At 47.7% G+C, this 41254-nt stretch carries 38 protein-coding genes, 1 other RNA gene and 2 riboswitches; of the genes, 25 read left to right on the forward strand and 14 right to left on the reverse strand.

What is annotated here, in order from left to right; genetic code table 11:
- Positions 1 to 364 precede the first annotated feature (364 nt).
- Complete coding sequence (locus AC58VC_RS37220; protein ID WP_497376504.1) at positions 365 to 1036, reverse strand: putative endonuclease domain-containing protein; 672 nt, start codon at positions 1034 to 1036, stop codon at positions 365 to 367.
- Between the two features lie 224 nt (positions 1037 to 1260).
- Between AC58VC_RS37220 and cysK the strand changes: the two genes are divergently transcribed.
- Entirely contained in the window at positions 1261 to 2193 is a 933-nt protein-coding gene (gene cysK, locus AC58VC_RS37225) for a cysteine synthase A (RefSeq protein WP_497376505.1), read from the forward strand.
- A gap of 64 nt (positions 2194 to 2257) precedes the next feature.
- Here cysK and AC58VC_RS37230 read toward each other — a convergent pair whose 3' ends face one another.
- The 5 genes from AC58VC_RS37230 to AC58VC_RS37250 form a co-directional block, all read right to left on the reverse strand.
- Entirely contained in the window at positions 2258 to 4111 is a 1854-nt protein-coding gene (locus AC58VC_RS37230) for a putative bifunctional diguanylate cyclase/phosphodiesterase (RefSeq protein WP_497376506.1), read from the reverse strand.
- A 190-nt stretch (positions 4112 to 4301) separates the two neighbouring features.
- The gene (locus tag AC58VC_RS37235) at positions 4302 to 5831 is read right to left on the reverse strand and encodes an MDR family MFS transporter (RefSeq protein ID WP_497376507.1); all 1530 of its coding nucleotides are present in this window, start codon (positions 5829 to 5831) and stop codon (positions 4302 to 4304) included.
- Between the two features lie 100 nt (positions 5832 to 5931).
- Positions 5932 to 6438: a hypothetical protein gene (locus AC58VC_RS37240; protein ID WP_497376508.1), complete on the reverse strand. Its 507-nt coding sequence runs from the start codon at positions 6436 to 6438 to the stop codon at positions 5932 to 5934.
- The gene (locus AC58VC_RS37245) at positions 6435 to 6860 is read right to left on the reverse strand and encodes a hypothetical protein (protein WP_497376509.1); all 426 of its coding nucleotides are present in this window, start codon (positions 6858 to 6860) and stop codon (positions 6435 to 6437) included. The genes AC58VC_RS37240 and AC58VC_RS37245 overlap by 4 nt, the downstream gene beginning before the upstream one ends.
- A gap of 133 nt (positions 6861 to 6993) precedes the next feature.
- Complete coding sequence (locus tag AC58VC_RS37250) at positions 6994 to 7773, reverse strand: lipase family protein (RefSeq protein ID WP_497376510.1); 780 nt, start codon at positions 7771 to 7773, stop codon at positions 6994 to 6996.
- Between the two features lie 137 nt (positions 7774 to 7910).
- Between AC58VC_RS37250 and AC58VC_RS37255 the strand changes: the two genes are divergently transcribed.
- The 3 genes from AC58VC_RS37255 (at position 7911) to AC58VC_RS37265 (ending at position 11820) form a co-directional block, all read left to right on the forward strand.
- The gene (locus AC58VC_RS37255; protein ID WP_497376511.1) at positions 7911 to 9626 is read left to right on the forward strand and encodes an ABC transporter ATP-binding protein; all 1716 of its coding nucleotides are present in this window, start codon (positions 7911 to 7913) and stop codon (positions 9624 to 9626) included.
- A 164-nt stretch (positions 9627 to 9790) separates the two neighbouring features.
- On the forward strand, positions 9791 to 10867 hold the full coding sequence (locus AC58VC_RS37260) for an ABC transporter permease subunit (protein WP_497376512.1): 1077 nt from the start codon (positions 9791 to 9793) through the stop codon (positions 10865 to 10867).
- Positions 10864 to 11820, forward strand: coding sequence for a hypothetical protein (locus AC58VC_RS37265; RefSeq protein WP_497376513.1), 957 nt, complete (start codon positions 10864 to 10866; stop codon positions 11818 to 11820). The genes AC58VC_RS37260 and AC58VC_RS37265 overlap by 4 nt, the downstream gene beginning before the upstream one ends.
- A gap of 59 nt (positions 11821 to 11879) precedes the next feature.
- On the opposite strand, the gene AC58VC_RS37270 is transcribed toward AC58VC_RS37265, so the two are convergent.
- On the reverse strand, positions 11880 to 12476 hold the full coding sequence (locus tag AC58VC_RS37270; protein WP_497376514.1) for a hypothetical protein: 597 nt from the start codon (positions 12474 to 12476) through the stop codon (positions 11880 to 11882).
- Between the two features lie 177 nt (positions 12477 to 12653).
- Between AC58VC_RS37270 and AC58VC_RS37275 the strand changes: the two genes are divergently transcribed.
- Complete coding sequence (locus AC58VC_RS37275) at positions 12654 to 13547, forward strand: methyltransferase domain-containing protein (RefSeq protein ID WP_497376515.1); 894 nt, start codon at positions 12654 to 12656, stop codon at positions 13545 to 13547.
- 36 nt (positions 13548 to 13583) lie between these two features.
- Here the strand turns inward: AC58VC_RS37275 and sugE are convergent, their stop codons facing one another.
- From sugE to AC58VC_RS37300, 5 genes are all read right to left on the reverse strand, one after another.
- On the reverse strand, positions 13584 to 13904 hold the full coding sequence (gene sugE / locus AC58VC_RS37280) for a quaternary ammonium compound efflux SMR transporter SugE (protein ID WP_497376516.1): 321 nt from the start codon (positions 13902 to 13904) through the stop codon (positions 13584 to 13586).
- A 79-nt stretch (positions 13905 to 13983) separates the two neighbouring features.
- Positions 13984 to 14086, reverse strand: a riboswitch (guanidine-I (ykkC/yxkD leader).
- Positions 14087 to 14153: 67 nt separating this feature from the next.
- On the reverse strand, positions 14154 to 14816 hold the full coding sequence (locus AC58VC_RS37285) for an MSMEG_1061 family FMN-dependent PPOX-type flavoprotein (RefSeq protein ID WP_497376517.1): 663 nt from the start codon (positions 14814 to 14816) through the stop codon (positions 14154 to 14156).
- A gap of 79 nt (positions 14817 to 14895) precedes the next feature.
- Positions 14896 to 15369 carry a C40 family peptidase gene (locus AC58VC_RS37290; RefSeq protein ID WP_497376518.1) on the reverse strand — a complete coding sequence of 158 codons (474 nt, stop codon included), beginning with the start codon at positions 15367 to 15369 and terminating at the stop codon, positions 14896 to 14898.
- 3 nt (positions 15370 to 15372) lie between these two features.
- A riboswitch (cyclic di-AMP (ydaO/yuaA leader) is annotated at positions 15373 to 15511 on the reverse strand.
- Positions 15512 to 15679: 168 nt separating this feature from the next.
- A complete protein-coding gene (locus tag AC58VC_RS37295; RefSeq protein WP_497376519.1) occupies positions 15680 to 16498 on the reverse strand; it encodes a hypothetical protein in 819 nt (272 codons plus the stop codon).
- Between the two features lie 57 nt (positions 16499 to 16555).
- Positions 16556 to 18511 (reverse strand): M1 family metallopeptidase, encoded by a 1956-nt coding sequence (locus AC58VC_RS37300; protein ID WP_497376535.1) that lies wholly within the window; start codon positions 18509 to 18511, stop codon positions 16556 to 16558.
- Positions 18512 to 18763: 252 nt separating this feature from the next.
- Here AC58VC_RS37300 and AC58VC_RS37305 point away from each other — a divergent pair, with 252 nt between their 5' ends.
- Positions 18764 to 19255, forward strand: coding sequence for a YwhD family protein (locus AC58VC_RS37305; RefSeq protein WP_497376520.1), 492 nt, complete (start codon positions 18764 to 18766; stop codon positions 19253 to 19255).
- A 182-nt stretch (positions 19256 to 19437) separates the two neighbouring features.
- Here the strand turns inward: AC58VC_RS37305 and AC58VC_RS37310 are convergent, their stop codons facing one another.
- The gene (locus tag AC58VC_RS37310; RefSeq protein ID WP_497376521.1) at positions 19438 to 21540 is read right to left on the reverse strand and encodes a transglycosylase domain-containing protein; all 2103 of its coding nucleotides are present in this window, start codon (positions 21538 to 21540) and stop codon (positions 19438 to 19440) included.
- Positions 21541 to 21824: 284 nt separating this feature from the next.
- Here AC58VC_RS37310 and speE point away from each other — a divergent pair, with 284 nt between their 5' ends.
- The 4 genes from speE (at position 21825) to argS (ending at position 26301) form a co-directional block, all read left to right on the forward strand.
- Positions 21825 to 22652 (forward strand): polyamine aminopropyltransferase, encoded by an 828-nt coding sequence (gene speE / locus AC58VC_RS37315; protein WP_145665542.1) that lies wholly within the window; start codon positions 21825 to 21827, stop codon positions 22650 to 22652.
- Between the two features lie 835 nt (positions 22653 to 23487).
- Positions 23488 to 23991 (forward strand): DinB family protein, encoded by a 504-nt coding sequence (locus AC58VC_RS37320; RefSeq protein WP_497376522.1) that lies wholly within the window; start codon positions 23488 to 23490, stop codon positions 23989 to 23991.
- A gap of 220 nt (positions 23992 to 24211) precedes the next feature.
- Positions 24212 to 24622: a YwiB family protein gene (locus AC58VC_RS37325; protein ID WP_161407135.1), complete on the forward strand. Its 411-nt coding sequence runs from the start codon at positions 24212 to 24214 to the stop codon at positions 24620 to 24622.
- 5 nt (positions 24623 to 24627) lie between these two features.
- On the forward strand, positions 24628 to 26301 hold the full coding sequence (gene argS / locus AC58VC_RS37330; RefSeq protein ID WP_497376523.1) for an arginine--tRNA ligase: 1674 nt from the start codon (positions 24628 to 24630) through the stop codon (positions 26299 to 26301).
- A 60-nt stretch (positions 26302 to 26361) separates the two neighbouring features.
- Here the strand turns inward: argS and AC58VC_RS37335 are convergent, their stop codons facing one another.
- Positions 26362 to 27540 carry a S8 family peptidase gene (locus AC58VC_RS37335; RefSeq protein ID WP_497376524.1) on the reverse strand — a complete coding sequence of 393 codons (1179 nt, stop codon included), beginning with the start codon at positions 27538 to 27540 and terminating at the stop codon, positions 26362 to 26364.
- A 386-nt stretch (positions 27541 to 27926) separates the two neighbouring features.
- Between AC58VC_RS37335 and rpoE the strand changes: the two genes are divergently transcribed.
- The 15 genes from rpoE (at position 27927) to AC58VC_RS37410 (ending at position 40959) form a co-directional block, all read left to right on the forward strand.
- Positions 27927 to 28508: a DNA-directed RNA polymerase subunit delta gene (gene rpoE, locus AC58VC_RS37340; protein ID WP_497376525.1), complete on the forward strand. Its 582-nt coding sequence runs from the start codon at positions 27927 to 27929 to the stop codon at positions 28506 to 28508.
- Positions 28509 to 28835: 327 nt separating this feature from the next.
- Entirely contained in the window at positions 28836 to 30440 is a 1605-nt protein-coding gene (pyrG, locus tag AC58VC_RS37345; RefSeq protein ID WP_497376526.1) for a CTP synthase, read from the forward strand.
- A 156-nt stretch (positions 30441 to 30596) separates the two neighbouring features.
- Positions 30597 to 30989 (forward strand): response regulator, encoded by a 393-nt coding sequence (locus tag AC58VC_RS37350; protein ID WP_079418635.1) that lies wholly within the window; start codon positions 30597 to 30599, stop codon positions 30987 to 30989.
- Between the two features lie 132 nt (positions 30990 to 31121).
- Positions 31122 to 31976: a class II fructose-1,6-bisphosphate aldolase gene (fba, locus tag AC58VC_RS37355; protein ID WP_497376527.1), complete on the forward strand. Its 855-nt coding sequence runs from the start codon at positions 31122 to 31124 to the stop codon at positions 31974 to 31976.
- Between the two features lie 279 nt (positions 31977 to 32255).
- Positions 32256 to 33515 (forward strand): UDP-N-acetylglucosamine 1-carboxyvinyltransferase, encoded by a 1260-nt coding sequence (murA, locus tag AC58VC_RS37360; RefSeq protein ID WP_161407176.1) that lies wholly within the window; start codon positions 32256 to 32258, stop codon positions 33513 to 33515.
- 69 nt (positions 33516 to 33584) lie between these two features.
- On the forward strand, positions 33585 to 34883 hold the full coding sequence (gene rho / locus AC58VC_RS37365; RefSeq protein WP_497376528.1) for a transcription termination factor Rho: 1299 nt from the start codon (positions 33585 to 33587) through the stop codon (positions 34881 to 34883).
- A 43-nt stretch (positions 34884 to 34926) separates the two neighbouring features.
- Complete coding sequence (locus AC58VC_RS37370; RefSeq protein ID WP_497376529.1) at positions 34927 to 36201, forward strand: radical SAM family protein; 1275 nt, start codon at positions 34927 to 34929, stop codon at positions 36199 to 36201.
- A gap of 128 nt (positions 36202 to 36329) precedes the next feature.
- Positions 36330 to 36527 carry a 50S ribosomal protein L31 gene (gene rpmE / locus AC58VC_RS37375; protein ID WP_029197218.1) on the forward strand — a complete coding sequence of 66 codons (198 nt, stop codon included), beginning with the start codon at positions 36330 to 36332 and terminating at the stop codon, positions 36525 to 36527.
- 112 nt (positions 36528 to 36639) lie between these two features.
- Complete coding sequence (locus AC58VC_RS37380) at positions 36640 to 37032, forward strand: hypothetical protein (protein ID WP_497376530.1); 393 nt, start codon at positions 36640 to 36642, stop codon at positions 37030 to 37032.
- A 70-nt stretch (positions 37033 to 37102) separates the two neighbouring features.
- Positions 37103 to 37366, forward strand: an RNA gene (gene ffs / locus AC58VC_RS37385) — signal recognition particle sRNA large type.
- Positions 37367 to 37540: 174 nt separating this feature from the next.
- The gene (gene dnaX / locus AC58VC_RS37390) at positions 37541 to 39277 is read left to right on the forward strand and encodes a DNA polymerase III subunit gamma/tau (protein WP_497376531.1); all 1737 of its coding nucleotides are present in this window, start codon (positions 37541 to 37543) and stop codon (positions 39275 to 39277) included.
- A 25-nt stretch (positions 39278 to 39302) separates the two neighbouring features.
- On the forward strand, positions 39303 to 39614 hold the full coding sequence (locus tag AC58VC_RS37395; protein ID WP_161407144.1) for a YbaB/EbfC family nucleoid-associated protein: 312 nt from the start codon (positions 39303 to 39305) through the stop codon (positions 39612 to 39614).
- A gap of 45 nt (positions 39615 to 39659) precedes the next feature.
- A complete protein-coding gene (recR, locus tag AC58VC_RS37400; protein WP_127457620.1) occupies positions 39660 to 40256 on the forward strand; it encodes a recombination mediator RecR in 597 nt (198 codons plus the stop codon).
- A gap of 142 nt (positions 40257 to 40398) precedes the next feature.
- A complete protein-coding gene (locus AC58VC_RS37405; protein WP_497376532.1) occupies positions 40399 to 40686 on the forward strand; it encodes a DUF2508 family protein in 288 nt (95 codons plus the stop codon).
- Between the two features lie 3 nt (positions 40687 to 40689).
- The gene (locus AC58VC_RS37410; protein ID WP_497376534.1) at positions 40690 to 40959 is read left to right on the forward strand and encodes a pro-sigmaK processing inhibitor BofA family protein; all 270 of its coding nucleotides are present in this window, start codon (positions 40690 to 40692) and stop codon (positions 40957 to 40959) included.
- The last annotated feature ends 295 nt before the right edge of the window (positions 40960 to 41254 follow it).

A 41254-nucleotide genomic window follows, 5' to 3' on the forward strand; every position in this document is an offset into this window, starting at 1 on the left:
AACCCCAACCCCAACCCCAACCCCAACCCCAACCCCAACCCCAACCCCAACCCCAACCCCAACCCCAACCCCAACCCCAACCCCAACCCCAACCCCAACCCCAACCCCAACTTCCTCGGGACCGCTCTTTCATTGGACGAAATCCAACGAAAATCGCTAATTCGGCCCCGAAAGGGCATTACTATTGGATGATTTCCAATGGCAGCCATTAAAATTGCCGCTTTTGCGCCGAATTCGAGCGACCTCATTGGATTTCATCCAACGAAAGCAGCGATTTAGCCGCTTCTACTTCATTTACATTGGATTTTGTCCAATGAAGGCCCGACGACGGCAGCGGTAGCCCGCAATCCGCAGAAGATCTGCGTCATAGATACTCCCAAGCCCCCTCCTTCAGCTCGTATGAACGAATGCTATTCCCCGTAGCAACGGGAGATAAGCATCCCTTCTCAACCAAGGCACGCAGCCACTTGCGTGCAGTACGAAAATCAACGTCCAATTGCTGAATGACGTCCTGCGGGCGTATCGCCCGACCGAGCATCCAGGCCAGCCGCAACACTTCCTTCTCCATCATCTGATTAGCTGATGTGGAGATAATCGCACCGTGTCGAAGCATGCTAGGTCCGACAACCATCTGTAGAAGCATCCGACATACGTCAGGACGGCCTTGGATGTCGTCGAAAGAGAAATGCATCATTTTCCAGCCCATAGCGGTCAGAAAAGTTTCCCGATTCAGCGCATAGCTGAACTTCTCGCGATCCATATCCTTGACATGGCTCTGAAAGCCATCACATTCAATACCGAACTTCCCAAAAGGTGTGATGTAAGCGAAATCGAGAAACTGGGATTTACGATTCCAATCGTAGATTTCATACTCGGGATGCAAGTTGTCGAAATTTCCGAACAGCGGTACCCACACCTGCTGGAGAAAAAGTTTTTCCGCATACGCGTGACCCCTTATTAACCGCCCCTTCCGTTCGCCACTCCGTAGAGCTGTGTGGTTCGAAATAAATGAAGCATGTAACCATTCAAAATCCAATTCCCCCAACCTCCTCCTGTACAAATAAAATAAAAAACGCCCTTGTGCCGCAAGGCAAAAGGACGTTCTTCGTCTGTACAAGTATACCAAACCCTCATATATAAGAAAATATCATGCTCCCTTATCAACATTACTGATTTCATTTTTCGGTATTTCCAGGCTATACTTTTCTTATCCAAGTAAGTTCATAGGTTTAATATTTAGAGAAGGCGAGGTCATACGAGATGGCGACCATATACAATAATTTGACAGAGCTAATCGGCAATACGCCGCTGCTAGAGCTCTGGAATTACAATAAACGGCAGGGCCTTGAGGCCAAGGTAATGGCGAAGCTTGAGTATTTTAATCCGGCCGGTAGTGTCAAAGATCGTATCGGTTTCGCCATGCTTAAGGAAGCCGAGAAAGCCGGTAAAATAAACTCAGATACCGTTATTATAGAGCCAACCAGCGGAAATACAGGGATAGGTCTTGCATTTGCTGCTGCGGCCTTAGGATACCGCTTAATTATTACAATTCCAGAATCGTTCAGTATTGAGCGAAGGAAATTATTGAAGGCGCTAGGTGCCGAAGTTGTACTCACGCCTGCTGTAGAAGGAATGATGGGGGCGATGAAGAAAGCGGAAGAGCTGGCAGCGAACTTGCCAAATGCTTACATCCCGCAGCAATTCAGCAATCCAGCTAACCCGGAAGTGCACAGAAAGACGACAGCTGAGGAAATTTGGCGGGATACAGACGGAAATGTCGATATTTTCGTTGCCGGCGTAGGTTCGGGCGGGACGATCACGGGTGTGGGGGATGTTTTGAAGAAAAGGAACCCATCCGTGCAAGTCATCGCCGTAGAACCGGCCAATTCACCAGTACTCCTGGGCGGCCCGCGAGGGGCACACCAGATTCAAGGCATTGGCGCAGGCTTCATTCCGGATAATTATGACAGCTCCGTTGTCGATGAAGTCATTAGCGTATCCGACGAAGATGCCTTTGCAACAGCTCGCGCGTTGGCGAAGACAGAGGGATTGCTGGTCGGCATCTCTTCGGGGGCGGCGGCTTTTGCCGCTACGGAGATTGCTAAGCGGCCGGAAAATAAATGGAAGACCATCGTGGTTATCCTGCCGGATACCGGTGAGCGGTATTTATCTACGCCACTTTTTGATGAGTAAATGAGGATTGTCTTCCTATAAGAAAAAACCGCTCCCAATAGTCAATAGGGGGCGGTTTTTGGGGTTAGGCCTGAACGAGTGTATGGAAAGCCTGATGCTCAGGCAAAGGTTTGCTGAAATAGTATCCCTGTACGAAATCACAGCCAACTGCCTGCAAGATGAGCAACTGTTCCTGCTTCTCTACGCCTTCGGCGACAACCTCTTTATCAATTCGCTGAACGAGTGAGATGATCGACTCCATAATCACCCGATCTACGGTTGAATCATCAATATGATCAATGAAGGACTTATCAATTTTGATAATATCCGCCGGTAATTGCTTGATATAACTAAGGGAAGAGAAGCCCTTACCGAAGTCATCGAGCGCGATGCGCACCCCTTTATCCCTAAGGAAGTTAAGATGGTTGGTAGATGTTTCAATGGACTGAATAAGTAGGGTCTCCGTGAGCTCGAGCACGAGGTGACGGGGGTCCAGTCCAGTCTCCGCTAATATGGCTAGAACCTGATCCGCAAAATCATACTGCATTAACTGAAGTGCAGAGATATTAACGGAGATTGTAAAAGACATCTGCGAGGCAACCTGCCACTTCTTAGCCGTCTGGCAAGCTGTTTGCAGCACCCAGTAACCGATCGGCACAATAAGCCCGGTCTCCTCGGCCAGTTGAATCCACTCACTTGGGGGAATGTACACCCCATCGGGCTGCTGCCATCGCAGCAAAGCCTCATACCCTTTGACCTCTCCGCTAGGCACATGAATTTGCTTCTGGAAATGCAGAGTGAACTGATTCTGGGCCAATGCTCCCTGCAGCGCATCTTCCAGCTTCCGCTTGTAAAGCTGATCTAATCGCATCGTTTCATCAAAAATGCGGAACTGATGTTTCCCGCTGGCCTTTGCTTTACGCATAGCGACATTGGCGCATTTGAGCAGCTGCTCGGCAGTTTGCCCATGATCCGGATACAAGGCGACGCCCATACTCACTTTAAGCGGAAAGGAAACGCCGGCGACTTGGAATGGGGATTGGCAAGCCTTCCAAATGGCATGAACCGTGCTTCCGAAGTCCGTATCATGGTTACCAACATCCAATATGAGGTTAAACTCATCCCCCCCTGATCGGGAAACATGCATGCCAGGGGTAAACGTATGTACCATTTTACGGGCAAAAAATCGCAAATATTGATCACCTGTGGCATACCCCACAGAATCATTAATCATTTGAAAGTTATCAATATTAACCCAAATGACACAAACTCGGCCATTAGCAGCACCTGCTTGCTGGATCGCATGTTCTAGATGTTCATAGGCGGAGAACCGATTCGGAAGCAGGGTTAAACGATCGGTGGAAGCCATATGCTTGATTTGCTCGGCTTTATCCAGCGTATCTTTCTGTAACGTGAAGAAGCGTTCCATGAGCTTTCTGTTATTGCTGGAAACGAGAAGCAAGCTGATGATAATGAGCAGTGACCACGTAAGAATGCCTGCAAGTATTTGAGATGACAGTTCGAAACCCTTGGTTTCTACAAATAAGAAGAAGTAAGCGTCCGCTGCCAAAACAAGCGAAATGGCAATATACATCACCTTTTTGCGCATAAAAACTGCGGCTACAACGACGATATAAATACTGCTAAATGTATTAGTTACAGCAGGTACAAACATCATCAAAAGGATTGTGTTCAGAAACTGTCCCCCAATGGGGATATAGCCGATCCAGCCGGAATCCTTGTGATAGGAATAAAAAATGATATAAGTAGAAAGCGTCAAGACATTGGCGGCAACCATATACAAATAGTGGGGAGTAGTTAACCCGAGCCTGATGTATGCAAACGAGATGACTAGGATGATAATCGTGAAATTTAGCAGCAATAATCGCAAGGCAATCGTATTTCTCTGACAGCGATTCTCGCTAATTAAAAGATCCATTTGTATAAAAGCCCCTATCAAAATTTGTCTTCTGTAGGTTCGTGTCGAATCATTCATGATCCTGTTGAAAATTGTAAATTAAAACTAGATTTTTGTAAACCTTTGCCAGAAAACTAGATGGATCACTTTTGTGAAAAGAGAAAAGATCCCCTTTCTGCTCGTTGCCCGAGTGGAAGGGGACCTTTTATTTTTAATGGGATGCCGTGTAAGGCTCTGGATGGGACTGGATTTCAAACTTCTCTCTGCTCATCGCGAAAGCAGCAGCTAAAGCAAGTACGGCAGGGATGAGGCCCCAAGCAAACGTAGTTGCGATAGACGATGAGAGGCCATCGGAAATTTGACCGAGCACCCCTGAGGGAATTTGGGTACGGGTTGCTGGATCGAGCAGCGCATGCGGATCCCTGACATCGAAACCTTGCGGTAAAGCAGAAGCGCCGCTGCCTGTGAAAGCATCTGCCAAGTGCTTCGTCAGCGAATGGCTTTGAATAATACCGAAGACGGTAATGCCAATCGTCATACCGAGTGAGCGAAGGAAATTCAGCGTTGAGCTGGCTGCCCCCCGCTGAGTGGCGGGTACCGAATGGATAGCAGCATTACTAAGAACCGAGAAAGAAGCGCCGATCCCAAGGCCGACCAAGATCATGTACAGGGTGATGGTTAAGCGCGTTGACTCCGGTGTTATCGTCATGAGCAAAGCCATTCCCGCCACAAGCAGCACGAGGGTTGAGATGAGAATAGCGCGATACGTAAATTTGCTGATTAGGAATCCTCCAGCCGTAGCGGTAACGACGGTTCCCAGCATCATCGGCAGCAGCACGAGCCCAGAATTGGTTGCGCTCCCGCCTAGAACGCCTTGAATGAAAATTGGAATATATACAGATGCCGTGATGAAGGCGGCACCACTTAACATGGCTATCGCATTGCTTGCTGCGTATAGACGGTCACGGAACATACGGAAAGAAATAATCGGTTCTTCTGCTCGAGTCTCTGCATAGATGAACAAGACCGTAAGCAACGCAAAGCCGGCGAATAGTCCAAAGATGGGAGCGGAATTCCAAGCGTATTGCTTCCCGCCAAGCTCCATAGCGAACATGAGGCAGACAATTGCTCCTACAAGGGTGAAAGCACCGGTCCAATCGATACGCTGCTTAACGTGCTGAAGGGATTCCTTATAGAAAATGGCGACCATCAGGAAGGCTATGAGTCCCAGTGGAAGATTGATATAGAAAATCCACTCCCATTTGACGTAATCGGTCATATAGGCGCCAAGCAGCGGTCCGAAAATGCTGGACATGCCGAAGACCGCACCGAATAGTCCCATTAGTTTGCCCCGGCTTTCAGGTTTAACGGCATCGAACATAATCGTGAAGGCAATGGGGACCAAAGCCCCTCCGCCAATCCCCTGAACAGCGCGATAGATGCTTAACTGTACGATGGAAGTAGCCGTTCCGCAGAGGGCAGAGCCTAGCATAAAGACCACGATGCCGAAGATGAAAAACCGTTTGCGTCCATACATATCCGAGAGCTTGCCGAAGATGGGCATTCCCGCCATTTCAGCGACCATATAGGCGGATGTGACCCAAACGAATTTATCCAGTCCTCCGAGGTCTGCGATAATAGAGCCCATAGCCGTTGCGACGATGGTATTGTCCATGGAAGCCATGAGAATAGCGAGCAGTAATCCGGCTATAACGATGCCAGTTTGGTTCATTGATTTCATCAAGTGATCATTTCCTTTCAATTGTTGAATGATATATCTGGATTATAAACAACTAACCCTGACAAGAGTCTGTCAGGGTTGATTAACACTTTTATAAATTTCAATCCATCTGCTTTTGTTTATCGAGCAGTTTTTGAAACAGCAGATAATGAATCGACTGCAGAAATAAGTATATAGGGATGGAGAATATGAGCTTGTATCCATGCTTATAATGAAAGACTCCAACCAATAAGCTCAGCCATTCAATGCCGATACTTAGGAAAGACCAGACTACTATGTAAGGGATGATGTAGAAACCTTTTAGACCAAGCCATTTGTATAGGTAAATAAAGAGGTAGCCAAAGGGAGCGTACATGGCATAGGAAAAGATATCGAATATATGATACTTGGAATCATCTCCGACGTCATAGAAATCAAAGGGAGGAATTCCAATCGTATGATCAAAAATAAGACCAAATACAATCCCGATCAGCAAAGTGAACAAGGTCTGTACAGGAGTGAACTTTTTGGGTAATACCAGAATCATAAGCAGCCCGAAAACAATCATGGCGATGACGAACCACTCATTTGCGTTGAACTGGCTGTCGTAAATGACCTCATCATTCATGCGGACCTCTCCTTCCGCGTCAGATGCAGCAGCCCGCGACCTAGACAATACGTCAAAAGCATCATGATCAGCAGCGTAATACTGTCATAGTAGATGTTCCATGTCAGATTAATTACGGCCTCTGTCCTACTGAGAATCAGGCAGCATATAAGGAGAAAGATGAAGCTATAGAGGGAAATAAACACTTTTACGAGAAGTCTAGAAGCTGTTAGAAACACATTGGCAAAAGTAATCAGAGTGAAGCAGTATATGAGATCCCGATATAGGATCACAGCAAGGAATTCAGGGACTTGCGTGCTAAAGCGGTACAAGCTTAGATTATTACTGAATACTGCCATCCGATTGATGTCAATGATGGACAAAACCATGTAAAGCAGCACATTCGTCATGAGCGGCAGTTTTTTTGGCAGAGTGACTAACACATGTAGGCAACACCAAACTAAAACTAGGAAAAAAACCAGAACCAAGGCTGAGCTCCCCTTTTGTATGAAAATAAGCATCAACCTCTATCCTTGCCGTTATTGAGTTGTTTAAACCTCGCAGGTATGTCACGGGTCACGGGCAAAAGCCTGGTGTTCGACTTTGTAATAGTTCGGCATAACGGGGATCCAGCTTCGCCAATTCGGCAAAATAGCCGCTAATCGCATGGTTCGCTGACATGGAGCCAGCTTGGTAGGTGAGTTCGACACCTTTTTTGACATGCAGATAGTGGTAGACTTGGTCGGTTCGGGGAGACCTATAGATGAAAGGCGGAAGCTCAGGGACGATATCATTCGTATTGTAGATGCGATAGTGTAGCCCAGTTCTGCGGTTGAAGAGACTGGCAAAGGCCGGATTTCCAACGCGCGGTGAACCATAGGTATAGACAGAGGGCTCCTTGAACCCCGTGTTAGTCGTAAGATCGGCAGCGCACAAGTTCGCGAGACATCCTCCAAGACTATGTCCAGTGAGGTAAAGTGTTTTACGAGGAGAAAGCTTGGACATGGCCGATAAAATCTGTTTGCGTGCGCTGCTGTAGATATCGAGAAAGCCTTTGTGGACAAGGCCTCCGTCTTTGGCATAAGGGAATACAGTCTGTCTGGCTATAGCATCGGAAATCCAATCAGACGTTGAACTCGTGCCTCTAAAAACGATCACGATCTGCCTATCAGACTGAGCAATAAAACCGAATAGCTCTTTATCGCTAAAGACCGAGGTTGCCGTAAAGGAGGAAACCATCCGATAATTGCGTGGCAAAGTGATGCCTTCCGGACCTTTCTCAAGCTGCTCGTAGCTCTGACTGCACATAGCGGCAAGGAAGATCGCGGTTCGTGTGTCCAATGAGTTGCTAAGCATTGTCGTTTCCTCCACACACAGAATGCTGTTCAACTATATATATGAAATTTGTGGACAGCTGTCTTCCGGCAACCGCCTATTTTTTCCCTCATTCAATTTTCTTTGATGTATAATAAGCGATGGAGGTGTGAATTAACGTGTTGAAACGTTTCTTTTCGTACTATAGGCCTTATAAGCACTTATTTATTTTGGATTTTACTTGTGCGGTTGTGGCTGGGCTCCTGGAGCTTGGTTTTCCGCTAGCGGTTAATCAAGTGGTCGATAAATTACTGCCTGCCGGGAATTGGGCTTGGATTCTATGGGCTTGCGCAGGGCTGCTTGCTGTCTACGGACTGAACACAGTGCTGAATTTCATCGTTACATATTGGGGTCATAAGCTGGGGATTAATATCGAGACGGATATGCGAAAAAAAATGTTTGACCATCTGCAGAAGCTTTCCTTCCGGTTCTATGACAATAACAAAACAGGTCAATTGATGTCGCGTATGGCGAATGATTTGCTCGAGATTGGCGAAGTGGCGCATCATGGCCCTGAGGATTTATTTATTGCGGTAATGACGCTAATCGGCGCTCTTCTGCTTATGCTGAGCATTAATGTGAAGTTGGCGCTGCTAACCTTCGTGATTGTTCCTCTACTGCTCTGGATCGCTGTGTATTTTAATCAAAAAATGACGAAGACGTTCCGCCGGATGATGGGCGATCTCGCCGACATTAATGCTAGAGTCGAAGATAACATTGGCGGCATTCGTGTCGTTCAGGCTTTTGCCAACGAGTCTTACGAGAAGAAGCTGTTTGAAGATAACAATGGGCGGTTCCGCATAACCAAGCTGCTTTCTTATAAAATCATGGCATGGAACGTCTCCTTAAGCTATATTCTTATGCGTTTGGTGACCGTGTTCGTGTTGATTTGCGGAACTTGGTTCGTGATTGATAAGCAAATTTCCTATGGGGAATTTATTGCGTTCGTTCTATTGACGAATGTGTTTCTGGGTCCGATCCAGAAAATCAATAATGTCATTGAAAGCTATCCCAAAGGTATTGCCGGCTTCAAGCGGTATTGCGAAGTCATGGATACAGAGGTTGAAGTGTCTGATCAGCCTGACGCCGTGAAGGTTGGCCATCTGGAAGGTCAAATAACATTCGATTCTGTCTCCTTCGGATATGGGCATGAAGCCCGGGTCTTGAATAACATTTCCTTGTCTATTCGCGCAGGGGAAACCGTTGCTTTCGTAGGTCCTTCCGGTGCAGGCAAGACAACGATATGCAGTTTGCTGCCGAGATTTTACGATGTAAATGAAGGCAGCATTTCCATTGACGGCATGGATATACGAGGTATCCAGTTAGAATCGCTGCGCCGACAAATTGGCATCGTGCAGCAGGATGTGTTCTTGTTCTCCGGCACCCTGCGGGAGAACATTGCTTACGGCAAGCTAGGCGCGACGGATGCCGAGATCTGGGAAGCTGCACGGCGTGCGCAGCTGGAGGGATACATCGTGTCCCAGCTGAAGGGGCTGGACACGGTCGTTGGCGAGCGCGGCGTCAAGCTCTCGGGCGGACAGAAGCAGCGCCTTGCGATCGCGCGGATGTTCCTGAAGAATCCGCCGATTCTCATCCTCGATGAGGCGACTTCGGCGCTCGACACCGAGACCGAGGCGGCGATTCAGCAGTCGCTTGCGGAGCTGTCGCAGGGCCGGACTACGCTTGTGATCGCCCACCGACTGGCGACGATCAAGAATGCCGACCGCATCGTCGTCGTGACGGAGCAGGGCATTTCCGAGCAAGGCGGTCACGAGGAGCTTATCGCTGTAGGAGGCGTTTACAGCCGCTTGCATCAAGCGCAGTTTAGCTCGTGAGCGAGTGGAGTTTGAAAAAGACCTGGCAGCGATCTTAATGATCGCGTGTCAGGTCTTTTTGTTTGGCATGCTGGAATTAAAATGGATAGTGCTCCCAAATGAATCATGGTAAACTATGAAATAGTTATCTACCAACGGTGAATAATAGAACGAGGTGACCGGTTTTGAAGTCAACGATTCGGTGGCTGTTACTCGGGGTGTTTACACTTGTGTGTATCTTCTTCTTGAGCAACATCCGAAATGCATTCTTGTCTACCCAGCCAGATCAAATTCGGCTCACGCTCGGACCGAATACAAGTATTCAGAAAATAAGTGAACAACTGCCGGGAAGCCGTATACTCAATGAGAAAACAGGTTTGCTATCTGTTCCCTACGGCAAGACGTGGGACTACATAGGCAAGACGTTGACGATCAAAGGTATTTACCCAGCGTCAGCTGTTCCATTGGAGCGTCCTATCATTTCATGGCGGTATTACGGCTATTCGGTGAAAGAGCAAATCCAGGGTTTTTTCCATGGCGATTTCGGTAAATTCCGCAGTCCGTACAACCGTAATGAAGTCTCTGTGATCGGAGAACTTCCTACTATGCTGCTTCGTACGTGTACGTATTTCATCCCTGGCCTGCTGATGGCTATTGTGTTTAGCATGCTCATGGCGATGTTAGCGTCATTGTGGCGCAGATTGGGCGTTGTACTAGATGGTGCGCAGGCTCTTCTTGTGGGGTTACCTGATTTTTTCTTAATTGTACTTATTCAATTAGGCGCGATTTATGCGACGAGGTTGTTGGGTCATTACGTGCTGCTAATTGTACAAGTTGGTGATAAAACGCCATTTCTTATCCCATTTCTCACCATCGCGCTGATTCCGTCGGTTACGATTTACGGTACCATGCGCGTCGCTATTACGCGTGAGCTAGGTCAGGACTACGTCGTTACCGCACAAGCCAAAGGGTTGACCCGTGGTGAGGTACTGATCTCGCATGTTCTGCGCAATGTCATGCTTGATTTGCTCTCGATCCTGCCGAAGGCGACGACATTGGCACTGGCAAGTATGGCTGTTGCGGAAGCGATCTGCGGCATTTTCGGCCTGGGAGGCTTCATTACTTCGCCTGCTATGCAAAGCGTTACATCAATGTCAGTCATTTGCATGTCGCTCGTGCTGCTCGCGATGGCTTTTCACGTACTGTATGCCTTGCTGCGTAAAAGGTTTGTCGTTCGCACAGGGGAGGTTGTCTCACGATGATAAAACGTCCATCAAGCGCATTTTACATCTCAATTGCGCTTATCGCTCTTATTCTCCTTGTTGCGATATTTGGCACATGGCTGAAGCCGCATGGCATTCTGCCAGCGGACAAAATCAACATGATACAGTATCAACAAGACGGGAAAACGCGTTACAACATCCCGCCGTTCTCGCCGAATAGTACATTCCTGCTGGGGACGGATCATCGGGGCTTTGATATGCTGAGCCTACTGCTTAACGGATTGAAGTACACGCTGGGCACGACTTTAGCTCTAACACTGCTCCGTTTTGTGATAGCGCTGCCTTGGGGATTGTGGAGCGGGACCACCGGCAAAGGGTGGGGGGTTCTAAAGGCGATGCAGTGGGTAGTCGCATCCGTACCTGCTTTTGTATTTCTGTTTCCGCCACTCGCCGGGATGTATTTCGGTCTGAGGCTCGATCAGTGGGTGAAAGCGGATGCGCACTACAAGATGCTCTTCTCCGCTACTTTTGTCATACTCGTCACGTTCATCGGCGTATTTCCGCTTGCTCATCAGATAGCCGAACGTACACGCTATTATAATGATAAATTATTTATTGAAGCATCGCGTTTAATGGGAGGTTCCGTTGTTCATCGCACAGTTAGGCATTTAATCCCCTGTATGAGGAATGAAATGACGTTCATGTTCCTTAGCGAATTCATGCAAGTGCTTTTCCTGCTGGGTCAATTAGCTGTGTTTAACATTGTACTTGGCGGTACAGAAACCATTGGTGACAGCGATGCCGGTTACTCCATTACCATCACAACATCGGGGGAATGGTTATCCCTTATCGCATATGGCTCCAGATATATTAGGCTGCATCCTTGGATTATTTTGAGTGTGGGTACCAGCTTCGCCCTGTTATTCCTCTCGCTGCAGTTCTTCTTAAGTCAATTGAAGCGCCGCTATGGGAGCGAACGACAATTGATGTAAAAAAGGTCGGGTTCCATCCACGGATGGAGGCCCGGCCTTTTTCAGTAGATAAGAAAGTATTACTGCAAATTGCTGAGTCGAAAATCGAGTCTGGCGGCAACGCCTGCAGGCATTTGCGCGGTGCGCGGTCCGCCAAGGTTAAAGGCGATGATGACGACATCATTGCGTCCACGTCTTACAAATCGACGAATGTCGAAAGTACGACCAGGATTGTAGAAAGAAGGTGTATTCTGCGGTCCGTCAAAGAGGAGCGGCACACCGTTAATGATGACAACGGCGTAATTGTCGACAGATAGGAAGAGAGAAGCGCCGAGAATGGCTCTATTTTGAGCAAGCGTGAAGCGTGTCGAAATGATAGCATTCTCACTGTTTAAGTTGCCAGAGTACCAAACATAGTTGGCATTCGTAACGGGCACCCACGCAGGATCGCGGGGAATGATTTGTGCATTGAACCACGAGTTGTCGGTTCCGATCGAAACGGTGCGTTGGCTCAGAAAGCGGCCCGACCCGGGCTTATGGTACTTTCTAAGTTGCGTGCGGTACATCAGCATGGCTTTGCTTCTTGGCAGCCCTGCGCTCTTGGGGAGCCGAACAATTCTGCTCGGTTTTCCAGCAATACGTTGTTTGGGAATCATTTCTCCATCTCCTATCAACATATGAATATACTTGCTTAGTATTCTATGTGTACTAGAGGGATTTGCGAGGGTGAAAGGCTAGTAGCAACTTCTTTAAGTAGCCTGAATTTCTCATTTGCAATAAAAGGTACAATTAATATGTTCAAATGACATATAATATATGTTATAATGAGAAAAACGCAAAGGAGGTTCCTCCCAATGGATGACAAGAACGATAAAACCAAAAGACTTTCCGTCTACTTACCTGAAAAGGTGAAGACTGATCTGGAGCGCATGGCGGAGGAAACAGGCTTGTCTATGACGCAGCTTATTGTGATGGCGACGCATGGTCTACTGGCGAATTATGCCTCGCAGGGCGGAGCTATTTTTGCCGACTTATTGGCAGCTAAACAACGGATCGTTCACGAGGTGAAGGATCGGCAGCGGCTTTTGCATGAAGAGAAAGAAGGCGTGCAGGATTACTACGGTGCGCGAGCGGCTGAATATGAACGGATTTACGCCCGCGAGGATGCGGACTATCAGCAAGAGCTTGCGATGCTGGCGGATATCGTGAAGAAGCAGGTAACAGGGAGCCGTGTTCTGGAAGTGGCTTGCGGTACCGGATATTGGACTCAGTTCATGGCGGAAAAGGCCAAACACATCGTTGGTGTGGACGTACGACCAGAGGTGCTGCAAATTGCGGAATCTAAGTCCTGGCCGCTTCATAATACCACCTTCATAGAAGGGGATGCATACAGGCTTTCTGAGGTAACAGGGGACTTTGACAGCGGACTCGCCAACTTCTGGTTTTCGCATATTCCGAAAAATCGCGTGGACTCCTTTTTGCAAGGATTCCACGAGCGGCTTGGACGAGGAGCCCGCGTGTTTATTGCGGATAATGTGTACGTGCCAGGAAGAGGCGGAGAGCTGATTACGAATGAACATAGCGAAGATACGTACAAAAGAAGGGAGCTGGCCGATGGCTCCAAGCATGAAATTATTAAAAACTACTATTCGTATGAAGAGTTGAATGAGATCTTTAAGCCGCTGTCGGAGAATTTGCGAATATTTGTAGGCAGCTCCTTCTGGTATGTTAGCTACATAGTGGCTTAAGAATCATCGGCCAAAGTGAAGTAAGAAACGTTAGGCTTAATGTCCAGATGTGAACTTAAGGCCGAGAACGCCGACCAGAATGAGGATCATGAATAGAATACGCAGTAAACTAATAGGCTCATTCAGGAATAGGGTACCGATAATAATCGCCCCTACAGCGCCAATACCCGTCCAAGCGGCATACGCTGTGCCGATAGGAAGAGTTTTCGTAGCTGCTGCCAGAAAATAAAAGCTGATAATCATGCCGACAATGGTGATGCTTGATGGAATCAGTCGTGTGAAACCATTGGAGAACTTCAATGAGATCGCCCATACGACTTCAAAAACACCTGCAATGACCAGATATAACCATGCCACCGTGAATCACTCCTTCAATAAGTATTCGAAGATGCGCGGCAAAAAGAAAAAGCCTGGAAGCACTATCGCATCGCGATAAGACTCCCGGGCTTTTTCCCCTCCGTGATCACAGCGTATCCGCTGTGTGTTTTCTCTCGGACCAGACCAGCGCTGCAGCGCCCCGGAACCCTAGAAACATGATGTCGTAATTATAGGACGGCTTACATGCTATGTCAAGTTACACAATTTCTCATAAGGTGATGCTTTGCTCTATTCCTTCAGCTCGACGCCATTCAGAGCCACGTGAGCACGGAACATTGCCATGCTATCCGGGTGCTCCTGTTCTGGCAGCCAAGTGTCTTGCTCCCAAATCTTGGATAGCTTGAGGGCGCGACTGCAGTGAACGAAGCATTCCTGCACTTCAACGCCAACCCCTACAACGGGGAGCTTGCCGCCAAGCTGCATACCTTCGAGCAATTGCTCATCTTGCGTCAGCCAAGCGCGTCCGTTAATCCGCAGCACGGTTTCGACACCGGGGATTACGAACACCATGCCGACTTGGGGATTGTCGAGCAGATTTTGCAGAGAGTCAATGCGGCGATTCCCCAGCCGTTCAGGATAGATCAGACGACGATCATCCAGGACATGGACGAAGCCTGGATGGTCACCGCGCGGAGAGACGTCGCATAGACCCTCTTTATTTGACGTAGACAAGAAAAATAAAGGGGATTTTGCCAAAAAAGCGCGTATATGATCGTCGATGCTGGAGATAACTTTATTTTGGACGGCAAGGTGGGGCTCTCCGACACGGGGTCTTAGCTCCTCAAGGGACTGAATGATACCAGGGAATGGCGGGTTGTCGTTTCCACTTGTTAGCGACATGGTTGGTGTCCTTTCTCGAAGCCCAAGCGCTTCTGACAAATTTGTAACCACAAGAAAAGAATAAAAGCCCTGAAAAGCGGCTCATTCGAGCTAACGCTTGTCTGGGCTTTATTCATGAGGAACAAGAAAATTACTTGGATTCAGCAGTTAGTTGATTATAGATATCATCCCACAGAACACGTCTAGCGGATACATACCTTTTCGCATAATAGGATTCGCTTAGTTTGTTTTTCACGATACCTTCATTGGAAGCAGAGTGAATGAATTCACCGTTTCCAAGGTAGATGCCAACGTGAGAAACGCCTTTACCCCCTGTGTCGAAGAACACAAGATCACCTTTACGCAGATCACTTTTGTCGATCCAGTAGCCCTCTTTATTTTGAGCTGCTGAACTATGAGGAAGGTCAATGCCGAATTTATTGAACACGTACGATGTGAAACCAGAGCAATCAAAGCCTCTTGTTGTCGTTCCCGCATCGCGGTACGGTGTTCCAATCAATTCGTCAACCGTTGAGTCCAATGTGGATTCTGACGCAGACACACTCCCTAAAGCTACACTCAAAAACAAAACAAGACTAAAAAGAAGAGCAACAACCTTTTTCAACTGCTTGTCTCCTTCCGGTGCCTACGAGGTTAGCTGGAGGGTTCGGTTGAAGGTTCCCTATGATCCCTGTCTTGCAAGATCAATTCACCCGGTATGGTTCCCCCGTTTCCCCAAGAAATGAGGAATTCGGCATGAAATATTTGGTTTTTTGATGCTAGTCACTTTAATTCGTCATAAACATCGAAATTCCTCCTTTTTCGTGCAATTTGGTCTGAAAAAATGTGTAAAGGTTCGCTTTACAGACAAAAAAATCCCCTTTTGCAAGGGGATTGAACAAATCTAAACCATTAATGGTTTTATTTATTAGGTTTCATCGGCTCATTTTGGCGGAAAGAAGCTGATATTGCGAAGTGATGGACCACATTTGCATGAAAATATGGAAGAGCGGGAAAAGCTGATAAATGATCAGCGCTACCAGACCTGCCCAGATATAGGTCGTAGTAACTGTGATCCCTGCCAAAAGTCCTGAACTGAGTAAAAGTATCAGAGAAAGGCCGATAATTGGAAGTGAATACCGCATGAACGTTATGACCGTGGATACGATGCCGAGATGCGCCGCAATAGCGAACTGCACGTACATAAAAAGTAGATGCAGCAGGAAGCCATAAACCAGCATCCCCATGAGCCAAGGCAGTAAGTCGAGGGAAGCTTGTTCGTAAGATGTGCTGTGAGCCAGCACCTTCTGCGCTTTGGGCAGTACCCAGATGAGTGGCAGCAGAGACATGGCGATTCGGATTATATACACGGCGAAGAAGGGAAGCATGAGTTCCTTGATGCCGCGGACGAAGCGATAGCCAGCATTTTGATCCGAATGTGTGAGCGAGTAGTAGACGCCGCTATTCATCATCGGGGTGAGCAGCATGCGAGCTAGGAGCAAGATAGCCAGCCACCACAGGTAGGAATGGCTAAGATCCGTTTTGAATAACTGGAACTGACTTTCGGCTAGAAAAAGCTGGAGCGCTTCCTTCGGCTGGTCGCCGCCAGGAAACCGGTGCATGAGGGGAACTAGCACCCCTTGTACAAGCTTATACAGCAGCATGCCCCAGCACATTTGGTAGATGAATAAAACAATCGTAGCGAAGGGTTGCCGTAGAGCCGCCCTGAAGCCGGATTTGAGATAGGTTGTCACGGGTGTCCCTCCTAAGCGTTGTTTTCTGAAGGCAAACTTGCCTTGTAGAGTGGGCGCCTACCAGGCCACCCACCCGAAAATAGCTTGCAGGAATTGAATAATGCCGAGATTCAGGCGGAGTTTCCACTTGGTATCTACTTCTGCTTGCATGAAGTTATTAATATGTTTGTTTTCTAGAATGAGCGAGTAGTTCGGATCAATGCGAACCCAATCAACAGGCGTCGTGTGGGTTAGTTTGTACTCAATGCTGCTCTCTTTGCCGTCCCATGTTTTGTCGAGAACCGTACCGTCGGCGAAATGGAACTGAATCGGCACTTCGGGCGAATTTCCGCCGCGCTTGGAGATGAGAACCGTACTTTCGTAAGGGCCAGTTCCTTTGCTGCCTGCAGCTTTCACATGGATGCTCTCAACGGTGTAATCAATCATCATCGAGCCATAGACATATTCATTGAAGAAGTCGTCCCACTTCGTTTTGGAAACTTCCTCGACAATGTTTTGAAAGTCTTTGGTGGAGGGGTGCTTGAATTGCCATTTTTGAAAATAAGTCCGCATGATACGATCCATGGTTTTGGTGCCAACCTGTTTCTCAATTGCTTTCAGCACGAGCTTGCCTCTGGTATACACATTTTCTGCGTACTGATCATGTCCGGTATAGGCCCATGCATTTTGGCGTAGGGCGTTTGGAGAAGTAATGTAGCTGGACTCGACAGGCAAATTAGGGGTCGCTCCGAAGTCGGCTTCCATCACTTTATCCTCAGCATAGGAGGTAAAGCCCTCATCCAGCCAAGCTTCTTCAAACTCATTGCTCGCCACGAGGCCATAGAAGTATTGGTGTCCGATCTCATGTACAACAACGCGTTCCAATTCCTGATCCGGTGTTTTGTCCTCCGCGCCCCAAGCCGTTATTAGCGTAGGATATTCCATTCCGCCTGCGCCGTTGCCTCCAGGAGGAGGTACAACGATGGACAAGGTCGAGTAAGGATACGATCCGTACCACTGACTATAGCGGGATAGCGCTTTTTTGGCGGCGTACATATAACGGTCTTTCAATTCCTGATGGTTGGGATCCAGATAGAGCTTGATCTTCACCCCGGGTATTTGCGGTGTAGAGAAGGGCTCTTCCACATACACGAAGTGCGGTGATGCTGACCATGCGAAATCATGCACGTCATCGGCATAAAATTGATACGTTTTCGTCCCGTTCTCCGTCACAGCTGGTTTCACAGGGAAACCGGTCGCGGCAACCGTATAGTTCGCCGGCACTTGAATTTTCACATCATACAATCCGAAATCTGCGTAAAACTCCGAATTCCCATGATATTGGTGGAGATTCCAGCCTGGCTCCGTGCGACCCCTTGTGCCGGCCCGCTCATATGCGGCAACCTTAGGGAACCATTGCCCAGCCATCACGAAGTCGTCCACATAGCCCATTCTGGCGAAGGCTTGGGGAAGTTTGACGAGAAACTCCGTCTTGAGGGTGACTCGTTCACCGGCCCCTACGGGTTTTGACAGCGGTATTTTGAGCAGCGTATGGTCGTCTTTATTGCCGTCGTCGGGCTGTACAAACACCATGCGTGGCGTAAGGTCCTCGCCGTCAGCCGTTTTGACAGAAAGCAAGTCCATATAGCCGGTACTATCAGCCGTGGCTTCATCTTGCCGCAGCTTGCCGCCGGACTCCCGCATAAACGTGGTTTTCTTAGATGCGAATGCATTTGGATATAAATGCAGATAAATCTCTTGCACAGGAACTGTACCCGGATTTTCCCACGATAACGCTTGCTGCCCTTTGAGCTGCCTCGTCTCTGGCGTGTAGGCAACATTCATGTGATACTCCGCAATGCGGTAGCTCAGCGGTTCCTGCGTTTGTTTGTCCGAAGATTTGCCGCGATCAGCACCCTGCATGTCCGGCGCCGGTGCTGACGGTTCCTCCTTAGAGACGACAGGCACCGTCAGTTTACTTGCAGATGGGAGCAAAGTTTCAGACAGCAAGACAGTGCCTGCTGCAAGGAGCATGACAACGAACCATTGTAGCTTTCGGTTTTTGAATAAAACACTCAATAGATTCACCCCGCCTAACAAGCATCTACAGCATGTATATGTAGACAACCTAGGGAATATTTCTGTGAGTGGAAAAGATTTGTTACCATGGCCGAAAAGTAGGCTTATGCCAAGCCCCAGCTCTCTGCTCTTGTTCTCGTGGAATACTTTAGCTACAATAAAAGCAAAGGTGTCATTTTAACATTACGATGAGTGGAAGGTGCAACGATGGAAGCGGATAAAAAGAAGCTGGCCTTAAATATAGTAAGCTCCAAAGTCAATCACAAAGGATTCGGTGCTGGAGCGATCGATCTTAGCAATGTATCAGGAGTTATTATTGATGGAGATGAAGCGTACCTCGATGAGGGCACGCTTCATGCTAAGAGTAAAATCGAGAAGGGGATTAAATTCTCCACGAACAAAGAGGATGTGCCGAACGGACGCAAGGCGTGGATCGTTTGGGTGGCAGTGGACCGCACCGAAGAGGGAGCGTACTATGCTGGCATGTCTGCTTGCGAGATGCTGGTCGATACGGAGGCACGCAGAGGTTGGAAAATTCTGGCCGATCACGTGAACAAAATGGACGGCGCCATGAAGCGTAAATTCATCCTTGACGGCTTGTCCGACGGCGAGCGCGCAGCCCTCAAAAAGCAGCTAATCAGCCACAACGAAGAATGGTGGAACCGCTCGGATGATGTGCTGAAAAACGCTCTTTCTTAATCGCAGCAAGGCCTTATTTGAGATTATGAACATTATGTGTCATCCATTGTTACGCCAAGGTGAACCGAGTATACTAGACCCTAGTGTATGTTACCTCATATACTAGGACAGCAAAAAGGCAGACTAAGACGCGCTTAGTTCTGCCTTTTTGTGTTCTCTGAAAGCTGCGCGGAGACTGGGAATTAGTCATTCCACCAGCGTTTGATGTCGTTCCACCAAGAGCCGTTTTGGCCTTTTGGCGAATCCTTTTTATCCTCATTGGAAGCGGGCTTGGCGGGTTTGCCAGTGCAGTAAGTCGTTGGTTCTGTGCCGGCTAGAAAAGCCTCGAGATGAGCGTTCGGGCAATCCTCATTGGACAACTTTCCGCTCACGGGATCAATGTAGACATTCGCTACGCCTTCCGGAATTTGGAACAGCTTAGGCGGGATAGCCTCCAACGTTTGTTCCGTGAATTCCGCGAAAATAGGTGAAGCCAGATGCGACTCGACGGTAGAGATGTCCCGGCTCTTATCATAGCCGACCCATACCGCTGTAGCGAGCTCTGGCGTGAAGCCGACCAGCCAAGCATCCGTATCGGTCGTTCCGGTTTTACCGGCGATAGGCCGCTTGATCGTACTGGCAACACGGTTACCCGTACCGCCTTCCTCGAAAACACTCTCCATGAGATTCGTCATCACATAAGCAACTGCTGGATCAAGGACCTGCTCTTCTTGCGGAGCCGCTTCATATAGAATCTGTCCATTCGCATCCTCAATGCGTGCAATCGCAGTCGCTTCCTTATGAAGCCCCTGATTCGCAATCGTTCCGAATGCGGATGCCATTTCAAGCGGGCTTACAGGGAAGGAGCCGAGCGCCAGTGATGGTAATGGCTTCATCGGTGAGTCGATGCCTAGCTTGCGGGCCAGATCAATGACCTTCGCAGGACCAACATCCAGAATCGTATGAACCGCATAGATGTTATCGGATTTGGAAATCGCTTGCCGCATATCGATATTCGCATTGACATATTGGTCGTTGAAGTTTCTTGGCGTGTAACGCTGGCGGCCTTCATCGTACGTGAACACCGTCGGTTCACTTTTCACCTGTGTAACGGGTGTATACCCATTTTGCAGAGCTACCATATACACAATTGGTTTAAAAGAGGACCCCGGCTGCCTTGTATTCGATAAGGCTCTATTGAACTGATTTTCTGTATAGTCGCGTCCCCCGACCATCGCTTTGATTTCCCCGGTACGCGGGTCGATGGCGACTAGAGCTGCCTGCAGTTCAGGTTTGCCATTCAACTGCCCAGTGACGACACTTTCGGCGATTTCTTGCGCTTTCTTGTCGAGTGTCGTGTAAATGCGAATGCCGCCTTCGTCGAATTGCTCCTCTGGGATACCGAGCTTTTCTGTGGCTAGCGTACGTACATAATCTCTGAAATAAGGGGCCGCTGCGGGTTTCTTCTTCGTCAGCGGTTGGATGGTCAGCTTCTCTTTGCCGGCAGCGTCTGCGGCAGCCTGCGTGATGAATCCGCTGCGGACCATCGTTTGAAGCACGATTTTTTGGCGGTCCAGCGCATTTTTCATATCATAATAAGGTGAATAGTAACGTGGCCCTTTCGGGACACCCGCGATCATAGCGCTTTCGGCCAAGGTTAATTCACTAGCGTGTTTGCCGAAGAAAAGCTCAGACGCTGTTTCTATGCCATAGGTCGAGTGACCGTAGTAAATTTGATTTAAATAATCTGCAAGAATTTCATCCTTGCTTAGCTGCATCTCCAATTGAACGGCATATATCGTTTCTTTGATTTTGCGCGTCCAAGTACGGTCATGTGTCAAATACAAATTTCGAGCTAACTGCTGTGTGATGGTGCCTGCGCCTTGCACTTTAGCCATCGCTTTCACATTGACAATCGCTGCACGGGCAACGGCTTTCACGTCGACACCGAAATGATCGTAGAAATGCTGATCCTCCACGGCGAGCGTAGCTTTGATAAGGTATGGTGAAATTTCATTTAATGAAACGACCTGTCGATTTTGTCCCGAATAGAATGTGTCGATGAGTTCGCCGTGCGTATCAAACATTTGAGAAGTTTGCAGCATTTTCGTTACAGGCAACGTCTGCGAGCGCAAATACACGAAAAATATAGCCGCAGCAATAAGCATGAGAACGCAGGAAGTGAAGAAAAAAGAGAACATCTTCTTAATACGGCGCATCCAACGCATAGACGCAGGTACATCTTGCTCCCTAGTTTTTTGCGGAGTGCCAGAAGATGGCTGACGATTGTTTTCATTTTCGGACATCGATTCCTACCTCCTTTCTTGCTTCGCCCTAAGGACGTATTAACCAGTATGGAAAAGCATGGGTGTCCGTATTCAACAAATTGTAAATATTTTTTGTAAATTAGGGTAAAGCCCTAGGAAATTATTGCAATTTGGGGGTAATGAACTATAATACAATTTGTGCGTGTGAAGGGACAGGAAATCCCAGAAGTCCTTGCATGACATTTTGGGCTGGTGGAACACTGTTAGAGATAACGAATGTCAGTAATTATTCATCCAATATAGAAGCGAAAGAAGGTATGAACATGGAATTGTGGTACACAGAGAAACAAACAGACAGCTTCGGTATTACAGCGAAAGTAAAAGAGACTTACGTAAGAGAGCAAACGGATTTTCAAGATCTGTCAATGATCGAAACGGAAGAGTGGGGAACCATGCTCACGCTAGACGGTATGGTCATGACAACAGTAAGAGACGAGTTTGTTTACCATGAAATGGTTGCACACCCTGCGCTTGTGACTCATCCGAACCCAGAGAACGTGCTTGTTGTAGGCGGCGGCGACGGTGGTGTAATCCGTGAAATCATGAAGCATCCGAAAGTGAAAAAGGCAGTTCTAGTCGACATCGACGGCAAAGTAATCGAGTATTCCAAGAAGTACCTGCCAACCATTGCTGGCGAATTGGACAACCCGCGCGTTGAAGTTATCGTAAACGATGGCTACATGCACATTCATGATCACAAAAATACATACGACGTTATCATGGTCGATTCCACAGAGCCAGTTGGCCCAGCGGTTGAACTGTTCTCCAAAGGTTTCTACCAAGGCATTTATGATGCGTTAAAAGAAGAGGGAATCTTCGTTGCACAAACGGACAACCCTTGGTTCAAAGCAGACCTGATCCAAACGGTTAACCGCGATGTCAAAGAAATCTTCCCGATCGTGCGCGTATACAGCGCGAACATCCCTACGTACCCAAGCGGTCTATGGACATTCACAATGGGCAGCAAAAAGCATGACCCACTTCAAGTCGAGGAAGCTTCCATTCCGGAATTCCCGACGAAGTACTATACAGCACGCCTGCATAAAGCAGCGTTCGTTTTGCCTAAATTTGTTGAAGATTTGATTAAATAATGTGAAAAGCCGTCAGCCCTTGTGAGAGGGTGGCGGCTTTTTTGTGTACTTGCCCACCCGCACCCGCACCCGCACCCGCACCCGCACCCGCACCCGCACCCGCACCCGCACCCGCACCCGCACCCCCCCACTTCTTACGGACTCAGAAGCCGTTATTCTGCCAAATTCAGCTAGATTTGAGGTGCTATCGGACTGAGGAGCCGTTATCTACTGACTTTGTCGCTGTTTTAGGCGATTCCATGGCCATTAGAGGCTCGTGAGTCTGTTAGCTGCTAAGCTTGTTCCAAAAGTAGCGAATAGAGTCACCCTAGTCCGTTAGCCGACAGAGTGCTCGCAGGGAGGGGGAGTCCAGCGGTCGAAAGAGCACCGCCGATAGAGCCAACTAGTTAAAGCGCGAATCCCACCAATAGAGCCAACTAGCTAAAGAAATGTGAAACCATCAAGTGTAGCTAACTAGTTAAAGTACCATGAATCCCAGCAATAGTAGCACACCCGCCAGCCCTCCCAAGTAGCCATGTTCTGTTACGGACTCAGAAGCCGTTATTCTGCCAAATTCGGCTTGAATCGAGGTGCTATCGGACTGAGGAGCCGTTATCTACTGACTTTGTCGCTGTTTTAGGCGATTCCATGGCCATTAGCGGCTCGTGAGTCCGTTAGCTGCTAAACCCTGTCCTAAAAGTAGCGAATAGAAGTCACCTCAGTCCGTTAGCCGAAACGTCAAGCTGGCCGAACAATTTTTCATCCAGTTCCACAACACTGCCATACAGATGTCAGTCACACTCCACTATACTGAATACATGAAGTAACAATTCTTGAATCCATGGAGGTAATACCTATGTTCACTACCGTAGAAAGCTTTATTAACGAATATCAGCAAGAATCCGCTACAACGCAGCAGCTGCTAGATGCCTTAACCGATGCCTCCCTGCAGCAGCCGCAAGCTGAAGGCTACAGACCGCTTGGTTTTGTCGCGTGGCATCTGGTCCACAATGACCGTGGCATGCTGCTCGCAGCTGGCCTCAAATTCGCCGCACCTTCTGCAGCAAGCATGCCGCCATCAGAGGCTGGAGTCGTTGCAGATGCCTACCGCTCAACAACAGCCGAGATTCTGGAAGCCGCTCGCACACAGCTAACGGACGCCAAACTGCAGGAAGTCGTGAACATGTTCGGCCAGCAGTGGACGATTAGCGAAACGCTGTTCGCATTCCTCAAACATGAAATTCATCATCGTGGACAGCTTACAATTCTGATGCGCCAAGCAGGCGTGCCTGTCATCGGAGCCTATGGTCCCGCTAAAGAGCAGTGGGCAAGCATCGGGATGCCGATTCCAGCCATTTAACAACCATAAGGACGCCAAAGAAAGAAAGCCCCAAATTTCACGAAACCGTGAAGTTGGGGGCTTTTTCGCATAAGGGAAGAGCTGACTTCGACATCATTCTTGATCGACGATCGCAGTGATACATTGAATTCGTTGATCCTTTCATATAAACTAATACCTAACTTGCCTTATCTTGACATAAGGTGCTAAGAAGACCTGCAGAATAGGAGAATGACGAATCATGACGGATAAAGCGCGTGTGCGCATTCGCATTGAGAGCCGGAGCGGGAGCGAGACAACTGTGCAGAAGGCGCGGGGAGACCTGTACCGCAAAGGCAATCACACCTACATCCGCTATGAAGAAGAACGCAGCGAGCTTGGAAGAACGGTGACACTCATAAAGCTGGAAGAGAATCAGATCCGCATCGTTCGCCAAGGAGATGTGCAAGCGGAGCAAACGTTTGTGCCTGGCGAGAAACGAATCGGATTTTATCATACGCCGCAAGGTCGCCTGGAACTCGAAATCGATACGCATGAGCTGACAAGCGAAGCGGAACAGGGCATCGGAATCACGCGATGGAAATACGATTTATATGCATCCGGTACACATGCGGGTACATACAGGATTAAGTTGTTAATTCAGGAGGAGTAAGAAGAATGGACGTATTAAACGAAGTAAAGGTCATCGTGAAACAAGCTATAGCTGATGCTGTTGCTGCTGCAGGCATTGTGGATGCCGCACAGTTACCGGAAATCATTCTGGAAATACCGAAGGAAAAGACACACGGGGATTTCGCAACGAACATTGCGATGCAGTTGACCCGTATTGCCAAGCAGAATCCAAGACAAATTGCCGAGCAGATCATTGCGAACCTGCAGAAGGATAAAGCGAATATCGCTGAAGCAGAGATTGCCGGACCGGGCTTTATTAATTTTAAAATGAACAAAGTTTATCTCTATCCTGTCATTGCTGACGTGCTAGCTCAGGGTGAGCGTTACGGGGCAAGGAACGTGGGCCAAGGGCTGAAAGTGCAAGTTGAGTTCGTCAGCGCCAACCCGACAGGTTCCTTGCATCTGGGACATGCCCGCGGCGCAGCTGTTGGGGATGTGCTATGTAACGTGTTGGACCTTGCAGGCTACGAAGTATCCAGAGAGTATTACATTAATGATGCAGGGAACCAAGTCGTGAATTTGGCCAAATCCATCGAAGCCCGCTATTTGCAAGCGCTTGGACAAGAGGCCGAAATGCCGGAAGACGGTTACTTCGGGGAAGATATCAAAGGCTTTGCGGCAGACCTTGCCGCGGAAGAAGGAGATCGCCTGCTGAGCTTGTCGGATGACGAGCGTCGCGCCTTTTTCCGTACGTATGGCTTGAAAAAAGAACTCGACAAAATCAAACGCGACTTAGGCCGTTTTGGTGTACATTTCGACAATTGGTTCTCCGAGACGTCGATTTATGAAGATAACCTGATTCCACCCGTGCTGAAAGAGCTGCGCGACAATGGACATATCTATGAAGAAGAAGGCGCAACTTGGCTGAATACCACGCCGCTGGGTGACGACAAGAATCGCGTTCTGATCAAAAATGACGGCTCCTTCACCTACCTGACACCGGATATCGCCTACCACCGCAATAAGTTCGGGCGCGGTTTTGAGCGCTTGATCAACATTTGGGGCGCCGACCACCATGGCTACATCCCGCGGATGAAAGCGGCCATGACAGCGCTGGGCTTCGAAGCGGATCGACTCGTTGTGCTGATCGCTCAAATGGTGAGCCTTTTCCAGAACGGGGAAAAGGTCAAAATGTCCAAACGTACCGGCAAAGCCGTCACGATGGAGGATCTTATGGACGAGGTCGGCGTCGACCCGATCCGTTATTTCTTCGCGATGCGCAGTATGGACTCGCATCTGGACTTTGACATGGACTTAGCGGTTTCTCAGTCCAATGAGAACCCGGTTTACTATGTGCAGTACGCACATGCACGGATCTGCTCCATCTTCCGCCAGGCGGAGGAGCAAGGTATCGCGGTGCTCCCGCTGGCGCAGGTTGACCTTGCCCAGCTCTCCTCGGAAGCTGAGTTCGACTTGCTGCGCAAGATCGGCGAGCTGCCGGAAGAGATCGCGATCGCGGCGGAGCAGTACGCGCCGCATCGGATGATCCGCTATGTTTACGAACTGGCAAGCCAGTTCCATAGCTATTATAGAGGCCACTACGTCATCACGGATGACGCGGCCTTGACGCAGGCGCGCCTCGCCTTGCTTGGCGCGCTGCGCACGACCCTCGCGAGCACGCTTCGCGTTGTCGGCGTATCCGCACCGGAGCGGATGTAATCCTCCACCCCCAAACGACAAAAAAGGAGTTAAGCAGCCGTGAGCCGCTTAGCTCCTTTTTCATTGCGAGTCTCTGACTTGCCTCGCAGCCCGCAAAGCCCGCCTGGCATTCAGGTGCCCTGGCTGCCAGCGCGTGCTTTCGCGCTTGTTAATGCCGATTGCGCAGCGGCGCAGCGCGCTTTTGATCTGCTGCGGCGACAAGGGCTTGATAGCCAGCATCAGCGCGATAACGCCGCTGACATGTGCGGTGGCCATCGATGTGCCGCTGAGCTCATTGTATTTGCCGTGAAGCCAGGACGAGTATACTCGTTCACCTGGTGCATAGATGTCAATTTGTTTGCCGCGATTACTGAAGGGAGCTATACGGCCTAGCCGTGTTGTAGCTCCAACGGAGACGACCTGCGGGAAGCGAGCAGGATAATCGATCGTTTTTCGTTTGCCGTCATTACCGGACGAAGCGACAATGACTTTACCTCTGTAATACGCGTTCAGAACAGCCTGCTCCAGCGCACGGTTGTATGACTTCATGCCGAAGCTCATGTTGATGATATCGAGATCATTGTTTACGCACCAGTCGATACCGGCAATAATGTCTGATACATAAGCGCTTCCACTGTGGTCAAATGCCTTTACAGGATGAATAATCGATCTAGGCGCGACACCAATTATTCCCGAATTGCGGCCAGTCGCTGCGATGGTGCCCGCAATGTGCGTGCCATGGCCATTATCATCGTAGGGCAGCATGCTGCGGTTTAATAAATTGATCCCCCGTGAGATAGAACTTCGTAAATCAGGGTGATTGTAGTCGATGCCAGTGTCGATGACGCCTACATGGATGTTGTTGCCTAGTGACTTGCTCCAAACTTCAGGCGCGCCGATTTGATCAACGCCCCAGGGGATGGTGTGAGACCCGGAGCCAGATAGCGTGGTTGCACGTTTGATAAGGGTTCTGCTTCCGACCGATTGGTGGACGGTGACTTTGGAATCTTCTTCGATGACCGGACTGCCTGTGAACTGCTTGAGCTTCGAATCGGGACGGAGCGTGCAGGAGAAGGCATGAATAATGTCGAGCGTGCGAACCTTGGACAGGTTGACGAGGTGGGATCTCATTCGCTTCAGCTCGGATTTGCATGCGTAATAGTCCTTAGCTGATGAGAAACGGATCAAATGCTTCTTCCCGGATTGCTTGGTGAGTCCGATTTCCTCATGAAGCGAATGAAGAAAGGTGGCTATATCCATACGTGCCATCCCCCCATGACAGCTTATAATCGAGTCTCCCCTATCTTATGTACAGGTCACCCCTTCTGACCGTGTGATAGCCTCTATAGAAATAAATGGGTGCGAAGCCGTGTCAGATGTGCTGGTTTTACATAGGATAAATAGAGAGGCGCGAGCAGGAGTGTCTCTTCCTCAGGTACTGGAAACGATGTGACTCGCTCATACCGCTTCCTAAGGATACAGTCGCAAGCGAAGGGGGACCTTCGCTTGTATTCATTTCAGGGGGCTGTCCGAAAGGTTTTTTCAGGGTAGTTGCATTTTTAGAAAAAATAGGTTTTACTTAATGGAGATATTGGATATGGTAGATAGAAGAAGTGAAGAAGACGGTCGAAAGGGATGTGCCTTAGATGAGTAGCGAATACACACTCAAAATCACCACAGAACAAGCACGCGAAATGCCGATGGTGGATTTGGCGTTTGAATTATTGAAATCGGCGAATACGCCGTTTTATTACCGTGACTTGATGGCAGAAATTGCAAAAATTAAAGGGTTATCTGAGCAGAATGTGATGCAAGTGATTGCCCAACTATATACGGAAATCAACATCGATGGACGTTTCGCTTGCGTAGGTACGAATCTATGGGGCTTGAAACGTTGGTACCCTGTCGAGAAATCAGACGATGCAGTAGGTAACGCTAAGCGTCCAAGAATCATTAATGATGAAGACGATGATCTGGATGAGGACATCTACGCGGAGGAAGAGGATACATACGCAGAGGAAGACGAGTACGATGCATTTGGTACTGAATCCGAAGAAGAGGAAGAAGCGGAAGAGGATACTGAATTCTTTGAGGATGAAGAGATCGAAGAGGATCTTGGCGAAGAAGGCATCGAAGAGACCGACGACGAGGAAGAAGATTTGGACGAAGATTCCGATCTGGAAGAGGATGAATCCGATCTAGATGAAGAGGAAGAAGACGACAAATAACTTGTCTTGACAGTCGGAGCCCGTTCAGAGTAAACTATTGCATGGGCTTTAAAAGAATCTTAACAAATCGCGCAAGCGTTCAAAAAGTGCCCCGTCACTGCGGGTGTCACTTTTTTTTGTTTTTTTGGTGTTTTTTTCACCATATTTTCATGAAAACCCTCATTTAGTAGAAACTAAATCTGAGGAAGTGGCACGACGACAACGATAGCGAATGCTTACGGTGTAAGCTTTTTGCATAGAAAGACATGGGGCCAGTTATCTGGCGCTACTAAGCGTATGCTTACGTTGCAATTTTTTAAACTAAAAAACTATTAGGAGGCGTACATAGTGACAAAATACATTTTCGTTACGGGAGGCGTAGTTTCTTCCCTTGGCAAAGGAATTACTGCAGCTTCCTTAGGAAGATTGCTGAAGAACAGAGGTCTGAAAGTTACGATTCAAAAGTTTGATCCGTACATCAACGTGGATCCAGGGACAATGAGTCCTTATCAGCATGGTGAAGTATTCGTAACGGATGATGGTGCTGAAACAGATTTGGATTTAGGCCATTATGAGCGTTTCATCGATATCAACCTATCCAAAAGCTCGAATGTAACTTCAGGCAAAGTGTACTCCTCCGTAATTACCAAAGAACGTAGAGGCGAATATCTTGGGGGTACGGTACAGGTTATTCCTCACATTACCAATGAAATCAAAGATCGTGTTCTGAGAGCTGGCCGTGAGGCGCAATCCGATGTTGTTATTACAGAAATCGGTGGTACCGTTGGCGATATCGAGAGCCTTCCTTTCCTAGAAGCAATCCGTCAAATGAAAAATGATATCGGCCGCGAGAATGTTATGTACATTCACGTTACGCTGATTCCTTATATTAAAGCAGCTGGTGAAGTAAAAACGAAACCGACACAACACAGTGTCAAAGAACTGCGCGGCTTAGGGATTCAACCTCACGTTATTGTTTGCCGTACCGAACATTCTTTGACTGAAGATATGAAGCGTAAGCTTGCGTTATTCTGTGACATTGATCCAGCAGCTGTGATCGAGTGTAAAGATGCAGAAACGCTGTACGAAGTGCCAATGATGCTTCGCGAGCAAGGTCTTGACGATTATGTCGTTAATCACCTGAAGCTCAAAACGAATGAGCCAGACATGGCCGAGTGGGAAAGCCTAGTTCGTAAAGTTAAATCTCTGACTAAGAAGACCGAAATCGCTATTGTCGGAAAATATGTTGCTCTGCATGATGCTTATTTGAGCATTGTTGAAGCTCTAGGACATGCTGGCATTGATAACGACTCCGAGATCAACATTCGCTGGGTAAATGCAGAAGAAATTTTCGATCACAACGTGGATGATCTGCTTTCTGGCGTTCAAGGTATCTTAGTGCCAGGCGGTTTCGGCGATCGCGGTATTGAAGGCAAAGTATCTGCTATTCGTTATGCCCGTGAGCAGGAAATTCCTTTCTTCGGTATTTGCTTGGGTATGCAAGTTGCTGTTATTGAGTATGCACGTAATGTTTCAGGTTTGGATGGCGCGAACTCCTCCGAGATTAATCCGACTACGGCTTATCCGGTTATCGATCTTCTTCCAGAACAGAAGGATATTGAGAACCTGGGGGGTACAATGCGTCTTGGTCTATATCCGTGTAAAATTGTTCCGGGTTCATTGGCGGAGAAATGCTACAATGATGAGCTTGTCTACGAGAGACATCGTCACCGGTATGAGTTCAACAATGAATATCGTGATTTGATTGAATCTGCTGGCTTGCGCATTTCTGGTACATCCCCTGATGGCCGTTTGGTCGAGATGGTGGAGCTTCCTGGTCATCCTTGGTTCTTGGCGGTGCAATTCCATCCGGAATTCACATCCCGTCCGAACCGTCCGCAGCCGTTGTTCCGTGAATTTGTGAAAGCAGCTCAAGGCGTTGCACGTAGCTAACTTGCTATGTTAACTGCCTCCTGAAAAACAACTTATTTGTAAAAGTTTTCAATTTGGTTCTCTTTCCGGAAGGAAAACGGAAATGAATAGCGAATACGTTATGTATCTGTGAAGTACAGGGGATTTGTTATTCGTTTTCGGGAGGGAACTAGGCTGATGAAGAAAAAAGTACTGATTGTCGATGATCAAAATGGAATTCGCGTACTGCTAATGGAGGTTTTCAGCAATGAAGGGTACGATACCTATCAAGCCTCTAATGGTAAACTGGCTTTAGAAATCGTCAAAAATTCTTCGCCGGACCTACTATTGCTTGATATGAAAATTCCCGGTATGGATGGCCTAGATATTCTAAAGCACGTTAAAGCAATTGACGCATCGATCAAAGTAATCATGATGACAGCTTATGGTGAGCTGGATATGATTAAAGAAGCGACTGACCTGGGTGCGATCATGCACTTCACGAAGCCGTTTGACATTGACGAGTTGCGCATGGCGGTTAATATGCAGTTAAATAATGAATCAAGCAGTGGTTTTGCAGTGGGATCCTAGTCATAGGGTCTTTTTTTGTGGCTGAGAAGCGAGGGCTTGGTTATCATTTGAAAGTATATGTGCTATAATAACTCAGGTATGACAAGAGCGGTCAACGCAAAACTACAAAAAGGTTCTAGGAGGAAGAGAAACATGGCATTGGTTTCAATGAATGAGTTTTTACCTAAAGCAAAAGCGAACAGATTCGCGGTGGGTCAATTTAACATGAACAACCTTGAGTTCGCTCAAGCGATTGTGGATGCTGCAATCGAACTGAATTCCCCTTTCATTTACGGTGTTAGCGAAGGCGCACTGAAATATATGGGTATCGAATTTACAGTAGCAATTGCTGAAGCTGCAGCCAAAAAATCCGGTCTGCCAATCGCTTTGCACTTAGATCATGGCAGCTCCTTTGAAGTAGCAATGAAATGTATCCGCGCAGGATTCAGCTCCGTTATGTTCGACGGTTCCCACTATTCTTTCGAAGAAAACATCCGTTTGACGAAAGAAGTTGTTAAAGCTGCTCGTGCAATGGGCGTATCCGTTGAGGGTGAGCTTGGAACAATCGGTGGTGTTGAGGATGACATCTCCGTAGACGAAGAGCACGCTAACCTTGCAAAACCTGAAGAAGCTATCCGCTTCTACGAAGAAACAGGCGTTGACTGTTTGGCAATCGCAGTAGGTACAGCACATGGTATGTACGCTGGCGAGCCTAACATCCATTTTGATATCATCGAGCAAGTTTCCAAAGCGATCCCAGTTCCTGTTGTATTACACGGCGGTTCCGGTGTTCCTGACGAAATGATTCGTAAATCGATCGCTGCAGGCGTTGGTAAAATCAATGTTAACACAGAGAACCAAGTAGCATGCACAGAAACGATCCGCGCAGTTCTGAACAAGGACGCAAAAATTTATGATCCTCGTAAATATCTAACCCCAGCTCGTAACGCAATGGTCGAAGTTGTAAAATCCAAAATTCAATTATTCGGAAGCAGCAACCAAGCTTAATTTTAATTGTATAGATGCAGTGGGAAATGCCGTAAGACGCAAACGGAGGATGCGAAATGTCCGCCGTTTGCATGCTTGCGGTCGTTTCCTTCTTCTGTTTTTGTCTTCAGTTCTCACTTGGAGCTGTAAGCGTTTTTGCTATGATTATAGATGTCCTTATTTTCTTTTATATGTTCATGTTCATTTGAGTAGAGTGTGCTAGAAGTTTGGTTTCAATTGGCGCTTGGGTAGAGGGGTTTGCTTTACAGGAAGGCACCTGGATTTAGGGGGAGAATCATGTTGGAGAAATTAATGGTGGTCGGGGGACGTCCACTACGAGGGACTGTTCAAATTAGCGGAGCTAAGAATAGTGCTGTTGCACTTATTCCTGCTGCGATTCTTGCTGAAACGCCGGTAACGTTGGATAATCTGCCGCATTTAAGCGATGTGGCTACATATACAGAAATTTTGACGGATTTAGGGGCTACCATCGACTGGAATGAAGATCGGATGACGATTGATCCTAGCAGAATGAAGTCTCTTCCAATGCCTAATGGTAAAGTTAAAAAGTTAAGAGCTTCCTACTATTTGATGGGAGCACTGCTTGGAAGGTTCGGGGAAGCGAATATCGGTCTACCGGGCGGTTGTAATTTCGAACCGCGTCCAATCGATTTGCATATCAAAGGTTTTGAAGCCTTAGGGGCTGAGGTAAGCAATGAGAATGGCGCATTAAGAATTCGGGCCAAAGAGCTTCGCGGAGCGAAGATTTACCTAGACATGGCGAGTGTGGGAGCCACAATTAACATTATGTTGGCAGCTGCTCGTGCAAAAGGCAATACGATTATTGAAAATGCGGCGAAAGAGCCTGAAATTATAGATGTAGCTACGTTGTTAAACTCGATGGGTGCAAGAATCAAGGGTGCTGGTACCGATACCATTCGGATCGAAGGGGTAACTGAGATGCATGGTTGCCGTCACTCCATCATTCCTGACCGCATTCAAGCGGGAACGTATATGATTGCTGCAGCAGCTACGCGCGGCGATGTCACAGTGGATAATGTCATTCCTAAACACATGGAAGCACTAACGGCGAAACTGCAAGAAATGGGCGTTCATATCTACGAGATGGATGAATCCATTCGTGTGGTAGGTCAACCTGAATACTCCAGCGTGGATGTAAAAGCACTAATTTACCCAGGGTTTGCAACAGATTTGCAATCTCCAATGGCAAGCCTTTTGTGCCAAGCCAGAGGAGTTAGTATACTAACGGATCATGTTTACAGCAACCGTTTCAAGCACATTCCTGAGCTCGTGCGGATGGGCGCTAAGATGAAAGTTGAAGGACGTTCCGCGATTATTGAAGGATCCGAGCTTAGCTCGGCGAAAGTTAGAGCAACAGATTTGCGAGCAGGAGCATCCCTTGTGCTTGCTGGTCTTAGTGTAAGAACGGGCGGCATCACAGAGGTGTCCGGCGTTGAGTTTATTGACCGTGGGTATGAGAACTTAGTATTCAATTTATCGTCTCTAGGTGCTGAGGTTTGGCGCGAGAGTGAAGAGTAAGGAATAAAGTTCCAGACAACAGGCAATGCTAGAATCCAATTGAAAATTTAATAGTTTGGTGGTTGAAACATGAGCATGCAGCTTGCTGAGCTTGAAGTACTCAAGCTTACTGAATTATATAAACTAGCTAAGAAACATCAGATTCCATACTACGGTACGCTGAAGAAAAAAGAACTCATCTTTGCAATTTTACGTGCACAAGCTGCTGAAAGTGGTCTAATGTTTATGCAAGGTGTCCTCGAAATTCTTCAAGAGGGCTTTGGTTTCTTGCGTCCCATTAACTATCTTCCAAGCTCAGAAGACATTTATATTTCTGCATCCCAGATTCGCAAATTTGATTTGCGCTCCGGGGATATTGTATCAGGCAAATGCCGTCCTCCTAAGGAAAATGAGCGTTATTTCGGGCTTCTTCAGGTTGAAGCGGTTAATGGCGAGAAACCGGAAACAGCTGCTGAGCGGCTTCATTTCCCTGCCTTGACGCCTCTCTATCCAGATACGCGCATTACGCTCGAAACAGAGCCTAACAAAATTTCCATGCGTATCATGGATTTACTTGCTCCTGTAGGGCTTGGCCAGCGTGGATTGATTGTTGCACCTCCCAAAGCAGGTAAGACATTACTGCTCAAAGAAATTGCAAACAGTATTTCCACGAACTACCCAGAAATTGAGCTTTTCGTTCTACTGATCGATGAGCGTCCAGAGGAAGTTACGGATATGCAGCGTTCTGTTAAAGGGGAAGTTGTTGCTTCTACTTTCGATGAGCTGCCTGAGAACCATATTAAAGTCGCTGAATTAGTCCTAGAACGCGCTATGCGTTTAGTTGAACATAAGAAAGACGTTGTCATTCTGCTCGACAGTATCACCCGTTTGGCGAGGGCATATAACCTTGTAGTTCCGCCAACAGGCCGGACACTATCTGGTGGTATCGATCCTGGCGCATTTCATCGTCCGAAGCGATTCTTCGGGGCTGCCCGTAATATTGAGGAAGGCGGCAGCTTGACCATTCTTGCTACAGCACTTGTAGAGACAGGTTCACGTATGGACGACGTCATTTATGAGGAATTTAAAGGGACAGGTAACCTTGAGCTTCATTTGGATCGTAAAATGGCAGAACGCCGTATTTTCCCTGCTATCGATATCCGCAGATCCGGTACGCGCCGCGAAGAAGCGCTTCTGGGCAAGGATGAACTCGAGAAGGTATGGGCGCTTCGCAAAGGCATGAACGATTCGCACGAATATACCGAGTCCTTCATCAAAAAACTTGGTGAAGCGAAGACGAATCAAGAGTTTCTGGATTCTTTGGCTTCCCCTTCGACAGGCGCTTCAACAGGTGCAAGCAAAGGGAAAGTGAAAAACTCAGCATCTTAAGTAGATGCGGAAGATGCCTTAACGCATAAAGAGGAGTACCGTTATGAATTTGGTTTATTCAGACTCACAAGGAAATGTTTTTGACCATCCGGATTTTCTGGCGCTTGGTCGAAATGCTGAAATGATAACAGAAATTATGGAAGATGAGTTGATTCCGCTGCCCGAAGGGGCGACGCTTGTCAGTCTTCCTTTTACACGACCAGTAGGCATAGATGCTGAGACTGGCGATATGAAGCTAGTGCCAGGCGATTATCACGCTGTTGGCGCGCTGCTGCCGCAAGGCTTTACGCGACTGCTGCTTCCCGGTTATGTCAAGTCCGACAAGACTAAGGCGCTGCCGCTGTTCGGCTATACAGCTGTTGTATGGAAGGATGACGCCTTCTATGTTGCTGCTCGTCTAACAGATAATCCCTACTTCTGGAATCCGATTCATTGCGATGTGACGGAGCTTGAGTCCCAGGTCAAAACTTTGACTGCCAAGTACCCGGAAAACCGCTTGTACGCCCACTTATCCAACTGCGCACTTGGTTATGAGTGCCTGACAGCTTCGAATACGTTCCTGCAACGTTGGGAAGGTGCCGTTCCGGTCTCCTATTCCTGTAACGCAGGTTGCTTCGGATGCATATCAGAACAGCCAGATGAGAGCGGCTTTGTGGCTCCACAGACGCGTATGAATTTCAAACCTCAGATTGAAGAGATTACTCAGATCATGCTGGAGCACCTGCGTACGCCGGATAGCATTATTTCCTTCGGACAAGGTTGTGAAGGTGAGCCAAGTACACAAGCGGCGCTCATTATTCCGGCAATCAAGCAGATTCGTGAACAGACGAAGATGGGTTATATCAACATCAACACCAACGCCGGACTGACGGATCATATTCGCGGCATCGTAGACGCTGGGCTAGATCTGATGCGTGTTAGTACGATCAGTGCTCTGGACGATCACTACAATGCGTATTACAAGCCGAGGGCTTATACATTGAAAAATGTAGAAAAATCTCTTCGTTACGCGACTGACAAAGGAGTCATCACTTCTATTAATTATCTTGTTTTCCCAGGTGTAACTGATCGGGAAGAAGAGATTGAGGCTATGATCGAATTTGTGCGAAGAACGGGATTAAAATTAATTCAATTGCGCAACCTGAATATTGACCCTGAGAGTTACTTGGGGATTATCCCTAAGGCACGCGGTGAGCTTCTCGGGATGAAGCAAATGATTGAGATTTTCGAGCAGGAATTGCCAGATGTTGTGCTCGGATCATACTCGCATACGCCAAAGTTCTACGCCAGCGACAGAAATGCGACAATGGTTCTCTGAGATCGAGGTTTCCACTCGTTTTTCCATTGCATTAGAACTCGCGGATATGCTACAATGCAAAAGTACGTTAAGTACGTCCATTAACTCTGATTCAGCAAATGATTCAGGGCGGAAAGAGGTGAACCAACATGAAAGCAGGTATTCATCCTACTTATCATGCAACCACAGTGACTTGCGCTTGTGGTAATGTGTTCGAAACGGGTTCAATCAAGCAAAATCTTCGCGTTGAGATTTGCTCCAATTGCCATCCTTTCTACACGGGTAAACAGAAGTTTATCGATGTAGGCGGCCGTGTCGACAAGTTCAAAAAGAAATACGGAATCTAATTGGTATCAATTACTTTGCCGCCAATCAGCATAAGACGTCCTCCCTTGGTCATCCTAAGTTTAGACTTAGAGTCCAATGGGAGGTGTTTTTATGTTCAGGGGTATGCGAAGAATGACCATAGCAATCCTGCTTACCATGAGTTTGGTTGGGTGCGGCGTGAATTCGAGTAACAAAAACCCGGCTCAGACGGATAATGCCAATTATAAAACGCAAAATTACAAGCAGGACGGGTATTTGGGTATTACCAATGTGAATCCGAACGACCCGCTTAATCCCACGTATCATCACTACGAGGATGATTCGAACTTAATGAAGAATGTACTCGCACAGTTTCAAGACATCGAGAAATCCAATATTGCCATCAACGGGCCCAATGCTCGGGTGAAAATTAAAGCAAAAGCGAACTTGACGGCGGCGCAGGTTGAAGATCTTCGCTCGCAAGTCCAAAATGCTTTTGATACCAATATGCCGCGTTACAAAACAACTGTGAAAATGTCACAGTAATCAAGGGTAGACTTAGGTAGATTTTCCCCTGTAGTTGCTATTTACAGGTGAATCAGCTATACTATTTTTACTGTGCTAGACGGGGAGGTAGCGGTGCCCTGTAACTCGCAATCCGCTGTAGCGGGGTTGAATTCCTGTTAGCGGTACTGTGATGTGAGGTCTGGCTCTTACACGTGGTGTTGAGAGTTGGGTCCTTCGCAATGAATGCTCATGAACCCGGTCAGGTCTGGAAGGAAGCAGCCGTAAGTGAGATGTTTCATGTGCCGAGGGGCTGCCTGACTTGAGCTAACGATAAGAGTTCGCTTGTATCACTTTATCAATAACAGGTGCACGGTTTACTAAGTAATTTCATATGACTTCGAACTTGGACGCCTTTTCTTGGGGCGTTTTTTATTTTACCTATTTGCAACAGATCAGGGTTCCATGCTTGATCCTCTATTTCATCCCCTGTTGCGATATAGTATAATGGAATCAGCATTCCACGCAGGGATTAATGGAGAGGTACACTATGGCACATATTGCTCTATATCGAACGTGGAGGTCTCAGACGTTTCGTGAGGTTGTCGGTCAGAGACATATCACGCAGACACTGCAGAATTCTTTGCGAGAAAATCGCCTTACCCATGCTTATTTGTTCAACGGTCCACGGGGAACAGGGAAGACAAGTACGGCCAAAATATTAGCCAAAGCAGTTAACTGCTTAAATGGTCCAGCTGAGGAGCCATGCAATGCTTGCTCAGCCTGTGAACGAATTACGGACGGCGCTGTCATGGATGTCGTTGAGATTGATGCCGCCTCTAACCGTGGTGTAGAAGAAATTCGGGATATTCGGGATAAAGTGAAGTATGCTCCTACCGAAGTCAGGCAGAAGGTCTATATCATTGATGAAGTGCACATGCTTACTACAGAGGCTTTCAACGCACTGCTTAAGACACTTGAAGAGCCGCCAGCCCATGTGATGTTCATACTAGCAACGACGGAGCCGCACAAGATTCCGGCAACGATTATTTCTCGCTGTCAGCGCTTTGACTTTCGACGTGTTTCGATGGATGATCAAGTGCAGCGGCTGACATATATTTGTGATCAGGAGCAGATTTCCGTTAACGAGGAAGCCCTTCACTATATTGCGAGATTGTCCGATGGCGGGATGCGTGATGCGCTCAGTCTGTTGGATCAAGCGACTTCTTTTGCAACAGGGGAAGTGCAACTCTCGGACATTTTGTCCATTACCGGCGGAGTGGCTTCCGATCAATTCAAGAAACTCGTGCTTTGTATCAAAGAGAGAAATCTTGGAGCCGCGCTAGAGCTTATCGATACATTCATGCAGGAAGGCAAAAGCGCCGACAAATGCATCGAGAACTTGATTAATTATTTCCGCGATTTGCTCATGGTTCGCATGGTACCGAATTCGCCGGTCATTACAGAACGCGTTTTTGATATGCGTGAGCTTACTGAAATTGCCAATCATTTTACGCCTAACGAGATGATGGGCATGATTGAAACACTGAATCATTATCAGAGTGAAATGAAGTACTCCGTCCAGCCCCAAACATTGCTAGAGATTTCGATTATGAAAATGTGCGGCGGCCACATTGGGGAAGGAAGCGCTGCTGTCAGTACAGCGACAGATGTGGGCAGTCGGATGCCGCAAGGCGATCTTTTTGCTCAAATGACCCAGAAACTCAAACAACTTGAAGATCAGATAGCTGGACTGGTAAAATCGGGAGTATCGGGTGCAGCGGCTGAAGCGAAGCCAGCTCCCAAAATGCCTGTGGCCTCTGCGCCGTCTAAGAAGTCAGGCATCAAGCTCGATGGATACTTGAAAGCCTCTGAAGGTCCGGATACCAAGGCGGCTCTAATGAAATGGAGTCAAGTGCTGGGTCTGGTCAAGGAGAAGAAGATTACCGTCCATGCCTGGTTTGTGAATGGTGACCTAGTATCGATGCTGGATGATGTGGTATTGGTTGCTTTCAAGAATGAGATGCACCGAAATACCACAGAAAAGCCGGAAAACAAGCTCATTATCGAGCAAGTCCTCACCTCTGCGTTCAGCAAGCCAATGCGGTTGCTTACGATTATGCGCAAAGAGTGGGACGACGCCAAGAATGATGCGACTAGCAGTCCGCCTGAAGTTCTGGAGCTTGTGGCAGAAGAGGGCAGCCCAGGAACTGCTCCCAAAGAAGAGTGGATTTCCGAAGCGATTCAGCTGTTTGGCGAAGATTTAGTGACCATTAAAGAAGACTAGACTAAATACAAAGGAGCAAACGAGAATGAATAACATGAACCAAATGATGAAGCAAGTGAAGAAAATGCAAGAGCAAATGATGAAGGCTCAAGAAGAACTGGGCACGAAAGTCATTGAAGGTACAGCAGGTGGCGGTGTTGTTACTTGCACGGTGAACGGACACAAGAAAGTACAAAGCATCACAATCAAGCCTGAGGCTGTTGATCCTGATGATGTTGAAATGCTGCAAGACCTTGTTCTTACAGCTATAAATGATGCGATGACCAAAGCGGAGGAAATCGCTAACAAAGATATGGGCAAATTCACAGGTGGAATGAACATCCCTGGATTGTTCTAGTCACAGCCATGAGCTACAATTCTGAAAGATGAGGGAGAACTTCCTTTGTATTACCCCGAACCGATTTCTAAGTTAATCGATGCTTTCTCCCGTCTGCCGGGGGTAGGACCCAAAACGGCGGGACGCCTTGCTTTTCATGTCCTTCGTATGAAAGAAGAAGACGTGATTGATTTTGCGAAGGCGCTCGTCAATGTGAAAAGAAACCTTCACTACTGTTCAGTCTGCTGCAATATTACCGATGTTGATCCTTGTCGGATCTGTCAAGATAAGAACAGGGATGGTTCCGTCATTTGCGTCGTACAGGAGCCTAAGGACTTGGTTGCTTTGGAACGCACCAAAGAGTTCGAAGGCTACTATCATGTCCTACATGGTGCAATTTCCCCTATGGAAGGGATCGGACCCGATCAAATTCATATTGCCGAGTTGCTCAAGCGGTTGGGCGATGAAACGGTACAGGAATTAATTTTGGCTACGAACCCGAATATCGAAGGTGAAGCTACGGCTATGTATCTGTCACGATTAGTGAAGCCGTTTGGCCTGAAGGTTACGCGTATCGCGCACGGACTGCCTGTTGGCGGGGACTTGGAATATGCAGATGAGGTAACACTGTCCAAAGCCATGGAAGGCCGCAGGGAATTATAAATAGCGTTTAAGCATCTAAAAGGGAGCTGCAGAGCTCTCTTTTTTTGTTCGTGTAAAAGATGTGCGAGAGTTCTAATTGCTCTATTTCTCCCATAAGCATAAGGGTAGATTAACCCGCATTTGGGGTCATGGAGGTTTGCTGATGAGACCAGCTCTATTAGGCATGCACGGAAGGAAGAATCCACAGACGAAGAAAAGTGCGAAAGAAGAACTTCTGAGGGACAAGCAGATGCTGCTGCAAGAGATTCGTTCGGCACATGCGAACTGGGTGGCGGCTCAAGCTCATTTTGAGTTTGCTTTGGACAAGGATCAGATCGACTATGCCATCTATGCGATGGAAGCCGCTGAGAAAAGATTTGAAATGCTCATCAAGCAGGCCAAAAGGCTAAATCTGAGCATGATTGACACTGATCGATTACTGGAGGTGTAGGACGTGTATATCAAATATGCGGTATGGGGATTACTCATACTATCATCGCTAATGCTGCTGGTTACCGTATTACGCAATCGGGGAGCTGGCAGGTTATTGTATGCTCTAGGGTTGAACGTTGTTGTAGCGGCCTTCCTCCTATATACATTGGATCTGTTGAGCGCATACACGCAGGTGGACTTGCCGATTAATACAGCTACATTAGGGACAGTGACGGTACTAGGTGTGCCTGGCGTCCTTCTGCTTGTTGGTTTAAAACTAACTTTACTTTAGGTGGCAAAAAAATACAGTGAATTCATGGGTTGACTCGGCAGCAGCATCTATGGTATCTTATAAAAGTTGCCGCTGAGACATGCGGGAATAACGAGTAACTTGAGAAAAACAAGTTGCAATTGAAAAGTTAGTGTGGTATATTGAACTTCCGGCTTTCGAAAGAGAGCGGATGGAGCAAGAAACCTTGATCTTTGAAAACTGAACAACGAGTGAGTAAGCACAGTCGAGTAATCGACTATAAAAGAGATGAATAATCTCGCTAGCAAGTCAATGAGTACAATTAAGCTTTTCTACT

The organism is Paenibacillus sp. J22R67, from assembly GCF_059692175.1.

Bases quoted from the DNA above. Each gene is read 5' to 3' on its own strand.
- cysK (WP_497376505.1), top strand. From the start codon at position 1,261: ATGGCGACCATATACAATAATTTGACAGAGCTAATCGGCAATACGCCG.
- AC58VC_RS37230 (WP_497376506.1), bottom strand. From the start codon at position 4,111: ATGGATCTTTTAATTAGCGAGAATCGCTGTCAGAGAAATACGATTGCC.
- AC58VC_RS37235 (WP_497376507.1), bottom strand. From the start codon at position 5,831: ATGAAATCAATGAACCAAACTGGCATCGTTATAGCCGGATTACTGCTC.
- AC58VC_RS37240 (WP_497376508.1), bottom strand. From the start codon at position 6,438: ATGAATGATGAGGTCATTTACGACAGCCAGTTCAACGCAAATGAGTGG.
- AC58VC_RS37250 (WP_497376510.1), bottom strand. From the start codon at position 7,773: ATGCTTAGCAACTCATTGGACACACGAACCGCGATCTTCCTTGCCGCT.
- AC58VC_RS37265 (WP_497376513.1), top strand. From the start codon at position 10,864: ATGATAAAACGTCCATCAAGCGCATTTTACATCTCAATTGCGCTTATC.
- AC58VC_RS37270 (WP_497376514.1), bottom strand. From the start codon at position 12,476: ATGTTGATAGGAGATGGAGAAATGATTCCCAAACAACGTATTGCTGGA.
- AC58VC_RS37275 (WP_497376515.1), top strand. From the start codon at position 12,654: ATGGATGACAAGAACGATAAAACCAAAAGACTTTCCGTCTACTTACCT.
- AC58VC_RS37300 (WP_497376535.1), bottom strand. From the start codon at position 18,511: ATGCTCCTTGCAGCAGGCACTGTCTTGCTGTCTGAAACTTTGCTCCCA.
- AC58VC_RS37305 (WP_497376520.1), top strand. From the start codon at position 18,764: ATGGAAGCGGATAAAAAGAAGCTGGCCTTAAATATAGTAAGCTCCAAA.
- AC58VC_RS37310 (WP_497376521.1), bottom strand. From the start codon at position 21,540: ATGTCCGAAAATGAAAACAATCGTCAGCCATCTTCTGGCACTCCGCAA.
- speE (WP_145665542.1), top strand. From the start codon at position 21,825: ATGGAATTGTGGTACACAGAGAAACAAACAGACAGCTTCGGTATTACA.
- AC58VC_RS37320 (WP_497376522.1), top strand. From the start codon at position 23,488: ATGTTCACTACCGTAGAAAGCTTTATTAACGAATATCAGCAAGAATCC.
- AC58VC_RS37325 (WP_161407135.1), top strand. From the start codon at position 24,212: ATGACGGATAAAGCGCGTGTGCGCATTCGCATTGAGAGCCGGAGCGGG.
- argS (WP_497376523.1), top strand. From the start codon at position 24,628: ATGGACGTATTAAACGAAGTAAAGGTCATCGTGAAACAAGCTATAGCT.
- AC58VC_RS37335 (WP_497376524.1), bottom strand. From the start codon at position 27,540: ATGGATATAGCCACCTTTCTTCATTCGCTTCATGAGGAAATCGGACTC.
- rpoE (WP_497376525.1), top strand. From the start codon at position 27,927: ATGAGTAGCGAATACACACTCAAAATCACCACAGAACAAGCACGCGAA.
- AC58VC_RS37350 (WP_079418635.1), top strand. From the start codon at position 30,597: ATGAAGAAAAAAGTACTGATTGTCGATGATCAAAATGGAATTCGCGTA.
- fba (WP_497376527.1), top strand. From the start codon at position 31,122: ATGGCATTGGTTTCAATGAATGAGTTTTTACCTAAAGCAAAAGCGAAC.
- rho (WP_497376528.1), top strand. From the start codon at position 33,585: ATGAGCATGCAGCTTGCTGAGCTTGAAGTACTCAAGCTTACTGAATTA.
- AC58VC_RS37370 (WP_497376529.1), top strand. From the start codon at position 34,927: ATGAATTTGGTTTATTCAGACTCACAAGGAAATGTTTTTGACCATCCG.
- rpmE (WP_029197218.1), top strand. From the start codon at position 36,330: ATGAAAGCAGGTATTCATCCTACTTATCATGCAACCACAGTGACTTGC.
- AC58VC_RS37380 (WP_497376530.1), top strand. From the start codon at position 36,640: ATGACCATAGCAATCCTGCTTACCATGAGTTTGGTTGGGTGCGGCGTG.
- dnaX (WP_497376531.1), top strand. From the start codon at position 37,541: ATGGCACATATTGCTCTATATCGAACGTGGAGGTCTCAGACGTTTCGT.
- AC58VC_RS37395 (WP_161407144.1), top strand. From the start codon at position 39,303: ATGAATAACATGAACCAAATGATGAAGCAAGTGAAGAAAATGCAAGAG.
- AC58VC_RS37405 (WP_497376532.1), top strand. From the start codon at position 40,399: ATGAGACCAGCTCTATTAGGCATGCACGGAAGGAAGAATCCACAGACG.